54 protein-coding genes, 1 tRNA gene and 2 pseudogenes (2 of these 57 only partly in view) are annotated in these 57,671 nt (G+C 47.0%); 20 read left to right on the top strand and 37 right to left on the bottom strand.

The features are described 5' to 3' along the window. From BLS15_RS13160 to BLS15_RS13150, 3 genes are all read right to left on the bottom strand, one after another. On the bottom strand, positions 1 to 195 hold the 5' portion of the coding sequence (locus BLS15_RS13160) for a dipeptidyl aminopeptidase (protein WP_090511905.1). It extends 117 nt beyond the left edge of the window; 195 of the gene's 312 nt are visible here — the first part of the coding sequence; the start codon lies at positions 193 to 195; the stop codon falls past the left edge of the window. 238 nt (positions 196 to 433) lie between these two features. Continuing rightward, on the bottom strand, positions 434 to 1,216 hold the full coding sequence (locus BLS15_RS13155) for a TrmB family transcriptional regulator (RefSeq protein ID WP_021256232.1): 783 nt from the start codon (positions 1,214 to 1,216) through the stop codon (positions 434 to 436). Between the two features lie 222 nt (positions 1,217 to 1,438). Further along, positions 1,439 to 2,197 (bottom strand): hypothetical protein, encoded by a 759-nt coding sequence (locus BLS15_RS13150; protein ID WP_090511900.1) that lies wholly within the window; start codon positions 2,195 to 2,197, stop codon positions 1,439 to 1,441. A 323-nt stretch (positions 2,198 to 2,520) separates the two neighbouring features. Here BLS15_RS13150 and BLS15_RS13145 point away from each other — a divergent pair, with 323 nt between their 5' ends. The 3 genes from BLS15_RS13145 to tlp all read left to right on the top strand — a co-directional run bounded on the left by BLS15_RS13145 (position 2,521) and on the right by tlp (position 5,944). Beyond that, positions 2,521 to 4,731 carry an ATP-dependent helicase gene (locus BLS15_RS13145; protein ID WP_254777339.1) on the top strand — a complete coding sequence of 737 codons (2,211 nt, stop codon included), beginning with the start codon at positions 2,521 to 2,523 and terminating at the stop codon, positions 4,729 to 4,731. Between the two features lie 140 nt (positions 4,732 to 4,871). Beyond that, a complete protein-coding gene (locus BLS15_RS13140; RefSeq protein ID WP_028533559.1) occupies positions 4,872 to 5,555 on the top strand; it encodes a GTP pyrophosphokinase in 684 nt (227 codons plus the stop codon). 164 nt (positions 5,556 to 5,719) lie between these two features. Further along, positions 5,720 to 5,944 carry a small acid-soluble spore protein Tlp gene (tlp, locus tag BLS15_RS13135; RefSeq protein ID WP_021256236.1) on the top strand — a complete coding sequence of 75 codons (225 nt, stop codon included), beginning with the start codon at positions 5,720 to 5,722 and terminating at the stop codon, positions 5,942 to 5,944. A gap of 90 nt (positions 5,945 to 6,034) precedes the next feature. Here the strand turns inward: tlp and BLS15_RS13130 are convergent, their stop codons facing one another. The 7 genes from BLS15_RS13130 to BLS15_RS13100 form a co-directional block, all read right to left on the bottom strand. Beyond that, positions 6,035 to 6,892 (bottom strand): M15 family metallopeptidase, encoded by an 858-nt coding sequence (locus tag BLS15_RS13130; protein ID WP_028533558.1) that lies wholly within the window; start codon positions 6,890 to 6,892, stop codon positions 6,035 to 6,037. Between the two features lie 356 nt (positions 6,893 to 7,248). After that, positions 7,249 to 8,637, bottom strand: a complete 1,389-nt coding sequence (locus BLS15_RS13125; RefSeq protein WP_090511892.1) for a dicarboxylate/amino acid:cation symporter — start codon at positions 8,635 to 8,637, stop codon at positions 7,249 to 7,251. Between the two features lie 211 nt (positions 8,638 to 8,848). Continuing rightward, entirely contained in the window at positions 8,849 to 9,649 is an 801-nt protein-coding gene (locus tag BLS15_RS13120; protein ID WP_090511887.1) for a DNA alkylation repair protein, read from the bottom strand. 137 nt (positions 9,650 to 9,786) lie between these two features. Beyond that, the gene (locus BLS15_RS13115; RefSeq protein ID WP_028533555.1) at positions 9,787 to 12,129 is read right to left on the bottom strand and encodes a glycoside hydrolase; all 2,343 of its coding nucleotides are present in this window, start codon (positions 12,127 to 12,129) and stop codon (positions 9,787 to 9,789) included. Between the two features lie 264 nt (positions 12,130 to 12,393). Further along, positions 12,394 to 13,692 (bottom strand): ABC transporter substrate-binding protein, encoded by a 1,299-nt coding sequence (locus BLS15_RS13110; RefSeq protein WP_028533554.1) that lies wholly within the window; start codon positions 13,690 to 13,692, stop codon positions 12,394 to 12,396. A gap of 254 nt (positions 13,693 to 13,946) precedes the next feature. Beyond that, positions 13,947 to 14,783, bottom strand: coding sequence for a carbohydrate ABC transporter permease (locus tag BLS15_RS13105; RefSeq protein WP_028533553.1), 837 nt, complete (start codon positions 14,781 to 14,783; stop codon positions 13,947 to 13,949). After that, the gene (locus BLS15_RS13100; RefSeq protein WP_021256243.1) at positions 14,783 to 15,664 is read right to left on the bottom strand and encodes a carbohydrate ABC transporter permease; all 882 of its coding nucleotides are present in this window, start codon (positions 15,662 to 15,664) and stop codon (positions 14,783 to 14,785) included. Before BLS15_RS13100 ends, BLS15_RS13105 begins: the two co-directional genes overlap by 1 nt. 167 nt (positions 15,665 to 15,831) lie before the next feature. Between BLS15_RS13100 and BLS15_RS13095 the strand changes: the two genes are divergently transcribed. Both BLS15_RS13095 and BLS15_RS13090 read left to right on the top strand, forming a co-directional pair. After that, a complete protein-coding gene (locus BLS15_RS13095; protein ID WP_028533552.1) occupies positions 15,832 to 17,691 on the top strand; it encodes a cache domain-containing sensor histidine kinase in 1,860 nt (619 codons plus the stop codon). Between the two features lies 1 nt (position 17,692). Beyond that, positions 17,693 to 19,411 (top strand): response regulator, encoded by a 1,719-nt coding sequence (locus BLS15_RS13090; protein ID WP_231515198.1) that lies wholly within the window; start codon positions 17,693 to 17,695, stop codon positions 19,409 to 19,411. Positions 19,412 to 19,536: 125 nt separating this feature from the next. On the opposite strand, the gene BLS15_RS29825 is transcribed toward BLS15_RS13090, so the two are convergent. The 5 genes from BLS15_RS29825 to BLS15_RS13070 form a co-directional block, all read right to left on the bottom strand. Then, complete coding sequence (locus tag BLS15_RS29825) at positions 19,537 to 19,668, bottom strand: hypothetical protein (protein WP_265332130.1); 132 nt, start codon at positions 19,666 to 19,668, stop codon at positions 19,537 to 19,539. A gap of 185 nt (positions 19,669 to 19,853) precedes the next feature. Beyond that, positions 19,854 to 20,957 carry a GerAB/ArcD/ProY family transporter gene (locus tag BLS15_RS13085; RefSeq protein WP_028533550.1) on the bottom strand — a complete coding sequence of 368 codons (1,104 nt, stop codon included), beginning with the start codon at positions 20,955 to 20,957 and terminating at the stop codon, positions 19,854 to 19,856. 29 nt (positions 20,958 to 20,986) lie between these two features. Then, positions 20,987 to 21,226: a hypothetical protein gene (locus tag BLS15_RS13080; RefSeq protein ID WP_021256247.1), complete on the bottom strand. Its 240-nt coding sequence runs from the start codon at positions 21,224 to 21,226 to the stop codon at positions 20,987 to 20,989. After that, positions 21,226 to 22,416, bottom strand: coding sequence for a Ger(x)C family spore germination protein (locus BLS15_RS13075; RefSeq protein ID WP_028533549.1), 1,191 nt, complete (start codon positions 22,414 to 22,416; stop codon positions 21,226 to 21,228). The genes BLS15_RS13080 and BLS15_RS13075 overlap by 1 nt, the downstream gene beginning before the upstream one ends. Before the next feature lie 94 nt (positions 22,417 to 22,510). Next, positions 22,511 to 24,046 (bottom strand): spore germination protein, encoded by a 1,536-nt coding sequence (locus BLS15_RS13070; RefSeq protein WP_090511882.1) that lies wholly within the window; start codon positions 24,044 to 24,046, stop codon positions 22,511 to 22,513. A gap of 200 nt (positions 24,047 to 24,246) precedes the next feature. On the opposite strand from BLS15_RS13070, the gene BLS15_RS13065 reads away from it, so the two are divergent. The 3 genes from BLS15_RS13065 (at position 24,247) to BLS15_RS13055 (ending at position 26,081) form a co-directional block, all read left to right on the top strand. Continuing rightward, entirely contained in the window at positions 24,247 to 24,711 is a 465-nt protein-coding gene (locus BLS15_RS13065; protein WP_021256250.1) for a MarR family winged helix-turn-helix transcriptional regulator, read from the top strand. Positions 24,712 to 24,838: 127 nt separating this feature from the next. After that, positions 24,839 to 25,237, top strand: a complete 399-nt coding sequence (locus BLS15_RS13060) for a DoxX family protein (RefSeq protein WP_090511878.1) — start codon at positions 24,839 to 24,841, stop codon at positions 25,235 to 25,237. 124 nt (positions 25,238 to 25,361) lie between these two features. Beyond that, the gene (locus BLS15_RS13055) at positions 25,362 to 26,081 is read left to right on the top strand and encodes a pirin family protein (protein WP_090511873.1); all 720 of its coding nucleotides are present in this window, start codon (positions 25,362 to 25,364) and stop codon (positions 26,079 to 26,081) included. A gap of 128 nt (positions 26,082 to 26,209) precedes the next feature. On the opposite strand, the gene BLS15_RS13050 is transcribed toward BLS15_RS13055, so the two are convergent. Then, a complete protein-coding gene (locus BLS15_RS13050) occupies positions 26,210 to 26,881 on the bottom strand; it encodes an N-acetylmuramoyl-L-alanine amidase family protein (protein WP_028533547.1) in 672 nt (223 codons plus the stop codon). A 464-nt stretch (positions 26,882 to 27,345) separates the two neighbouring features. Between BLS15_RS13050 and BLS15_RS13045 the strand changes: the two genes are divergently transcribed. Further along, on the top strand, positions 27,346 to 29,064 hold the full coding sequence (locus BLS15_RS13045; RefSeq protein WP_028533546.1) for a phospho-sugar mutase: 1,719 nt from the start codon (positions 27,346 to 27,348) through the stop codon (positions 29,062 to 29,064). 380 nt (positions 29,065 to 29,444) lie between these two features. Here BLS15_RS13045 and BLS15_RS13040 read toward each other — a convergent pair. Beyond that, positions 29,445 to 29,546: pseudogene (locus BLS15_RS13040) on the bottom strand (sodium/hydrogen exchanger); the annotation flags it as partial. A gap of 198 nt (positions 29,547 to 29,744) precedes the next feature. Between BLS15_RS13040 and BLS15_RS13035 the strand changes: the two are divergent. Then, entirely contained in the window at positions 29,745 to 30,824 is a 1,080-nt protein-coding gene (locus tag BLS15_RS13035) for a M42 family metallopeptidase (protein ID WP_028533545.1), read from the top strand. A gap of 146 nt (positions 30,825 to 30,970) precedes the next feature. Here the strand turns inward: BLS15_RS13035 and BLS15_RS13030 are convergent, their stop codons facing one another. Both BLS15_RS13030 and BLS15_RS13025 read right to left on the bottom strand, forming a co-directional pair. Further along, positions 30,971 to 31,483: a dihydrofolate reductase family protein gene (locus BLS15_RS13030; RefSeq protein WP_028533544.1), complete on the bottom strand. Its 513-nt coding sequence runs from the start codon at positions 31,481 to 31,483 to the stop codon at positions 30,971 to 30,973. Between the two features lie 161 nt (positions 31,484 to 31,644). Further along, positions 31,645 to 32,418, bottom strand: coding sequence for an AAA family ATPase (locus BLS15_RS13025; RefSeq protein WP_028533543.1), 774 nt, complete (start codon positions 32,416 to 32,418; stop codon positions 31,645 to 31,647). Between the two features lie 105 nt (positions 32,419 to 32,523). On the opposite strand from BLS15_RS13025, the gene msrA reads away from it, so the two are divergent. Together msrA and BLS15_RS13015 are read left to right on the top strand one after the other, a co-directional pair. Further along, the gene (gene msrA / locus BLS15_RS13020) at positions 32,524 to 33,111 is read left to right on the top strand and encodes a peptide-methionine (S)-S-oxide reductase MsrA (RefSeq protein ID WP_081819975.1); all 588 of its coding nucleotides are present in this window, start codon (positions 32,524 to 32,526) and stop codon (positions 33,109 to 33,111) included. Positions 33,112 to 33,237: 126 nt separating this feature from the next. Continuing rightward, positions 33,238 to 34,533, top strand: a complete 1,296-nt coding sequence (locus BLS15_RS13015) for an SMI1/KNR4 family protein (protein WP_028533541.1) — start codon at positions 33,238 to 33,240, stop codon at positions 34,531 to 34,533. Positions 34,534 to 34,630: 97 nt separating this feature from the next. Here BLS15_RS13015 and BLS15_RS13010 read toward each other — a convergent pair whose 3' ends face one another. The 3 genes from BLS15_RS13010 to BLS15_RS13000 all read right to left on the bottom strand — a co-directional run bounded on the left by BLS15_RS13010 (position 34,631) and on the right by BLS15_RS13000 (position 37,879). Beyond that, on the bottom strand, positions 34,631 to 35,605 hold the full coding sequence (locus BLS15_RS13010) for a diaminopimelate dehydrogenase (protein ID WP_028533540.1): 975 nt from the start codon (positions 35,603 to 35,605) through the stop codon (positions 34,631 to 34,633). A gap of 133 nt (positions 35,606 to 35,738) precedes the next feature. Further along, entirely contained in the window at positions 35,739 to 37,214 is a 1,476-nt protein-coding gene (locus BLS15_RS13005) for a sensor histidine kinase (RefSeq protein WP_231515197.1), read from the bottom strand. After that, complete coding sequence (locus BLS15_RS13000; RefSeq protein WP_028533538.1) at positions 37,178 to 37,879, bottom strand: response regulator transcription factor; 702 nt, start codon at positions 37,877 to 37,879, stop codon at positions 37,178 to 37,180. The genes BLS15_RS13005 and BLS15_RS13000 overlap by 37 nt, the downstream gene beginning before the upstream one ends. Before the next feature lie 527 nt (positions 37,880 to 38,406). On the opposite strand from BLS15_RS13000, the gene BLS15_RS12995 reads away from it, so the two are divergent. Further along, positions 38,407 to 38,745: a L,D-transpeptidase gene (locus tag BLS15_RS12995; RefSeq protein ID WP_021256264.1), complete on the top strand. Its 339-nt coding sequence runs from the start codon at positions 38,407 to 38,409 to the stop codon at positions 38,743 to 38,745. Positions 38,746 to 38,907: 162 nt separating this feature from the next. On the opposite strand, the gene BLS15_RS12990 is transcribed toward BLS15_RS12995, so the two are convergent. The 6 genes from BLS15_RS12990 to BLS15_RS12965 all read right to left on the bottom strand — a co-directional run bounded on the left by BLS15_RS12990 (position 38,908) and on the right by BLS15_RS12965 (position 45,700). Further along, positions 38,908 to 39,906: an ABC transporter ATP-binding protein gene (locus BLS15_RS12990; protein ID WP_028533537.1), complete on the bottom strand. Its 999-nt coding sequence runs from the start codon at positions 39,904 to 39,906 to the stop codon at positions 38,908 to 38,910. After that, the gene (locus BLS15_RS12985) at positions 39,903 to 40,910 is read right to left on the bottom strand and encodes an ABC transporter ATP-binding protein (protein WP_028533536.1); all 1,008 of its coding nucleotides are present in this window, start codon (positions 40,908 to 40,910) and stop codon (positions 39,903 to 39,905) included. The genes BLS15_RS12990 and BLS15_RS12985 overlap by 4 nt, the downstream gene beginning before the upstream one ends. After that, positions 40,877 to 41,857 carry an ABC transporter permease gene (locus tag BLS15_RS12980; RefSeq protein WP_021256267.1) on the bottom strand — a complete coding sequence of 327 codons (981 nt, stop codon included), beginning with the start codon at positions 41,855 to 41,857 and terminating at the stop codon, positions 40,877 to 40,879. Before BLS15_RS12980 ends, BLS15_RS12985 begins: the two co-directional genes overlap by 34 nt. Further along, positions 41,854 to 42,822: an ABC transporter permease gene (locus BLS15_RS12975; RefSeq protein ID WP_028533535.1), complete on the bottom strand. Its 969-nt coding sequence runs from the start codon at positions 42,820 to 42,822 to the stop codon at positions 41,854 to 41,856. The genes BLS15_RS12980 and BLS15_RS12975 overlap by 4 nt, the downstream gene beginning before the upstream one ends. 116 nt (positions 42,823 to 42,938) lie before the next feature. Next, a complete protein-coding gene (locus BLS15_RS12970) occupies positions 42,939 to 44,642 on the bottom strand; it encodes a peptide-binding protein (protein ID WP_175460771.1) in 1,704 nt (567 codons plus the stop codon). Positions 44,643 to 44,938: 296 nt separating this feature from the next. Then, on the bottom strand, positions 44,939 to 45,700 hold the full coding sequence (locus tag BLS15_RS12965; protein WP_021256270.1) for an N-acetylmuramoyl-L-alanine amidase: 762 nt from the start codon (positions 45,698 to 45,700) through the stop codon (positions 44,939 to 44,941). A gap of 652 nt (positions 45,701 to 46,352) precedes the next feature. Between BLS15_RS12965 and BLS15_RS12960 the strand changes: the two genes are divergently transcribed. Both BLS15_RS12960 and BLS15_RS12955 read left to right on the top strand, forming a co-directional pair. Next, positions 46,353 to 47,006, top strand: a complete 654-nt coding sequence (locus BLS15_RS12960; protein WP_028533534.1) for a hypothetical protein — start codon at positions 46,353 to 46,355, stop codon at positions 47,004 to 47,006. A 109-nt stretch (positions 47,007 to 47,115) separates the two neighbouring features. Next, positions 47,116 to 47,745 carry a hypothetical protein gene (locus BLS15_RS12955; RefSeq protein WP_028533533.1) on the top strand — a complete coding sequence of 210 codons (630 nt, stop codon included), beginning with the start codon at positions 47,116 to 47,118 and terminating at the stop codon, positions 47,743 to 47,745. Positions 47,746 to 47,900: 155 nt separating this feature from the next. On the opposite strand, the gene BLS15_RS12950 is transcribed toward BLS15_RS12955, so the two are convergent. The 3 genes from BLS15_RS12950 to BLS15_RS12940 form a co-directional block, all read right to left on the bottom strand. After that, complete coding sequence (locus BLS15_RS12950) at positions 47,901 to 48,614, bottom strand: NPCBM/NEW2 domain-containing protein (RefSeq protein ID WP_028533532.1); 714 nt, start codon at positions 48,612 to 48,614, stop codon at positions 47,901 to 47,903. A 576-nt stretch (positions 48,615 to 49,190) separates the two neighbouring features. Then, entirely contained in the window at positions 49,191 to 49,484 is a 294-nt protein-coding gene (locus BLS15_RS29460; protein WP_021256274.1) for a hypothetical protein, read from the bottom strand. Further along, on the bottom strand, positions 49,475 to 49,690 hold the full coding sequence (locus BLS15_RS12940; RefSeq protein WP_021256275.1) for a helix-turn-helix transcriptional regulator: 216 nt from the start codon (positions 49,688 to 49,690) through the stop codon (positions 49,475 to 49,477). The genes BLS15_RS29460 and BLS15_RS12940 overlap by 10 nt, the downstream gene beginning before the upstream one ends. A gap of 511 nt (positions 49,691 to 50,201) precedes the next feature. Here BLS15_RS12940 and BLS15_RS12935 point away from each other — a divergent pair. After that, the gene (locus BLS15_RS12935) at positions 50,202 to 51,092 is read left to right on the top strand and encodes a hypothetical protein (protein WP_021256276.1); all 891 of its coding nucleotides are present in this window, start codon (positions 50,202 to 50,204) and stop codon (positions 51,090 to 51,092) included. A 475-nt stretch (positions 51,093 to 51,567) separates the two neighbouring features. On the opposite strand, the gene BLS15_RS28990 is transcribed toward BLS15_RS12935, so the two are convergent. From BLS15_RS28990 to BLS15_RS12915, 4 genes are all read right to left on the bottom strand, one after another. Further along, positions 51,568 to 51,726 (bottom strand): hypothetical protein, encoded by a 159-nt coding sequence (locus BLS15_RS28990; protein WP_155987355.1) that lies wholly within the window; start codon positions 51,724 to 51,726, stop codon positions 51,568 to 51,570. A 168-nt stretch (positions 51,727 to 51,894) separates the two neighbouring features. Next, the gene (locus BLS15_RS12925) at positions 51,895 to 52,182 is read right to left on the bottom strand and encodes a hypothetical protein (RefSeq protein ID WP_254777338.1); all 288 of its coding nucleotides are present in this window, start codon (positions 52,180 to 52,182) and stop codon (positions 51,895 to 51,897) included. 34 nt (positions 52,183 to 52,216) lie between these two features. Further along, entirely contained in the window at positions 52,217 to 52,345 is a 129-nt protein-coding gene (locus BLS15_RS29820; protein WP_268632694.1) for a hypothetical protein, read from the bottom strand. 646 nt (positions 52,346 to 52,991) lie between these two features. Next, positions 52,992 to 53,315 (bottom strand): copper amine oxidase N-terminal domain-containing protein, encoded by a 324-nt coding sequence (locus BLS15_RS12915; protein WP_021256279.1) that lies wholly within the window; start codon positions 53,313 to 53,315, stop codon positions 52,992 to 52,994. Positions 53,316 to 53,497: 182 nt separating this feature from the next. Here BLS15_RS12915 and BLS15_RS12910 point away from each other — a divergent pair. Continuing rightward, a pseudogene (locus tag BLS15_RS12910) lies at positions 53,498 to 53,785 on the top strand (tyrosine-type recombinase/integrase); the annotation flags it as partial. An 81-nt stretch (positions 53,786 to 53,866) separates the two neighbouring features. Here the strand turns inward: BLS15_RS12910 and BLS15_RS12905 are convergent. Then, a tRNA-Thr gene (locus tag BLS15_RS12905) sits at positions 53,867 to 53,941 on the bottom strand. A gap of 162 nt (positions 53,942 to 54,103) precedes the next feature. After that, positions 54,104 to 54,595 (bottom strand): GAF domain-containing protein, encoded by a 492-nt coding sequence (locus tag BLS15_RS12900; protein ID WP_090511858.1) that lies wholly within the window; start codon positions 54,593 to 54,595, stop codon positions 54,104 to 54,106. Between the two features lie 158 nt (positions 54,596 to 54,753). On the opposite strand from BLS15_RS12900, the gene BLS15_RS12895 reads away from it, so the two are divergent. The 3 genes from BLS15_RS12895 to BLS15_RS12885 all read left to right on the top strand — a co-directional run. Further along, complete coding sequence (locus BLS15_RS12895) at positions 54,754 to 55,707, top strand: alpha/beta hydrolase (protein WP_021256283.1); 954 nt, start codon at positions 54,754 to 54,756, stop codon at positions 55,705 to 55,707. A 106-nt stretch (positions 55,708 to 55,813) separates the two neighbouring features. After that, positions 55,814 to 56,824, top strand: a complete 1,011-nt coding sequence (gene namA / locus BLS15_RS12890; protein ID WP_021256284.1) for an NADPH dehydrogenase NamA — start codon at positions 55,814 to 55,816, stop codon at positions 56,822 to 56,824. Positions 56,825 to 57,189: 365 nt separating this feature from the next. Continuing rightward, positions 57,190 to 57,671, top strand: partial view of a carbohydrate-binding family 9-like protein gene (locus tag BLS15_RS12885; RefSeq protein ID WP_021256285.1) — the 5' portion only. The gene runs 544 nt beyond the window's last position; only the first 482 of its 1,026 coding nucleotides appear in the window; it begins with the start codon at positions 57,190 to 57,192; its stop codon lies off the right edge, out of view.

Here is a 57,671-nt window from a genome sequence, read left to right as displayed (position 1 = left end):
TGTACCCGCGCGATCTGGCTCGAAGCGAAGCGCTGCTTCATCCGTACAATGAACTTCATACCCCATCATGCGCAGCATTTCCTGCACATCATCCACAGTTGGCTTCTCTTTATCCGGTGTCATAACTAGGCCGCGAAGCTTCGCGATCTCGTCAGTTCCGTGATGAACAACTTCAAAATGTACAATGCACTCCATACGATGCCCTCCTCTTGCTGTCTCTTAGCGAAGCTGTCCTTCCTCGTATCTTCTCCGAAAGAAGATCGGCACATACTTTACATGCATATGAAGTCTTTCAACATCCATTACATGTATCTATGTCAAACACCGATTTGGCTTGCTGGTATACTAGTCGTTCCGATATGTTTCTATACGTAAAGATACTTTGACCGGTTTCGGGTTTTGGTCATTTTTCACTTATCTGTCACGATTGATGTTAATCAAAATACGATGAGATGACCGCTTGGATCCGCTTGTTAAATGCCTCTGCATCTTCAGCCCCCATCTCGCTTTGCCATTCGTACAATACGAGATCCTGTACGAACTTCCCTAAGACAAGCCGGGTGATCGCTGCATGCTCTGTAAGCAGTGCCTTCGTTGCCACACCTTCCCCCATTGACCCAACCAATGCTTCCTTACGATCAATAATAAATGCAAAAGGACGCGTGTGACGCATGCCATCTGCATCGAACAAGGAAGGCACCCGCATACTTGCATTGTCCTCCGAACCCGCGATGGACCACAGCACCTTCACTCCCCGCGCCTCAGCAAGTGCCAAGTGCTCCCGAATTAAGGTCGCATCCTCTGGCCACACATCTGCGATAATTTCCAGCTTAGCCTCCTGCAGTACGCGTTTCACGGTCTCGATAACCGCCCGCTCACCTTCGATACTGTAGAACGAAGTCTCATCCGCTTCTGTCACGGGCATGTGCTCCCGAATATAGTGAAGCGATGAATCTAATCGAGAGGCTAATATGCGCGTCAATTCCTCCGGCTGCAATGCCGCATAGTGAGAGGGTTCTCCATCCCGATGCAGAATGACTCCATGATCAACGAGCCGCTGTAATGCTGCATATACATTGGAGCGCGACACGCCTAGTTTCTTAGCAACCTCATACCCCGTCATCGCACCTTGTTCGGATAGACTGACAATAATTTTAGCTTCCATCTCGGTAAATCCCAATGAACGTAAATGTGTAATTAGACCTTGACCTTCCATCGTACTCCTCCTGCTCTAGGTGTCTCCTTACTCGTATTGCTCGTACAATGAAAAAGAGGCCGCCGTATTTCCATAGATGGCAGGCCCCTATTGTCATTCCATGCATATAAGCTGACTGATACACATTTCCCCATTCCCAGTTTAGACTTCTTGCAGCTGGGTTGTTGTCAGTCTGTACTGCCTCAACTTACGCGAAGTGAATGGTGCAACGGAACCAGATGCTTATACGAATGGCGTCCCGCACCGTTCACACCATTTGGCTTCCTCGTCTGCCGTGCTGTTGCAGTTCGAACAGCGTCGACCCGCTATTTCTTCTTCTTTCATAATGGTAATTCGGCGACCGCCGACCGTTACGTTCAAGTCATCATGATCTCGATCGGCCGCTCCACCTTGTTTAAGCCGGCCTTGATCGGAAGATGCACTGCTCTGAGAGTCTTCCGCATGCGGCTCCAATACATGATCATCTTCTTCCTCTTCCTCGTACGTATAGTCATGCTCCTTATAATCGGTATGTTCCGGATAGCGCACAGCCTCTTGAGCAGCCGCCGCCTCCTCTTGTTCTTCCCGCTTGGCCTTCAGGAAGGCCATGCCGAGCTCATCAATCTCTTCTTCCTCCATTTGTGGCGGCTCTGGCAGCTTGCGTCCGCATACCGAACAATAATTAGCCGAAAATGGGGCAATTTCGCCGCATTCGCATCGCTTCTGTTTACGCAGCTCGCTTACCTTCCAATCCAGAAGCTTCATTTCTTCTTCAACGAGCAGATTCAGCTTAGCAATTTCCTTCAAACCTTCCTCCGCAAGTGTTAAGTCATTCTTTTTATAGGCATCATATACGAGTTCGCCGATATCATAGACATTCTGCTTCCATTCTTTGCGCTTAGCTACTATTTGGGCTTGAACCCGGTTCATTTCCATCATGTTATGCGCTTTTTCCGATGCTTTGGAAGCACCATCTTTAATTACTTGTATAAAGCGGTTCATCCCAATATCTCCTTTCAACTGCCATTACGGCAGAATTCCTCTGTTAAACTAATAAACGCAGTATTAGCGATGTGAAACCCATCGCCACAACCATGCGCTATTCTCTGCCTTGAACTTGTCATTACACGTCTTCAACAACAACGTATGCATGACTCAGGCAAAACATGTATCCCTGTCCGCTGCCTTGCTAGAACATGTATAATATCATGTAACGCTTATTTCTATCATAAAGGAGATACACCATCATGACCACTCCTTCTTCATCAGAAACGGTCAGGGCCCAGTGGCGTTCTCATCCATTTGGTATAAAGAGGGAACAACCCGTGCCTACAGCGCGATCGGCAGACCCATACACAGCTTCTCGCCATGATCGCGCTCAACCGAGCAATGAAGGCAACGGTGCCCTTCCTGCATCTGCAGACTTCTTCGCTGCGTTAGAGCGACAAGGGATACGTCTGCATGACGCACAGCGGGATGCAGTACGCCATATAGACGGGCCCTTGCTCTGCTTGGCAGGAGCTGGATCTGGCAAGACATCCGTGCTGACCGCACGCGCTGCCTATTTGATGACCGTCGGTGGAGTATCACCTGAGTCGCTATGGCTGGTCACTTTCACCAATAAAGCTGCGCAAGAGATGCGAGTGCGCCTTGCCAAGCTGCCCGGCGTTACACGCGATATGGCTCGCAGGGTTCAGGCACGCACCTTTCATTCTTTCGCTCTCAAGCTGCTGCAGGCTTATGCGCCTCCCTTCCAACTGATGGCAGAGGAACGCAGACGGCATGGCTTGATGAAGCGTATACTACGAGAGCTCGGGCTGCATGATACCCTGCAAGCCGAGACGGCGCTCGCTGCGCTCTCCTCGCTCAAATCACGCCGCCTGATGCCTACTGATTGGAAAACAACAAATGCAAGTGAACTCGATATGCGGCGTGCGCTTATTCGCTTCGAAGAACAGAAAGCGCAGCAAGGGTGCAAAGACTTCGATGACCTGCTGATCGATCTTCTACGGCTGCTGGAGGAAGACGCTAACTTGCTTGAGCGTCTCCGCCACCGTTTCCAATATGTGCTTGTAGATGAATTTCAAGATACGACGCCTGTGCAGTATGAACTACTTCAACGAATTACCGGCGGGCACCAAAACTTAGCCGTATTCGGTGATGATGATCAGACGATATTCACTTTTAATGGAGCAAGCCATCGTTATATCACGGAATTTAAAAATCAATACCCTGCAGCGAAGCAGGTTACGCTCGACTTTAACTTCCGATCTACACCAGCCATTGTTGGCCTAGGCAATGCGGTCATTGCCCATAATGAAGAGCGGCTGCCGAAGCAGATGAGAACTCCAACTGGCGTTCATGTCGTGACAGATAAGGAGCATGCACCAAGTGCGCCGCGCTATCTTCGCCCCCGCGATGCGGAGGAAGAGGCACAGATTATCACCGATCATATTCAAGCAGCTGTTAGTGCCGGTACGCATACGTGGCGAGACTTTGCTATCCTGTACCGAACAGCGAACACCAGCCGCGCACTCATTGAATGCTTGACGATACAGGGCATTCCATTTCGCCAGTTCGGAGCCGAGCCGTTTTTCTATGACCATAACCTTGTTCGCCCGCTTATCGACCATCTTCGGCTGTCGCTTGCCCCGCGTGAGTTCAGCGCACTGGACAGCGCTGTTGCCGCACTATATATCCCGCGGGAGACAGGCATGCAATATCTGATGGGAGCAGAGCGGAGCAAGGCCAAGAAATATCCGCTTATCCATCTGCAGAGCTGGGACAAGCTGCCCTCCTTCCAGCGCGAGGCCGTCAAGCCACGCATTAAGCTTATTAAGAAGCTGGCTGCGATGAAGCCATATATCGCGCTACGAGAGATGCGACGCGAATTCTATGACAAGTTCACGGCTGCATCTTCTGGAGAACGATCAACCGCTCATCAAGAAGGGGCAGCGGATACGCTTGAGGAATTGGAGTCCTCAGCCAAGCGCTTCGATACTGTCGAGGCCTTCCTGAAGCATATTGACGAGTTGAAGGAGAAGTATGTTGCGATGAACCCCGAGTATGGAGCACAGCATCGAACAAACAGCTCTCTGTCTTCTGGACGAGCACCAATGCAGGCAGGGACAAGAGCTCCTTCCGCGATGCAACGTGCAGAGGATGGGGATCTGGAGGATGCCGTCACCTGCATGACCATTCATCGCGCCAAGGGCCTGGAGTTCCCTGAAGTATTCCTAATCGGTGCGGCCGATGGAATTCTCCCTCACCGCACAGCGCTTCGCAAGGGAGCCCCGCCAGACCGCTCGGCGGCACTGCGAACAGGACCACGAGCAGAACAGATGCATGACATCTCCCGTCCTGAGGCGGAGAACGCAAGCACGAATGATACGCTCCTTGAAGAGGAACGCAGGCTTGCTTATGTGGCCGTAACGAGGGCACGCGAGCAGTTGTACATCAGTTCCCCAGCAATCGTGCATGGACAGAAGGCTGAAATAAGCCAACTGCTCCTGGATGCTTGGAACATCGTCATATAGGGTTGCGCCCGAAAGTTGAGTTTTGAAATACACACCCTTTATCCAGTACAATAGGATCAGATGCTATGTTGTTATTTAGGAAAAGAAGAAAAACGACGAATAACCGATTACTATACCGTGCTAAATTGAGGGGATATTTCATGTCCAAAACCGATATGATTATGAAGCAATACGAACAGGTAAAGCAGTTGCCTACCTTGTATCAGCTTGCATTGGAAGAACTGGAGACTAAGATCAAGGTCATTCAAGCGGAATGGAAAATACGCAATGGTTATCCGCCCATCGAACATATTAAGACGCGTCTGAAGGAGCCTAACAGCATTTTCAGCAAGCTGCAGCGCAAGGGCTTCCCATTGACGCTCGATTCCATCGTTGACAAAATATATGACGTAGCAGGCATGCGTATCGTCTGCGCCTTCGTTAAGGATATTTATCTCATACTCGAACATTTAAAGACTCGTGAAGATATTCGTATCGTGGAAATCAAGGATTATATTAAAAATCCGAAGAGCAATGGGTACCAGAGTCTCCATGTCATCGTTCAAGTGCCGCTCGTATTATTCGAGGATACACGCTGGATTTATGTAGAAATTCAGCTTCGTACGCTTGCCATGGACTTCTGGGCAAGTCTGGAGCACATTATTTACTACAAGTTCGAACAGCACGTTCCGGCTCATGTAACAGAAGAGTTAACCGAGGCCGCAAGAGCAGTCGATCAGTTGGATCGGAAGATGCTGGAGCTGCGCAAAGAAATATTATCGTACAATCACGAGGATTGGGCGAACACGATTCAGAAGGGCTTGCCTTGGGAGAATGCTCAATAGTGCTAATGCTCCCCATGGGCAGTGATGATGTTCATCTCTGGGATGAGAAATGGTTGGATAAAACACGCACCATTTGCACATCGTAACGATGACGCCGGAGGACTTGATCTGTCATGTTCACCGGCGTCAACCGATAACTGTCATCACGAAGGAGGACCACGAACATGGCCAAACCCGATGATCGCTCTAACAACGCAGCTCGTCTGCAGAATGCAATTGATAACACATCGAGCAAACTGCATGAAACTGAGCAGTATTTAACTGAGCATGCTGAAGAGATTAGCGCGACAGAGCGTCATAACTTGCAAGCCAAGAATGAGCGCCGCCGCCACAGCATCGAAGGGTTTGCGGCTGAGAAGCGTGACGAGCAATCGAACGCTTCCTCGTAGTGCACCCAATCGTTGACAGATGAATCGAATGAAGAGAGGCTGAGCTTGAAATCCAAGCTCAGCCTCTCGTATTAAGTAATATAATTTGTATTATTGCAGTAACTGTTCTAACGTCAATTTTTCGTCATAAGCTGCCTTCGCTGCTTCCTTGCCAACATAGCGGACATGCCATGGCTCGTACACATAACCGGTAATGCTCTCCCCGTCCTTCGGATAGCGAATCATGAATCCGAATTCGTGAGCGTGTTCAGCCACCCACTTTCCTTCATTCGAATCACCGAATACCTCTTCCAGTACATCGCCTACACTTGGACTCGATAAATCCATCGTGAGGCCCGTCTGATGCTCGCTCGTTCCAGGAACTGCGCTAACGCGGGCCGCATATTCCTTCCCTTGCGTATTCACGTAATGATTGAATAGGGATTCCTGACGCTTGAAGGAACGGTAACCTGATACGGCATGCAGCGTCACGCCCTCTTCCTTCGCCTGCTTGAACATCTCCTCAAGCGCCTCTGCCGCTTCCTTGCGCATATGACGCTTCTCATGTGCCTCTTCGAAGGAGAACTTCACATTCGGCTCCACAAGATCCGGCGGCTCATAACCATCTGGCAAGTAACGCTCCTTATTGACCACAACGAGGATGGACTCCGGATTCGTAACAACCGCCTTATCGCCTTGCTGTTCAATCGTGGAGCTGAGTCCGTATTCCGATTTCAGCTTGGCTGTAACCGATGATGCGTCATCGGTATTGGCGGAGCCATTCTCTCCTTGACCCTCTCCGCTTCCTTCTCCCTGCTTATTATTATCCGGCGCTGGTGTCAATGCCGGGTCAACTTGTTCTTGTCCAGATGTTACTGCTGCCTTGTCCGTGCTTTGGCAGCCGCTGAGCAGAATTGCTGTTCCCAGAGCAAATACAAGACACTTCGCAGTCATACTATGCTGACTCATTGGTATTTCCCCTCTCCCAATCTATCAATTGCAGATTGAGAGTCTATTATATCGCAATAGAATTGGTATTGCGAATAGTACAGATGTGATACAGATGCTCTTTATAAAGTCATCTGCGAGGGTTATAAAGCTTCTCCTTTGGGGTGACATACAGGTATAACTTAGGAATGGAATTACGCAAGCATCTAGTGGCACTCCTATGACAGGCGGCACATCTTCCAATAAGCCAATTAGTGGGATGACTGGCGATGTGAAGGAACGACTACGACCGACCGCAACCCAACCTTCCTAAGGCTCTCATTAAAAAAAAGAGTGCCTTCTAGCTGCAGACTAGAAGGCACTCCTCTTCCTCGATGCTATACGTTTACAGTGTTATGACTGTTCTTCGCTTCTCGTCCAACTTCAATATCATCATCCTCATCACGATTGAAGGCCTCTCGATCGAACTCGCCTTCACTTTTGCCAACCAGCAAGGACGCAACCGTTGTGCCTGTCGCATTAACTGCCGTACGCGCCATATCTACGATTGCATCTACACCAAGAACAAGTGCAAATCCTTCAATCGGCAGGCCTGCCTGAACGAGCACGACAGTCGTCGAGATGGACGCTGGACCCGGAACACCCGCTACGCCAACAGAAGCTAACGTTGCTGCACCAATGATGAGCAAGTAATCGGCAATATTCAAGTCAATACCGTATACGCGGGCAATGAACACAGCAACTATGGCCGGATAGATTCCACCGCACCCGTTCATATTAATCGTGGCGCCAAGCGGAGCCACAAAGCTGGCAATTCGATCAGACACCTTCATTCGCTTCGTAATCACTTCTAGATTCACGGGCAGTGTTGCGTAGCTGCTGCGGGTCGTAAAAGCAACTGCAATGGTCGGATACGCCTTCTTGAAGAAACGAATTGGATTTACACGCGCACCGAAGGTGACAAGCGACCCGAAAGTCACAATCATATGAATCAAGCACGCCACATAGACCGCTATAATAAACCATGCAAGCTCCTTCAAGGTCGATAATCCATACTTGGCGGCCATCGAGGTCATAAGCCCGAACACACCGTATGGAGTAAGCTTAATAACAAGTTTCGTCACACGGAACATAACATGGGAGAAAGATTGAAAGAAGGCGCGAATCGGCTGTACTCGTTCGGGATTGCGCAGCCCCTCTAGTGTAATCGCCACTGCAATGAAGGCAGCAAATATGATAACCGGCACGACCTTACCCTGTGCCATCTCATTGATCGGGTTGGAAGGTACGAGATCAAGCAGCACTTGCTTGAAAGTTGGGATCTCACGTTGTTCGAACCCCTGCGCCGCTTCCGAGCTCTGAGCAATACCAGAACCAGGATCAATAACCAGAGCTGTTCCGAGACCGATAACAGCCGCGATAGCAGTCGTAATCAGGAACAACGCAATGGTCTTCGTTCCAAGCTTCTTCAATACGTTCGGATCCTTCACAGAGGTAATACTCGAAATAATAGCAGCAAATACGAGCGGCATGACAACCATTTTAATTAAGCTGACATAGATAGAGCCTAGAATACTGACATCTGCCGCAGACTTTCCGAATACCGCGCCGAGAGTCAAGCCAAGCGCCATGGCCAGCAGTACGCGAAGGCCGAACCCAACTTTCTTCTTCGCAAGCCACCACAGCAAGATAACGAGCAGCAATGCAGCCCCCCAGCTCGCATAGACATTCCAGTCTTGCAGGGTGATCCAGTTCTGTTCCTTCATCATCATAACCCCTTCATCTATTTATTATAACAATTCCAAGTTGTTTAATTGGTATTATAAAAATAGGGACGGAACTCGTCAATACTTTTTATATGAATGGATGTACTGGATATGAATGTATTTGCTGGATAGATATGAACTAGCTTGCCTCCAATACGGATCTGTACAACTAGACCAAGCTGCTTGCCACACTGCCGCACTTACTGCTGTATTACCTGCTCTCCAATCTCTTCAATGCCTCACGCCGGCTTAGCGGCATCAGCGCATGCAGCTCTACATAATCCCTTACCCATTCTGGATTTGTCTTCGCATACTCACGCAATGCCCAGCCAATGGCCTTCTGCAAGAAAAATTCCTTCGATGCAATATGCGTATGAATCGCAAGATGCAGCAAGTCCGTATTCGTCTGAGCTTTGTATTTCAACTGAAACAGTATCCCTGTGCGGTTCAGCCACATCTGATCCGAATGAATCCAGCGATCAGCATATTCCGCCCAAGCCTCAGGGTATCGCTTCATCACCCCTCCCATTGTGCAGGTTGCCAGTCCATCAACCGTATCCCACCAAGATCGGGTTACAATGAATTGCTCGATTCTATGTATATGTGCTAAATTGAAAAACTTCACTCCACCTTCTAATAGTCCCATTGCAACATAAGCAAATTCCCGCTCCTCCAGATTCCACAAATGCTGAGCTGCATGCAATATCTCTTCTGCAGACTTCGGCTTACCGTACAACTGCGAATGCTCTTTAATCAACATCTTACGTACAGGCTGAGGGACACCAAGAAACGGGAACTGATCGCGCATATAAGCGGACATCGCTGCCGCTCTGTCTGGATTGGCACTTGCGCGCAAGGCTTCAATAAGTGGTTCGATTGGATACACGCTCATGAATATCTCTCCCTTATATCGACGAGTTGCAATCGTTTGAAAGTCGGTAGCTGCCGCCCAAGTCTTATGCCAACCATACTCCCAACGAATTAATAGACCATATAGATATTCTCCCCGCATCCCCCATCAACCTTCCAAACTCACCTGCACCTATAGCACAGGAGCAGTAGCATGAGCATGGCAGTTGGCATACAACTTACGCATGGCAGCAAGCATACTACTCCTGTGCTACGTTTCTTCGTTACTTTGCTAATAGATTATTTCGCCATAAAAACTGAACCTGCCTCGAAGACAACGCGCTGCTTCCCATCGAGAATAAGCGCTGACATTGCCTTCACTGTATCTGTACCATAGGAAATATCCTTATCGGAGAAGTTAACGACGACTTTCAAATCCTCCCCATACTGAGCCGACTGAACAAGGCGATCCGAAGACAGCACCTCAAATGCGGTCATCTCCCTCTGCACAGCCTTCGCATGGAAAGGTGACCATACCCTCAGATATGATGTGATCGAACCTTTATGATTGTCCCATTCTTGCTTATCAAGATGATACAGCGGCGGAACATTGTACAGCAGCTCGTACAGCATGCGTGCTGTCACCTCATCCTTTATTTTGAGGCTTCCCCATTCCCAGTGATGGGTTGTAATGACCGAATCGTTGTATACCAGCTTGAATAAAGGCAGGGAGTACACCGGATCAATATAAATATGCTGGTACAGTTCCTTAATCGGGATCTGCTTCGCATATTTGCCCGGAATACCGCCGTCCGGCGACCAATAGGCTCCTACATAATAGGGGCTGTTCTTATCTTCGCGCATATCCTTATCGATCCACTTGATAACCGGGGTTTCCAAGCCATGCGCGAAAGCAATCACGCTGCTGGCAAAGTCGTTCCCACCCTCGGAGCCAATGACCATATGCTTCTCCTTCGCAATATAATTCATGCGCTCAAGGCGTGCCTTCCGATCTTGCTCCTGCGTCGTGATATGTCCAGGGGTGTAGTCATCATAAATTTCCCCTGTTGCATCACAATCAATGAACCACGTATTATACAGAATGTGATCCTGCAGAATCAGCTCCATGCGCTGCTTCACACTAGGAAGTGATAAGGTCGGATTCAACTTGCGTCCGCGATTCAGGAATCCCCCGATCTTGACCCCCTTCTTATTGGTAATCGTAGCTTCTTCATACAGCGAGGCATCTGGGAAGTACGCTGTATTCCAGTCCTTGTTCTCTTCCTTCTGGATCGAATGATACGAATCATAAGGCCCTATTAAGTATCCAAACTTCGAAGCATTCTCGACGAAAGTTGGATTCATTAATCCATCTGCCCAGTTCGGCAATCCAATCCACGCCTTAGCAATACCGAACTGCCTCATCTCAGAAATGATCGCACTAGACTTATCCTGTCCCCATGCTGAAGGATCGTCCAGCGATTCTCCGAATGCATGTTTCAATAAGCGCTTGTTCAGTTCATACAGCTTCTGTTCACTTAGCTTGCTAACACCAGCAGAGACAAGCTGCTGTGATTCGGCATCCAGCTTCGGAAATTGATCCGCTTGATACAACTGCTCCAGCTTCATCACCTGGTTCAAGGCTCTGACCATGACCCGCTTCTGGTATGCATACACACCATCCTGCCTGCCTTCTGACAGCGCATTTCGCAGCTCTTGACCACCATCCTCCGTAAATTGATCCGCCAGCTTCGCAATCCATGACCATATCGGTTCATTAAGCTTCTTCTTCATGACAGGCCAATGGATATTCGTCTCATCCAGCGCTTGGCTGTTCCACATATACATATGCGGAGCGCCATATAGCTTCTCAATGTCCGGATTGTCCTTCGCCTTCTCCGCAAGTGTCTTGAAGTCATGCTGCTCCTTCACATATTCCCGGTACAGTTTCGCAACAGCTACCGGATCATTGTCCGTTACATATAAGCGGAATCCATATTCTTTGTTTGGATTAATCGATGGGAACTCATGCGTAAACGCCATCTCAATACTCGGTTCTGTATGGAACGAGACTTCATTGTTAAAGGGATTCTCGACCACATAGAGCAGGCCGAACTTGCTCTTATTGAGCGCCATGAAATTCATCGAGAAGGACTCGCCCCATGTCATCGTCTCTTCGTGAAGGAACTTCTTCCAATTCGGATCTTGGGCAGGGATTCGCTTGCCTTCCCATAGCGGCAGCATGTAGCTGTCTGCTTGTACCGTCGGCCATGCGAATTGCTCCGCTCCGATCGATTGAATGCGAATGTCCAGATACCCCTCCTTCTTCTGTAGAATTACCTTGACCTTATCATCTGGATACGTCCATTCTGTACGGTCAATCATCTGCTTCATATCACGTACATTCCGTGGCTTGATCGGGACAGAAGCGTGTTCCTTAACGCCGCCATGCTCGATCACGATATCAAATGTTGCCGGGTCAACCTGGTACGTGAATTTACGATAAGCAGCCTGTATGGCTTGAACAGGGTTGGATACCGCTACTGCACTATCTTCCACCTTGGCTACCTCTTGTTGACTGCAGCCTGTGAACATGCTTACAGCCATAGCTGCTGCAATCGTTGTTAGTAATCCTCTTCTCATCTGTGTGCATGCCTCCTTCATTACCGCTACTCCCCCATACCATCAATAGAACACAGAAGTATTCCCTCGGGCACGAAGGTAGCGAATTGAATGCATGCCACATCATATCGTCCCTCTGTTACACCAGTGTGACAAACCTCGAAATGCAAGTATTGTGAGATCACCTGCCCCAAATTGACTGCCTTTTAAGTCAAACCTGTGATGAAAACGCTAACCTGTGGCAACAACAAAGCGGCCTCTAGATAGAGGCCGCCGCATTTATTGTTACTTTTTCAGATTATCCCAAGCCTTCTGGAAGTCAGCGAACATTTTGTCCTTATCCGACTTGCCGGCAATATAGGCTTGAATTGCATTGCCGAATTCCTGTGTTGCGCCGTCCGGATACTTGAACCAGTTCCAGCTCAGCACTTTGTTGTCCTGGCTGTACTTCACCACTTCTGCGGCAATGTCGCCAAGGTCATCCGCTGTCGCCTGAATCGTCGACATCGCAGGAATGAACTTGAACTGCTTCGCAATGTATTCCTTGCCGATATCAGAAGATACCATCCAGTTCAAGAATGTCTTCGCCTCTTCTTTCACCTTCGAGTTCTTGTTCACTACCCAGTTGTTCGGTACACCGACGAGGAGCTTATCGTTCTTCGCTGCATCATCATCGATTGGCATTGGGAGTACACCCAAGTTCAATTTTGGATCAATGCTGTCGATTTGAACTTGTGTCCAGTTGCCTTGCTGCATCATCGCCGTCTCACCCTTAGCAAACAGCGTTACTTGTGTATTGTAGTCCGTAGTGAGCGGATTTTTATTTCCGTATTTCACCGTCAGATCGAGCAGCTTCACCCATTTCTCGAATTCCGGGTTGCCTTGGAACTTCGCACTGCCATCACTAAGCGCCTTAATAAATGCATTTGGGTCTGCTTGTTGTGCAAACGGCACGTTCAAGTTGTGAATACCGAGAATCCACCATTCCTGATAACCATTCGAGAAAGGTGTAATGCCCGCTGCCTGAAGCTTCTTCGCTGCGTCTTCAAGCTGAGTCAGCGTCTTCGGCATCTCTGCAATGCCTGCCTTCTGGAATAGATCCTTATTGTAGATGAAGCCGTATCCCTCTAAGTTCATCGGCATGCCGTACAGCTTGCCGTCCTTCGTCATAGGCTCCTTAGCAAGAGGAATGACATCCTTCACCCATGGCTCTGCAGACAAGTCTTCCAGATGATCTGCCCACGTAATCATCTCTTGATAGCCGCCATTGTTGAATATATCAGGAGCATCGTTGCTTGCGAACTTCGCCTTCAATGCTGCGCCGTAATCCGCACCGCCGCCCACTGTCTGAATATCGAGTTTAATATTCGGATGAGTCTTCTCGAACTCGCCCTTTAGGCGGTTGAGTGCCTCAGCAATTTCGACTTTGAACTGAAATATTTTAACTGTCTTTACTTCTTGATTGCCTTTTCCTTGATCGCCGCCAGAGCTCGTTGTTCCTCCATCGCCCTTCGATCCGCAGCCCGCCAGCATGACGGATACCGCCAACATCATTAACAAAGACCATTTCGCAACTCGCTTCATTGCAAGACCTCCCTTTGTCTGCTTCCCTTTTCATTCATTCGGTTGCTATACCAATCTCCTCACTGTACCATTTCCACATGTTCCACAACTCATCCGTCGGAACCATCAACAATCCCAGCAGCATAAGTGGCTAAGGTGAACTGCCAGTGGCTCTTATCGCTTGCTGCATCTTGATTATAGCTCTTGTTTTGCAAACGGTTACAGAGAGAGAATTGACCGATCAGGTGGAATTCATTGATCGATTCGTGTACTAATTACCCTTTGACCGATCCGGCAGTAATCCCTTCGATAATATACTTCTGCATCGCCAAGAAGAAGATTACGATCGGCGTTATACCAAGCACGAGCGCCGGCAGTGCGAGATCCCACTGCTTCGTGAACTGTCCGAAGAATGCATATGTTGCGAGCGGAATCGTCCGCAGGCTGGCACTCTGCAGCATAAGTGAAGGCAGCAAGTAGTCATTCCAGATCCATAAGCTGTTCAGAATCGCAACCGTAACGAACATCGGCTTCAACAGCGGAAATACAACCTTCCAGAATACGCCATAGGGAGAACAACCATCCACCACAGCAGCTTCTTCAATTTCAAGCGGAACGGATTTGATGAAGCCGTGGAACAGGAATACCGACAGCGGCGCGCCAAATCCAAGATAACATACAACCAGCCCTAGCATACTATCGGTCAGCTTCAACGTTCCCGTTACCTTCACGAGGGGAATCATGATCGATTGAAACGGGATGACCATCGCCGCGACGAACAGCATGAATAACGTTCGGTTGAAGCGCGTATTATGGCGTACCATCCGATATGCCGCCATAGCGCTCGTTAAGCCTACAAGCAGAACGCTTACTACCGTAATAAGCAATGAATTGGTGAATGCTTGCGGGAATTTCGTCATTTCCCATGCCTTCTGATAGTTCGCCCATTCGAACGATGCCGGCCAGCTTGCCGCGTTGGACAGCAGATCTCCGAAGGACTTCACCGAGTTCACGAGCAAGAAGTAGAACGGGACAAGGAAGACAAGTCCCACAATAACCATCAGGACTTCTAAAATAAAGGCTCGCATATTGTATGATTTAATGGCTTCCATTACATATCAACCTCCTTGCTCTTCGTGATGCGCACTTGGATGAGCGTAATGGCAGAGACAATCAAGAAGAATACGAGCGCCTTCGCTGTGCCGAGGCCGTACCGATTGTTCTGGAATGCTTCTAAGTAAATGTTAAGCGCAACCGATTCTGTTGATTTGAACGGGCCGCCCTTCGTCAGGGACAAGTTCAGATCGAACATCTTGAACGACCAAGAGATCGCCAAGAACAAGCATACCGTTACAGCCGGCATAATCAGCGGGATGATAATGTTGCGCAGCACCTGTCCCCGGGTTGCCCCGTCAATTTCTGCGGCTTCCAGCACGTCTTTGGGCACATTCATCATTGCTGCAATATAGATAACCATCAAGTAACCGGCAGTCTGCCAGACAAATACGATAATGATTCCCCAGAAGGCCGTTGTCTCGTCACCGAGCCATGGCAGGTTGAAAAATTCAATCCCCGTCATCTCTCCTACCGCTGCAAATCCCTTAATGAAAATGAACTGCCAGATGAAGCCAAGCAGCAGCCCCCCGATGACATTCGGCATAAAAAATACCGTCCGCAGCACGTTGCGCAGCTTCAGTTGTCGGGTCAAAATATAAGCCAGCGCGAAGCCGAATAAGTTCGTTAGTATAATGCCGACGACCGTAAAGCGTGTCGTAAACCAGAAGGCTGGGAAGAAATCCGAGTCCTTCGCAAATATTTGAATGAAATTATCGAGCCCTACCCACTTCACAGTACCCGCGACTCCATTCCAATCGGTGAAGGAATAGTACATGCCGAGCACAAAAGGAATTGCGACGATAAGGGTAAAAAAGAATGCCGCAGGTCCGATGAAAAAGACTTGCTGCAGGGCTTGAGATGATCGTTTACGCGACATCCGACTCTCTCCTTTTCAACAGAAATAATAGAGGTTATTCGTTCTTGTTGCTTTCAGTATGCACGCGAATGTAAACGGTTACCACAGATGGTCTTGAACGAAAAGGTGGAATATATTGACCCCCTCCCAATGTAAGCGTTACACTGTGAATCTGAGGGGGCGAATGTATGCGGTGGAACAGTATCCGTACCAAACTTATTTTATTTATGCTCATTGCCACTATCGTCCCGACTGTAGCGACGATGATCATTTCATACAGCTATACGACGGATTCACTAGAGAAGCGCGCCATTGAGCAAAGCCATCAGCTAATGTTCCAAGGGAAGACGAACTTAGCGAATTTCGTGGACAATTTGAACCGTGCCTCCTTAACGATCTATACCGACTATGAATTTTATCGCCAGCTGGACAGAGGCTATGACGATTACACGTTCGATTCCTATACCTATGTCACGCTGCAAAATATGGCATCGTCTATGAACGGAATATGGCAGGTGTACTTCTATCGCACCGAAACGAAGCGCGCCTCGCTGGTCATTCAGAGCGTGCCTCGGCGCATCTACGATGCGAAGCTCTATGAGGATACAGCCCGCTATGCGAAGAACGGCATTCAGATGCAGCCTACACATTTAAGCCATACGTACGGGTTCTCCTCGTCACCGTTCTACTTCCCGAGTGTACAGGTATTCACCTTGCACCGGCCGATTTACCGCATCCCGGCCAACGATCGCATTGGGATGCTGTCAGTCGATGTGAAGCTTGAATCACTCGCTCAAATTATGGATCAGCTGTACACGCAGGAGCAGGAAAGCATCTATCTGCTAGATGATTCCGGACACGTCTTCTACGCAGATGACCGACAAATCATTGGACAGCAGCTCGAAGCAAGCTGGTACAACCGCGAACAAATCAACAAGAAAGAAAGTGGCCACTACGAGCAGAATGGAGCCATTTTCATTCATGAGCGCGTTGCGACGCCGCTGGCGAATTGGACGCTCGTGAAGAAGATACCGAAATCGTACTTGCTGCAGGAGGCGAATCAGGCCGCAGTCATTAACATGATGCTCATCGCCCTGTCGCTGATTGTCATCATTATTGCTACGATCGTCGTATCGTTCCGCATTACAAAGCCGATACGTCAGCTCGTCCGCTACATCAACCAAGTGCAAACGGGGAACTTGCGCGTAAATATCCAACCTGTCAGCAACGATGAGATCGGCGTCGTCCTGAAGCGATTCCGCAATATGATGGATATGATCAACAACCTTATTTTGCGGGAATATCAGCTTGAGCTTGCGAACAAATCAAACCAGCTCAAAGCGCTGCAGGCCCAAATTAACCCGCATTTCATGAACAATGCGCTGCAATCGATTGGAACACTGGCGCTGCAGCATAATGCGCCGCATATTTATAAGCTTGTCACCGCGCTGGGTAAGATGATGCGCTACAGCATGTATACGGACAAGAGCACAGCAACCGTGCAAGAAGAGCTCGAACATGTGAAGGCCTATTTGCAGCTGCAATTACAGCGATTCGAAGACACTTTCCAAGCCGTATTCGATATTGACGAGCGAACGCTGGACACTCAAGTGCCGAAGATGACGCTGCAGCCTCTCGTCGAGAACTATTTCAAGCACGGAATAGACCGTTCCGTACCGAGTGGGCAGCTTGCCATTCGCACCAGATATATTGAGCGAACAGAACAAGCACAAGGCATAGTTGTCCCCTGTCTGCAGCTAATCGTTGAAGATAACGGTCGAGGCATGACCTTGATGCGTAGAATCGAACTGAACGAGAGGCTGAAGGAGGTACATCCAGAGCTGCTGGGCACACGAACAAGCCATACCTTGTCACGGGACGAATTCGTCTCGGATTCCTCCTCTGGCTCGCCGTCCAGCATTGGACTGGTCAATGTGCTCGCCCGGCTGCAGCTGTTCACCGACGGCAAATCTACGATGAGAGTCGAGGAGCAGGATCCACAAGGCACTCGTATTGTGATAGAGCTGGAATTGGAGCGTGATAACTAACATGATGAAGGCATTAATCGTAGACGATGAGAAGCACGTACGGGATGCAATCCGATTGCTTGTAGAATGGGATACACACGGAATTGATACGATTATGGAGGCTGCGGACGGCGAGCAGGCTGTCGAACTGATTCAACAGCACAAGCCTCAGCTGGTCATGACCGACATGATGATGCCGACCATGAGCGGAACAGCGCTTATGGAGTGGATGAGCCGCCATGCTCCTTCAAGCAAGATCATTGCCATCAGCGGGCATGATGATTTCTCACTCGTTCGCCATGCTATGCAGCATGGTGGCATGGATTATATATTGAAACCAATCGACCCCGATGCAGTTAATAACGCCATCGGCAAGGCGGTCGCCGCGTGGAAGCAAGAGGAGGACGTTCGCCAATCAAGCCAGCAGCAGCGCATGCAAGCCAACGAATTCAAGCCAATGCTGGCTGAGAAGCTGTGGTCTGGTTTATTGGACGATCCTTGTGTCTATGAAGGAAATGTGCGCAGATTGCAGCGCGAGTTCTATCTCCCCGAAGCCATCACGTGCGCTCGGCTTGCTGTAGCTCGAATTCACGCAGGGCACGTCAATTGGCGCGGGAAATTCGGCGAGAATAGACATCTGCTATTCTACTCGCTTGTCAATATTGCCGATGAACTGCTGAACGGCAAGACCTACGCATCGGATGGGCAGCGTAATCACGTATCGACTTGCGGCACCGCTTTCCGCTATGGCGCCCCGGAAGGCGAGCTTATTATCCTCATGTGGGATTCTCCCATGCGGCTGGAGGCTGTGCTGGATCAACTGAATGCCGGGCTGGAACAGACCTTCAAGCACCGACTGCACTTCGGTGTATCGAGTTCATTCTCCCTACCCGCAGGAATCTCCGCCGGATATGCCGAAGCCAAACATGCGTTAATGCACCGCAATTTGCTCAAGCACAGAACGCATATCCATAAGTCTAAGGTTACAACGGAATCATTAGCGGATGAGACCGCGCGAATCGCTTCTCCCCCTCAGCATACGGGAGTCTCCAAGCAGATCCGACTTGCCTCCTTCGAGGAGGAATGGAGACTTGCTCTGTTAAGCGGGCATAAAGAACAGCTCCGTCAGGCCGTGCACGCCTTCATCGAAGCACAGAAGCAGCTGTCGCAGCTAACCCCGGATATGCTTATTGGGTGGATGAAGGAGTGGGAAGCCTTTCGTGTTCGGATGGAGCAAGCTGCCGCTCCAGATGCCGCTTCAGTTGAGGAAATGCACGCTGGTATACCAGATCAGATGTCTATTCACTTCCATTGTCCCGAATGTATGGATGATTTCTCATGGAGCGACTGGGAGCAGGCCTGGCTGTCTTCCCTTACTCAGCTGTCCGGCCTGCTGGTGCAGCAAAAGAAGGAAGAACAGCACATCATTTATGATATCGCCAAGTACGTGGAGCAGCACTATCATGAGGAGGTATCGCTGCAGGATATCGCGCAGCGCTTCTATGTAAGCCGCGAATACATCTCTCGCAAATTCAAGCAGCAGCTCGGCATTAACCTGTCTGACTATATAACGAATATTCGCATGGACAAAGCACTCCGGCTGCTGCTCAACCCCCACCTGCGCATCGCTCAGGTGGCCGAGATGGTTGGGTATCAGGATGAGAAATATTTCAGTAAAGTATTCAAGAAGACACAAGGCATGTCACCAAACACATATCGCAAGCAGCAAATGAATCCGTAACCGTACTATATTGCAGAACAGGGGCGTCCCATGAATAGAAGCGAAAGCTACCCTCATAGAACGCCCCATCTTTTATTATAAAAACAAAGCTATTCTCTAGGGGCATAGCTATGCTATGCATCTAATCAGCGGAAAGGGCCGCCCAGCAAAGTAAGGGTAACGACCGCGTTAGCTCCCTCCAGTGTACCTATCCACAAATACTTCCGACTATCGGAGAATTTGCGCTTATGACGAGACTTGGTAGTAAGAATGATCATGCACACTCCTTATAGGTGTCAGGTACCGCCCGAAAGCGGTTACTTTGCGAAATCACCGTCATTCCACCCTCTGGCACTATCATCGTCAATCAAGACTGCTGCGATGCAGCGCCGAAATTTCAACATAGCAGTGGTACGATCCACCTGAAAGAGTAGCATTCGCTTATTAGATAGAAATTACGGCATTAATCTCGTGTTTCCTTATGTAAGATCCGCCTCTTCTTCCACCACGCAATGATAAGCAGAAGCAGTGGATACACGAGCAGCACAGTTGCAGAAAAAAGAGGCTCCGTTGTCATAAATAAATCCACCATATCCTGCAAATTATCGGAAATCCAGAAACTCATCGCGATGATGAGAACGCCAATCGGAAAAATGATTGGCCGATAATCCTTGAGCTTCAACCACTGCGCGGTTCCAAGCACAAGCACGTAATACCAGGCGGCAATTTGTACGAAGCCCCCCATTACCCATAGAACGACTACCACCGCCTCCACATGTTCAAAGAAACCTGCAAGGCTGATGTAGCGAGACGCCACAAATACAGGGAACGTGAACATGGATGTCAGCGGACCAAATAAAAACAAGCAAACGAAATTCGTGAGCACCATGGTAAGCAGCGTAAGGATTAGCGGTGATAAGCTCCATTTTAGTCGGCTGCGGTTGCCGATTGCATAAGGAAGGAAAAATCCGATCAACAAAAATTCCAAAAACCAAGTTGCGGGTGTAATCGAACCCTTCAATACCGGCCTCCATCCATTGTTCAAAATCGGGAACACCTCTGTTGCACTCAGCTCAGGAAGGAGAAACAAAGGGATGCAGACCAATAAAATCATAAACAAAGGAGCGATGAGCAAGGCAAACTTGCCAATGACTTCAATCCCTCCACGGATAGCTACTGCACTTACGAATATAAGAGCTGTATTGATGACTGTCTCAGGCGTACGAATAAGGAGGGAACCGACGATAAACTCTCCATATTCCCTTACAATGAGCCCTGCTCCATGCAGTAGGAAAAATAGGAGCACTCCGTTCGCCATCATCCCGGCCCAGCGTCCAATGAGTGCGGGTGCATACTCGACCATCGTCATCTCGGGATAGTACCGATTTAGGCGCATGGCAATATATAGTGTGATAAATCCCGCTACCGAGCCAATAATCGATGTCATCCATGCATCTCGGCCCGCGATTTGGGAAGCTACCGTTGGAATCACGAGCACGGCTGTAGCGCACACCATCAAATAGGTCAGCATGCACAGCTGCGGCCAAGTTATTCGCCCTCGTTCCATACCCTTGCCAACTCCCTCTTTTTATTGGATTATGATGGTTGCTTCAACCACAACAACAGCGGCTTATATACGAAATCAATCCATTGTCGGGGCGACGTCCACGGCGGGAACTGGCTTACAGAAACAACAACGACCCAGGCGAGCCCCCACAACACAAAAAACACACGTTTTTCTCTGTCATTCTGCTTGGAAAAAGTACCGATCTTCCATTCCCAGATCAGATTGACAATCAACAGCAGGCTCATTCCCGCTAGAAAATAGTTCCCCATTAATGCACACCCGCCTTCTGCTCAATGGTGCTTGTGATGCTGCCTGGCCTCTCAATCAGGGCATGTACATCAATTTCGGTTTTCATGTTGGCATAAATGCGATCCCAATTTGGCCCGATCTGCTCTTTCCACTGTGAAGGATACTTTCGATGCACACGTGCTGCGAAATCGAACACATCGGCGGTCAGCTTCTGCTGTGAAGTCTTAATAGATTGCTTAATCAGCTGCTCAATGTTCGCTTCTATCCGGGTTTCCGCTTGACGCGCTTGATCAGAATCAGACACGTCCAGCCTCGTGCTATTTTGCGTCATATCCATGAAGGCAACCAGCTTCATATGCATTGTCAGCTGCTTTCCATCCCAATACGGATCGAACGTCAACGTATTGCGGCGAACTCGAAGCGACAAACAGTCCTTTCCATCCCCTTCCTTGCACAAAGAGACCGTTAAACGCTTCTTCTCCCCACGCAGCCACATCACACCAACCACATCTTTACCGCCTATTTCGCCAACATAATGATCCTTTTTGAAGACTGACAGCTTATCTATCGAAGGGACACGGACACCAAGTTCGCTCGTCTTCCATTCCACATACGGTGCAAACCCCATCGATGAATCTCCAGCCATCATCTTCATATAATCAAGCAGCGTAACATCCCATATTGAACGCGACTTGCCAAGATCCTTAAACATCTCTGCAACGTTTTGATGGAGCTGAGGCATCGACTTGAGAAAATCACTTGCTTCCCCATCTGTAATAAATATAAGCGCATGTTCACGCGGATTCTGATATCGCAGGAAGAAGTCGAAATGCTTCAGCAGCCCCTCTTGTGCCAGCTTTTTGCTAATTACGTACACTTCCGTTTGTCCCCAAAATATATATCTCGGCATCTTATTTTGCAGCTCAAATACGGCCTCGCCAAGTGTTTTCCCATTTGCCGAGAATACTGTCGTTGAGCCTCCTCCCCCCTCCTTGCCCCCGCTGGACGTAGCCGAAGCTCCTCCTTCCTTAGGGACATATACCTGCAATGTCGTCTTTATCCCCCCATCCCCGTCCTGATCCAATCCGGCAGCAAGAATAATGGAGAGCTGCTCAATTTCAGTCCGATCCCAGCAGCTTGCAAGCAGGGGTACCAGCAGACAGAGAAGAATTATGCTTGCTAAATATCGAATCACCCGAGTCAAATGCATACTCACCTCTATCCTCCATGAGAATAATCAACCCTAAAGGCTTTCTTGACATGACAGCATCCCGTTTCTTATTCTCTGCCTATCAAGCTGCCTTCTAGGTTCCCCCTCTGCCTCTGCTACCCCCGACTTCCATTCGCGCAGATACATCGCGCTCCATTTGGGTATTCTCCGTCCATACGGGAACACGAAGAAAAATATCTTTGAGCTCTTCTTTGCGCATTGGCGCAATTCCTGACATATAAGGGATACCGAACGATCTCAATGTAAACAGATGTGTCATCAGCAATATGACCCCCATCATTAATCCCAGCATGCCTAGCATGCCCGAGAGGATCATCATAGGAAAGCGCAGCAGCCGCACGGCGATTCCCAAGTTGTAATGCGGCACTAAAAATGAGGATACCCCTGTAATCGCGACAACCATAACCATTGGAGCAGAGACGAGCCCTGCAGTTATTGCGGCTTGACCAATAACGAGAGCACCGACGATGCTGATTGCAGAACCAACCTGCTGTGGCAGCCGCGCGCCCGCTTCACGAAGCGCCTCGAACATAATCTCCATCAAGAACGCCTCTACAAGCGCTGGAAATGGGACTTGGCTGCGGGCTTTAGCCATCGTTAATATGAGAGCAGTTGGAATCATCTCCTGATGGTAGGTGATAATGGCTACATAAAGAGAGGGACCAATTAATGAAATCACGAGGCAAATGTAGCGCAGCCAGCGGATGATGGTGCCGAAGTGGTGGCGCTCATAGTAATCCTCAGGAGATTGCAAGAACGATGCCCACAGTCCTGGCGCAATGAGGGCAACTGGCGACCCATCAACCAATATGACGATACGTCCCTCAAGTAAATGGGAGGAAGCTACATCTGGACGCTCTGTAGTAAGTAACTGGGGAAATGGAGATGCCGGCATATCCTCCAAGCATTCTTCCACATAACCGCTGTCCAGCACACTTTGCAAGGACATGCCTTCCAGACGCTTCCGCACTTCTTCCAGCAATCGGGGGTCCACAATGCCTTCTATATAGACGTACCGGATTTCTGTGAGAGTCAATTCACCACGCTTTAACGACACCATCTTCAACCGTGGTGTTCGAACACGACGACGAAGCAATGCTGCGTTTGTCTGCAGCGTTTCTACGAATCCATCCCTTGGGCCGCGTACCACCGATTCCGCAGACGGCTCTGATACGCCCCGCTGATCGAACTTTATCGCATCAATCGTAAATCCAGCAGATGAACGGTGAGGTATAAGCAAGGTCAAGCCTGCTAATACTGCTTCCATTGCCGCCTCCATTGAATGAGTCGGCGTCACCTTCACAGCCGTAACCGTTCGCAGAATATCCTCTGCCAGTACATTAGCGGAGTCTGGCTTGTCCGGATAACGCTGCTTTAGCGGTTCAATAATATGCTCATCCAGCATCGCCGTATCCGTCAGCCCATCCAGATAACATAAGGTAGCCTTCTTGCCTCCCTGCAACTCGAAGGTGTAAAAAATCATGTCTTCACACTGCCGAAAGCAATCCTTCAAGAAGACAACATTGTTCTCTCCATAGGAGGACCATTCTACATTTTGCGGCATACCTGCTTGTGCAGTTCCGTTATGCTGCTCTTCTGTTGTAGGCATATAACCCCTCCTCCTTCGAAGTTCCCTACACTGAATACTGACTCTGTACCGAGTCTCCGTCTTCTCCCAATATAGGATTACATGTTCAACTGAAAATTATGAGTTGACAAAGAGTTTTGGGCATGATATATTTATCTCGAATTGGAGATATTAATTTTCAAGATATCAAAACTCCTTACCATAAAGGTGGTGAATGACAGATGACCAGACCTCGTACGGATGCATTCGATCCCGAGATTCAACAATCATTGAAGCTGTTCGTTGTCCTATCCCGCGCATCTAGGGCACTAATGGATTACGCCCAGCAGGATATGAAGCATTATGAGCTCAATCCGTCCGAATTTGCGGTCATGGAATTGCTCTATCATAAGGGTTCTACCCCTATCCAGCAGATTGGCGGCAAGATTTTGCTGGCAAGCGGCACAATGACCTATGTGATCGACAAGCTCGTGAAGAAGGGACTGCTGCAGCGAAGACCTTGCGAGAAAGATCGTCGCGTCATATACGCTGAACTGACACCTGAAGGAGAAGCCGTCATTGGCGACATATTCCCAAGGCACGCAGAGGCTCTTCACGAAGCCGTGAATGGAATGTCTTCGGAGGACAAGGAGCAACTCATTAGCTTATTGAAAAAATTGGGGCAGAGCGTCCCTTCACCGAAATAGCCCTTTTCATCAGAGAAGGGTTTCATTTTGAACTAATATCTCGAATTCGAGATTCTCAGTCAAGTACTTTAACAAATAAACAGGTAAGAAGAACGTTCTTACCTTACATTATTAGGAGGAATATTATATGTTGGCAGATTACGGTTTATTGATTATTCGTCTCGTTATTGGATTGACGATGATGGGACACGGAGCACAGAAGCTGTTCGGATGGTTTGGCGGTTACGGAATTAAAGGTACAGGCGGCTGGTTCGAGTCTATCGGAATGCGTCCTGGCCCACTCATGGCGCTGATGGCTGGGTTGACTGAGCTTGCCGGTGGCTTACTGTTCGGGCTCGGCTTCCTCACATGGCTTGGCGCAGCATTTATTGTCGGTACAATGCTTGTTGCGATTGTGAAGGTCCATGGGGCGAACGGCTACTGGGTAACGTCGAACGGGATTGAATACAACGTGATGCTGATTGCAGCTGCCATCGGTGTTGCACTGATTGGCGCAGGCTCCTTGTCTCTGGACGCATTGCTGTAACTTTTCAGCATTATCCAATTATTAATCGTTCACTAACGCAATTAATCAAAGACTCTGTTCATCAAGGCATACAACTGCCGAACCTAATCGTACAGAATATGAACCATAGTGGGAGGACTCTACAATGAACACGACAATGAAACGTTCCATCCAACGGGCTGGAGACCGCTATCATAACAACCATGGTTGGTTGAAGACATACTTCAGCTTCTCCTTCGCTGATTACTATGATCCAGAAAATATGCACTTCAGCGAACTGCGTGTACTAAATGATGACCATATTGCGCCGGGTACTGGTTTCGGTCTACATCCCCATAAAAACATGGAAATCGTAACCGTCGTCTTGAAAGGTGCACTGGAGCATAAGGACAGCACAGGCAACCGCGAAATTATCGTGCCTGGTCAAATTCAACGCATGAGCGCCGGAACAGGGATCTACCATGGTGAAGCGAATGCGTCCAGCTCTGAGCCGCTTGAATTGCTGCAATTATGGTTTATGCCGGAACGACTCGGGATCGACCCATCCTATGAGACGCATACTTACGGCTTGGAATCTATCCAGAACCGCCTGCTTCCGGTCGTATCCAATCACGCAGAAGAGCTTGGAACTGCCCATATTCATCAAGATATGACGATGTATTTGGGCCAATTCCCAGAGGGAGAAGAAGCGACTATCGAACTACGACCGAACCGCTCCCTGTATGTATTCGTGATGGAAGGCGAAGTTGGCTTCGAGGACGGTGAAGTACTACATCGTCGAGATGCAGCTCGTATCAAGAATGCCGATACGATGAAGTTCCACTTCAGACCAGGCACTCATGTGATGGTCATCGATTTGCCTTAATCATTTTTCTCTATTTTGCCCCCTTCCCAATTCATATATAATAAAAGAACAAGGGATGCACTGAAGTGCACCCCTTGTTCTTTTTATATCTACATTTCAATTTGTACCCTGCTCTCTTACATTCCGTATTAACGCAGCACATCTATGATTCCATCAACAATTGTCTTAGCCGCTTGTTCTTGAAAAGCCTGCGACTTCATTCGCTTCTCATCATCATGATTGGAGATGTATCCAAGCTCAAGTAGGATCGACGGTCTTGAATTATCCCGCAGCACCATGTAATCTCCTACATGAACGCCGCGATCTCGCATATTGAAGCTCTGCTTCAGATGCTCATGCATCGTGTTGGCAAGCTGCCAATTGTTATCATCGTAATAGTAGGTCGTCATTCCTTCTGCTTCTCCCGTATCGAAAGCATCATAATGAACGCTCACATAGAGATCTGCTGACTTCTCTTCAGCGACGTCAATTCGCTGCTGCAAAGATACCGTCTCGTCCTGCTCTCTTGTGACCACGACCTGTGCGCCTGTCCGTCGCTGAAGTTCGCGCTTAATCGCCTGAACGGTCTGCAGCGTCACATTCTTCTCCAGTGTGCCCTGCTGGCCAACCGAACCTGAATCCTGTCCCCCATGGCCGGGGTCAAGGACGATCGTCTTCCCTACTAGTTGCTGTCCTCCGCCCTCAGGTGAGTGCAGTAGGACATGTTCCTCCTGTGAACCATGTACATCCTGCATATAAACATAAGTCGAGAGCCCCAAGAATAGGAGCGCCGATAAACATACCATAGTCAATCTTTTCATTCGTAGACTACCTCTTCCCTTCTCTATCAATCTCGTTGATGAAACTAGTTTACTAGCCTCATATCAAGATGAGATAAAGATCGGGTAAAGAAAAAAGCCACTTTCTTGGAGAAAGTGGCTACAGCAGCGCTTTCATTGTTATTGCTGCCTCTTATACTAGTAAAATTGACACAACAATTACCAAGAACGAACTGCATTGAATCTGGTCACAGAAGCGCCTCCTGCAGTCTGTTCACAGATAACGGGATATTCATCTTCGATACACGCTTTCCGACCTCAGACGAGCTGCTTCAAGCATCATTTTGGTTTGTAAATCATATATTTGTTTCATTGTTCAACAGACTCTACATGATTAGGAATAAAAAGGAATCTATGATTTTTACACATGCATGAACCTTCATTATCCAGTACAATAGGGAAAGTAACCGTCAGGTAAATGATTCTTTTGAAGGAGGATTTCACGAATGGACACTGCACTGCATGCACAACAAGCCTACGATGCGTGGCTGAACGATGCACACATTGATGAGGCGACGAAGGCAGAATTGCAGCAGATTGCTGACAACGAACGAGAAATTACAGACCGTTTCTATAAAGACTTGGAATTTGGTACAGGTGGCTTGCGCGGCGTTATTGGCGCGGGCAGCAACCGCATGAATGTATATACAGTAGGCAAAGCCACTCAAGGTCTTGCCCAATACTTGAAGTCAGAAGAAGCCGCTCCTTCCGTCGCGATTGCTTACGACTCTCGCCACTTCTCTCCAGAGTTCGCGCTTGAAGCAGCCTTGGTTCTAGCAGGCAATGGGGTAAAGGCATACGTATTCGAAAGTCTACGCCCTACTCCTGAGCTGTCTTTCTCTGTGCGGAACCTGAAGGCAAGCGCAGGCATCGTGGTAACGGCAAGCCACAACCCGCCAGAGTACAACGGGTACAAAGTATACGGCAACGATGGTGGACAAATTACACCACATACAGCATCGCGGGTCATTGCTGAAATTCGCGGCATCGAATCATTCGCGAGCATTCAGAAGCTAACCCGTGAGGAAGCAGAAGCACAAGGACTCCTCGTGTGGCTTGGACAGGAAATGGATGAAGCATACATAAATGCCGTTGCTTCCGTCAGCCAAAATGAAGATATCATTCGCGCATCCAACGATTCATTCCGTGTACTCTTCACACCGCTTCATGGTACAGGCAACAAGCCTGTACGTGCTGTATTGGATCGCATCGGCTTCCAGCAGGTTCGCGTCGTAGCGGAACAAGAGCTTCCAGACGGCAGCTTCCCTACCGTGAAGTCACCGAATCCAGAAGAGCGTGAGGCATTCAGCATTGCCATTGAGCAGGCTAAATCTTGGGATGCGGACATCATCATGGGTACAGACCCGGATGCAGACCGCATGGGTGCTGTTGTGAAGAATGCGGACGGTGAATATGTCGTACTGACCGGCAATCAGTCCGGAGCGATCATGGTACATTATTTGCTGGACGCGATGAAGACCAAGGGGACATTGCCAGCGAATGGAGCTGTGATCAAAACAATCGTAACGAGTGAGCTCGGTTCAGCAATCGCTCAATCCTTCGGCATGACGGTATTCAACACGCTCACTGGCTTCAAATATATCGGCGAGAAGATGACAGAATTCGATCGCACAGGTGAGCATACCTTCATCTTCGGCTACGAAGAAAGCTATGGCTATTTGGCAGGCAACTATGCACGCGATAAGGACGCTGTTATCGCAGCTATGCTCATCAGTGAAGCTGGAGCTTATTACAAAGCACAAGGCAAGACATTGTACGAAGTGCTGCAAGATTTGTATGCGCAGCACGGTCATTATCTCGAAGGCCTGCAAACACGTACGTTGAAAGGTGTGGAAGGCGTAGCGATCATCCAAGGTATTATGAATAATTGGCGTGAAGATGCTCCTTCTACAGCAGGCGGTGTGGCCATCACCTTGACTGAAGACTTCGCACAAGGCCTATATGATCTGCCGAAGGAAAATGTACTGAAGTTCCACCTCGAAGATGGCAGCTGGTTCTGCCTCCGTCCATCCGGAACCGAACCGAAGATTAAGATGTACTTCGCCGTGAAGGGCTCGACTGGCGAAGATGCTGCAGCACGCTTGCAGCGCGTATCGGAAGACGTAATGTCACGTATTGATGCATTTATTCAAGCGCAATCCTAATATCCATTATTGTGTTATCAAATAGATGTAATTTGCGCCGCCGTCTCGGCTTTCTCTGCGGGATGGCGTTATCATGACGCAGCATCGAACAAAAAAACAGCAGCTCCGGAGCATCAGATGCTCTGGAGCTGCTGTTTTTCTTTATCCGTATGCGTTTCCGATTAAATATTCTTGCAGTGTATTCTAATATACTAATCCGTTGCGCTGCTTCGCCTTGGCGTCCCTTTATTCTTTTCCGTTACGTAACCCCGATTTGGTATGCCTTTATACGTTTCCATTGCACACTCTGACACGATACACCATTATGCTTCCCTTATACGGTAAGCTCAATTTACCTCTTCAGCTCTTCCACGTACTCAACCGAGCCTGTAACAATCAGCGACGACCGGAATAATCGTCAGCCTGAATCGGTGCAGAGCAATTGGCGTCAGGAAGGCAACAATCAGTACGATAACCAGTGATGTTAACGAATGATGATCCAATTCAATTCCTCCTTATCTCTAGCTTCATGCGCTTACTTAGTGTGGCATCATGAAACAGTGTTGAAAATGTTCATCTCTTTCTTTCCATTTCATACCTCAGCAGCAAGACATGTTCCTCGTGATACACGCTTGCATCCTGCATCAAATCGGTTCATACTAAAATGATGAACAGGCTTTAGTGATGAAAGGAGCAATCCCATGCAACAGGAAACGTTAGAATTATTCCGCACGCTGACGGAATTCCCTTCCGCTCCCGGCTTCGAACGGGAACTGCGTGCCTTGGTAAAAACTGAATTATCCAAATATACAGATGAATTCGTGCATGATGCACTCGGCAGTGTCTTCGGCGTTATGCGCGGCGACGAGCAAGGCCCTCGCGTTATGGTAGCCGGCCATCTCGATGAAGTTGGCTTCATGATCACGCAAATTACACCAAACGGGATGTTGAAGTTCCAACCGCTTGGCGGCTGGTGGGGACAAGTTGTACTCGCCCAGCAGGTTGAAGTTATTACGCCAAACGGCCCACTTCCAGGTGTTGTAGGCTCCATTCCGAAGCATCTGCTTGACGAAGCTACAGCGAACAAGCCTGTAGACGTGAAGCATATGTACATCGACATCGGTGCAGACAGCCGTGAAGAGGCTGAACAGGCGGGCGTTCGCCCTGGACAACAAATCGTTCCGGTCTGCAAATTCACTCCATTGCTTAATCCGAAGAAAATTATGGCTAAAGCATGGGACAATCGTTATGGTGTTGGACTTGCCATTGAATTGATGAAGGAACTTCATCGTGAGCAATTCAAGCTTCCAAATACATTATTCTGCGGTGCAACTGTTCAAGAAGAGGTTGGTCTTCGCGGAGCCCGTACATCTGCCAACTTGATTCAGCCCGATATCTTCTATGCACTGGATTGCAGCGCAGCGAATGATATGACGGGTGACGTGAATTCCTTCGGCCATCTCGGCAAAGGTGCATTGCTTCGCATCCTCGATCCTACGATGATTACACATCGCGGTCTCGTGGAGTTCATCCAAGATATTGCGGATACATTTCGCATTCCGTATCAATACTTTGTATCTCCAGGCGGGACAGATGCTGGCCAAGTGCATTTGAGCAACAAGGGTGTTCCTTCGACGGTCATCGGCGTATGCGGCCGCTACATCCATACACCTGCTTCGATCGTTCATACAGACGATATCGACGCAGCCAAAGAACTGCTTGTTCAACTGGTGAAGCATACTGACCGTACAACGTACAACACGATTGTAGAACGTTCGTAACGTTATTTCTTAAACCAAAATCGGCAATATGTAAACGAGATTGTACTTAGATGGATTCAACAAGAGCGCAGAACACTGTTCGTATGAACAGCGTCTGCGCTCTTGTTGTAAGGCTGAATCCCAAGAAATGAAAGATTCATTCCCTGTTATGAACGGGAATAATGCAGCTCTACGAGCCCCGAAGAATAGCTGTGCGTGCCAAGCAGATGATAGGTACGCATCGTATGATGCTGTGGAAATAAAGGGATGCCCCCTCCAAGCAGTATAGGATGGATGAAGAGGCGAAGTTCGTCTACCCATCTTTCCTCCAGCATTCTGCCGATGATCTGCGCACCGCCTACAATCCATACTTGACGCTCCTTATCTCCGAGCTTCGCTGACAAAGAAGCCGTATCGGGAACATATGTCACGTAATCATCGCGACCTTGGCGGCTTGTCGTTAGCACATAGGTCTCCTTGCCTTCATAAGGATAGGCGCCGAAAGTCAACACTTGATCATAGGTGTGTCTGCCCATAATAAGCGTATCGATCGAACGGTAGAAATCCTCGTAACCGTAGTCTTGATCGGTGAACAGCCAATCAACATCACCATTGTCACGTGCCACATAGCCGTCCAGACTTATCGCAATATAGACATGATAACGCGAACTGTGCGCCATTCTTGCATCTCCTTTTCCATACCTATAGCAGGCTTCACTATACATAGCATACGGCAATGGACATTTACTCATTCACGGCTTCAGGAATCGGTTCTTATCCACTCACTTCCCTATATCCCCCCGATGATCCCACACACGACACATGGATGCCTCTCTACAAATCAATCCTCATCCGCTTCGAACAGCGTTCGAATCATAGCCCCCCGATCATTCATGAAGCTCTTCGTAATGATATAATGATCTGTCTCTTCCAGCTCCACCAGATGAACCCCATCTTCATTGAGCTGCCAGATCTCCGCATTCGGATAGGACATCAAGATCGGAGAATGAGTTGCGATAATGAACTGCGACTGCTTGTTCACAAGCTCGTGCATCCGTGCAAGGAGCGTCATCTGGCGGAGCGGCGACAGAGCCGCTTCAGGCTCGTCCATCATATACATTCCGCGCCCGCCGAAGCGGTGCAGGAACGTATTCAGAAATGACTCCCCGTGCGACTGCTCATGGAGTGATTTCCCCCCGAACGATTCCTTAATTTTCGGGCCTGGAGATGCGATTGCATCCAGTTCTTCAATATTTGTCGCCACATTATAATAACTCTCCGCACGCAAGAAGAAACCGTCCCTCGGGCGCTGAACCCCCCGAGACAGCCTCAGATAGCGATATAGTTCAGAGTGTGTTGCAGATGTCGAAAATGAAAAATTCATTGAGCCGCCTTCTGGATTGAAGCCCCAAGCAACAGCAAGCCCCTCCAGCAAGGTAGACTTCCCTGTACCGTTCTCCCCGACAATAAAGGTAACAGGTTTGCGAAATGCAAGCTGGTCGAGAGAACGGATCGCGGTAAGATCAAAGGGATACTGATGGAAGGAAGGTACTTGTTCACGCAATAACGTTATTTGCCGCAAATAGAGTGGCGAAGATTCAAATAGGGAATTCATAGGCTCATTCCTCCTTGGCAGGTGAATCGTCTCGCGGTACACTGTTAGACAAGGCTGCGAGAAGTACAACCACATTATCTATGATTAGGAACAGGGAGGGCAACTATGATGACAACGTCTGCCGATCAATCCACATCCAGCACGTCTGAAGTGCAGAACAATAGAACCGCTACCGCAACATTCGCGGGGGGATGCTTCTGGTGTATGGTGAAGCCATTTGACCAATGGGATGGCGTCTATCGCGTCGTATCTGGCTATACGGGTGGGCATACCCCGAATCCTACATACGAGCAAGTAAAAAAGCAGACGACCGGTCATCTGGAGGCCGTACAAATTACATACAATCCAGACATCATCTCGTATAGCACGATGCTTGAACTGTTCTGGGCGCAAATCGATCCAACCGATGACGGCGGCCAATTCCAAGATCGCGGTGAATCGTATACGGCGGCTATCTTTGTGCACAATGAGGAACAGCGCCAACTAGCTGAGGCATCCAAGCTGGCACTTGCTGAGAGTGAACGCTTCGACAAGCCTATCGTGACGCCAATACGCGATGCTGCCCCCTTCTATCCTGCGGAAGACTATCATCAAGACTACTATCGCAAGGAACCGGAACATTATAAGGAGGATCGCTCCAAGTCAGGGCGCGATGAATTTATCGCTCAGCATTGGAGAACGACAGATATGTAATGTCATGCAGTGGAATCATCCTTCTTATTTTCAATATGATCTGAAACGGAGGGACAGACGATCGAAACGGAACAATTCGTACACGCCTTTACCGAGTGGATACCACATCAAGCCATAGCCACGGGAGTGCAAGCTGATGACTTCAAGCATATTGAAGCACTCACAGGATGCATGCTGCCCGATAATTTCAAGCAATTATATGTCATGCATAATGGAGAACTACCTGGCGAGCATCTATTGATACTAGGGTTCTACTGGTTGAGTCTGCAAAATATTGAATATGAAATCCGCCTTCAACTAGAGATTGCCTCCAACTATGAGTTCGACACGATCTCGTACCAGAAGGACTATATCCAGGAAGTCACTTGGAACCCCGGCTGGATCCCGTTTGCTGCCGATGGTTCAGGCAATTTTATCGCGCTTGATCTTGCACCTGGCCCAAAAGGCACGAAAGGGCAGATCATTAGCTGCGGCCGCGATGAACAAGAAATGGTCGTCATAGCCGATTCACTGGAATCCTTTTATTCCTTTATCCTTGATCAGTTTCAGGCAGGACGCTGCGTATACGATCAGGAGAATCAGTACGTTCTATGGAAAACAGGCCATTTATTCGATGAATTGAAGGAGCTTCTACTTCCCACCGACGGTGCGGATGAAGCAGAATTCACTAACTGGTGGAGTCGCTTGGATGAACGATGGAAACAGGAGCTCATACGTGTCCTTGGCAAAGAACCAAGCTCCTTCACACCAATCGAGGCTGTACGTTTCTTTTTTGTATGCGACGAGGAAATTACTGACCTGTCTCCCCTCTCTACATTCAAGAACGTCAGAGAATTGTGCCTGCTTCGCCAATCGATCCAAGACATCAGTCCCATTTTGACTCTGGTCGATTTGAAAAAGCTCAGTCTGGCGCAAATGCCTACAATTACGGATATCTCGCCGCTGGCAGCACTTCCCGCATTACAGGAGCTCAGCCTGTATAAAGCTGGCGTAACGGATATTCAATCCCTTCCGCAATTCCCGGCTCTTAAGAAGGTAGGGCTGGAAGGCTTGCAGCTGGATTCGCTGGAACCACTCTCCCAGTGCAAAAAATTGCAGGAATTGTCCCTCTCCGATATCCCTGAATCTGCGTATAAAGTGCTCTCTCGCCTCAAAAATATGAAGCAGTTGGAGATAGAGGGAACGGTCAGAAACATTGATTTCTTAGCAAATATGAAGAAGCTCGTGTCGTTGAAATTAGAAAAGGCGGAAGATGGCCGCTATGATATATTGACAACACTGCCGAAATTGAAACATCTCATCTGCAGCTATGAGGTATTTCAAGCTACGCATTCGCGATTTGAGCAGAAAATTCAATACACATTAATGGGCAACACGACTGAGGCTGAAATGGAGACATACCAAGATTACGTCTTGAATTAAGCAGAACGAACGGATTGCATAGTTATGACAGCATACAAAAAACAGCAGCCCGCACATTGAATGCCGAGGCTGCTGTTCGTATATAGACTCCTGTATATTACAGCAATTCCTTGCGGAGCTGCTCCGGAGACTTCGGAGACAACAGGCCATATGGAATATCGAATACTGTGCGCGCACCGGACTCGCCGCGTTGTGCCAGACGATATACAGCACGAGCATAAGCAACGAGAACGCTCGCTGTGAACTCAGGGTTGCTGCCCAAGTTCAGACCGAACTCCATAATTTGCGATGTGCCTTCACCAGTCACGCCGCTGCGGAATACAAGACCGCCGTGAGGCATTGCAGAGTGATTCGTCTTCAGCTCTTCTTCGCTGATGAAGTTCACGATTGTGTCGTAGTCTGCGAAGTAGTTCGGCATGGACTTGATTTCTTGCTCGATGCGAGCCTTGTCTGCCCCTTCTTCTACTACAACGAAGCATTCACGCAAATGCTTCTCGCGAGTGGACAATTCAGGGTTCTCCCCTTGACGTACCTTCGCAACAGCTTCCTCGGAAGGAATTGTGTATTGTACACCGTTCTTAACGCCCTCTACACGGCGAATTGCATCGGAGTGACCTTGGCTCACGCCACGTCCCCAGAATGTGTATTCATTGCCCTCTGGAAGAACAGATTCGAACAACAAGCGGTTCAAGGAGAACAAGCCTGGATCCCAACCTGTCGAGATAACTGCAACATGTCCGTTTCCTTGAGCAGCTTCATCGACAGATGCGAAATATTCAGGTATACGCGCATGTGTATCAAAGCTATCCACCGTGTTGAACATACGTGCAAGCTCAGGACCTTGCTCTGGAAGATCCGTTGCAGAGCCTCCGCACAAAATCATTACATCTACTTTATCTTTGTAAGATTCCGCATCATTGAGTGAAAAGACAGGAACCTCTGCTTGTATGGATTCTGGGCTGCGACGTGTGAAAATGCCAACGAGCTCCATATCTGAATTTTGGCGGATCGATTTCTCTACGCCCTTGCCTAAGTTACCGTAACCTACAATACCTATACGAATAGATGACATGAGGTTGCTCCTCTCTATTTCTAAAATCATGGACTAGTATAATATATAAAGTAGATTTGCACAAAATGACATAGATTATTCGCTATACTTGTTGCATTCTGTTGCTACTGCTCTTCAGCTGTCAACTCTTTTGCTATCTACGTAATGGGAAACTGAGTGTGATACGTGCCCCTCCTTCAGGCGTATTCGCTGCTTGAATGCCTCCCCCATGCTTACGCATAATGAGCTTCGCCATATACAACCCAAGTCCGGCATGCCCTTGATATTGCGAACGTGATGCGTCGCCTTGAACGAACTTATCAAATACGGAATCCAGCATATGTGCTGGGAATCCAGTTCCCGTATCTGTAATCGACATCTCCAGCTCATGCGCTTTCCATTCCGCCTTCCACGTAATTGTGCCGCCCGAAGGTGTGAAGCGTAAGCTATTAGCGAGCAGATTGTCCATAAGCTGTCTCAGACGATCCCCATCGAGAAGCAGCGCTCCCTCTGCTTGTTGATCTGCAGGTGGGATGCAATGGAATTCAATCTGCTGTTCCGCGCACAACTGCTGCATATCCTGTGCGATCTCTTCCATAAATCGATTCATCTCTACTGGCTTTCGGTTCAAACGGAACTGCGGTGACTCCATTTCCGACACCTGATTCATTTCCTGCACGAGCCGAATGGCCCGCTTTGTATTCTTATCAATCGTCGTCAAATATCGCTGCAGACGATCCGGACGATTCATTCCACCATCCAGCAAACCCTCTACATGACCTTGCACGATTGCGAGCGGGGTACGCAGATCATGTGCGAGCGCAGCTACCATCTCGCGCCGCCGCTGCTCCATCTTCCACTCGCGTTGCAGAGACAAATATAGCTCCCGCCTCATCTCGTCGAATGCCTTCATGAGTTGAGCTATTTCTGAAGTACCCTCATAGGAGAAGCTAAAATCCAGATCCCGCTGCTGAACCCGTCTCGTGCCCTCTATTAATTCCTCGATGGGGCGGCTCAGCTTGCGGCCGAACCTTCGACCGAACAGCCATGCAAATAGAATGACAAATAGAAAAGGTGAAAATAAGACCGCGATGACTAACAGTCCGAAGTAAGGGCCTAGCTTCGATCGCACAGTAACGCCAACAGAAAGTGTGTAGTTGATGACTACAGCTCCCTGCAGTTCGCCTGACTGATTGACGATAGGCAATACGTTGCGAGCACGCCCCATTCCCGTCATCCCGCTTGCATTGAGTAGGGAAATCAGTTCGCGCCCACCACGTATGTTCGGATCAGGCAGCGATCCATATCTATATTGACCTGTTCGATCAACAACTGCGTAACGTATCCCCTTCTCATCTACTAATCGTTCGATGAGCGATTGATTTTCCTTATCCAGCAAGCGTTCCCCTTCTGATTCTACTAACTTGCGTATGGGCGGAATCTGCTTCTCATAGTAATTGGCAGGTCTGAGCACGCCGTCGTCATACGATTGCATCCATATGAAGGCTCCCCATACAACAATTGTCAGTGCCAGACTCGTACCGATTACCCATACAAAGTATGTAATAAACTGACGTTTAAAGGAGTGCATGCTCATTCCTGCACCTTCCATTTGTAGCCGATGCCCCATACGGTTTCAATCCAGCGCGATGGCGTGTGAACTGCTGCCATCTTCGCCCGAATATTCTTCACATGCTCCGTAACTGTCGTATCATCTCCAAGGGCGTCCATACCCCATACCTGTTCGTAAATATGCTCGCGTGCAAACACCTGTCCCGGATGGAGAGCAAGCAGTTCTACGATCGCGAACTCCCGGCTTGTTAACGGCAATCGCTTGCCTTCATAACGAAGCTCCATCCCCTTCACATCCACTGTAAATGCTCCAAATATGAGTACTTGCTCATGATTATCCTGCTGCCGCACATAGCGTCGTTCTCTTCGAAGATGCGCTTCAATGCGCGCCTTCAGCTCACGCATGCTAAATGGCTTGCTAATATAATCATCGCCCCCTGCCGCTAGACCGTATATACGATCTGCTTCACTCACCCTCGCACTGACAAATAGAATCGGGCAAGCAACCGCTTCTCGAACCTGCTTACACCATTCCACTCCATCCGTGCCAGGCATCATAACGTCGAGTACAATTAGGTCGGGCGACTGTTCCGTAATAAGCCGCTGCGCCTGATCCGCATTGTGTGCCGTGCGTACCGAATACCCGTCATCCTCCAATGAATCACGTACGAACACCGTCATTTCTTCCTCATCATCGACCAGCAATATGTTAGCCCGTTCCATGCTTTTGTTCCCCTTTGGTGGCAAAATTCCAATCCTGTATGATTTCCTTTTCTTCGACTATGTAAATGAGTGACGATTGCTACATTGCCTTATCACCGCTTTCTATCTCAATTTCCTTCAGTAACTATGATCTCTATTAAATATGAACCCTATAGATTAGGATCTCTATTGATTGTGATCTCTATTGATAATGAACATTGTTAAATATGATTGATATGAAATACGATCCGCATTAATAGTTGCTCTGTTAAACACCGTTGCCCCCGCTTAGTTGCACTTCTACGTCATGATTTTCTTATAGCAGTCATCATATCTAGTCTAATGCAACTCTCTCACACAGGGCAAATAAGCCAGAATCGTTCAATAATGCAATGGATTCAATAGAGCAATGAGTTCGATAGAATAAGACGACATGAATCAGAATAAGCGTACCGTGAACCGCCGACAGGCACTTCCACTGCACGCTTATTCATTCGATGAACCCCCATTCCTGCTATCGCATATGCTGATCAAGAGGAGTTGGGCGTATGCCACAATATCGAATAATTGTCGATCTGTCTGATCGCAGGTTATACCTACTGGACGGAGATGTCGTTGTAAGGGAATATCCTGTGGGCGTCGGCAAGATGTTAACCCAAACCCCTACAGGGGAATATACGATCATTAACAAAGAGCCGAACCCGGGAGGCCCATTTGGCGTCTTCTGGATGGGCTTGTCGAAGCCCCATTACGGCATTCACGGAACGAATGATCCTTCCTCCATTGGGCACTACGTATCTCACGGCTGTATCCGCATGTACAATGAGGATGTTCTCCAATTGGCAGCTCTTGTCCCCATCCATACAAGAGTGACCATACGTCCATAACATTGACAGGATTAAATCGGGCATCGAAAAAAGAATAAAGCCTCTTTCCTGCTGCAGAGAAGCGTGTTCTCATATCGCAGCAAGAAAGAAGCATTATAAAAGTCCCCCACAATGCCGTAATGACACCCGGTACACTGGGCTGGCCTTAATGGGTATATTCTATTATGCCAAGATTGATGCTGGAGCTGCCTCCAATGGGAAGTGGCAAGCCACTTGCCGGTCTGCGCCAACCGTCTCCAGCTCCGGCGCTACGAGCCGGCACTTCTCTTGAGCGAATGCACATCGTGGATGGAACCGGCACCCGGAAGGCGGATTCGCCGGAGATGGCACATCTCCCTGCAGGACAATTCGCTCCTTCTTATAGTGCGGATTCGGTCTAGGAATCGCTGACAACAGTGCCGCGGTATACGGATGCTTAGGATTCGCAAACAAATCTTCTGTGCGAGCCACTTCGACTAACTTGCCAAGGTACATGACCCCGATTCGATCGGAAATATGGCGTACTACATTCAGACCGTGCGCGATAAAGAGGAAGGTCAGTCCCAGTTCCTTCTGCAGCTTCATGAGCAGGTTCAGCACCTGGGATTGAACGGACACATCCAGCGCCGATACGGCTTCATCTGCTACGATAAAGCTCGGATTAAGCGCAATCGACCGAGCTATGCCTATCCGTTGGCGCTGACCACCTGAGAATTCATGCGGATAACGGTTGCGTCGGACTGGATCCAATCCGACCAGTTCCATCAGCTCCACTACACGCTTATCGATTTCACTGGAAGATGCCTTATGGTGCACACGAAGCGGCTCTCCAATAATATCTCGAATGTGTATACGGGGATTCAAGGAACCGAACGGATCTTGGAATATAATCTGCATATCCTGCCGCATCAACCGCAGCTGCTTCGTATTCATCCCTTGTATCTGCTTCCCGTCAAAGAATACAGCACCGCTTGTTGGCTTCTGTAATTGAAGAATAGCTCTACCTAGTGTTGATTTGCCGCAGCCCGATTCACCGACGAGGCCGAACGTTTCCCCTCTAGTAATACTGAAGGTAACATCGTCTACAGCCTTAACATGACCAACCACCCGGTTGAAGAGTCCCGTCTTGATTGGGAAATACTTCTTCAGGTTGCGAACTTCAATCAATGATTGATCCATCATGCGCGCTTCACCTCGGATTGTCCGTCATTATCGCTGTCGTACAGCCAACATGCCACCTGGTGATTACTCCGGATTTCCCCTAGCGTAGGCTCGTGATGCCCACATTTCTCCTCCACCTTCGCACAGCGTGGATTGAAGCGGCAGCCCGAAGGCAGGTTGTTGATACTCGGGATTGTTCCCGGAATCGTGTATAACTCCTCGCCTCTTGCTCCTTCCAAACCCGGAATCGAATTCAAGAGACCTACTGTATATGGATGGGAAGGATGATCAAATATTTCTTCAACGCTGCCTTCCTCCACAATCTTACCGGCATACATAACCGCAATGCGATCAGCCATTTCCGCAGCCACGCCCATATCATGGGTAATCAGCACAATCGCCATGCCAAGTTCTTGCTGAAGACGCTGCAGCAGATCAAGAATTTGCGCCTGAACGGTAACATCCAGCGCAGTGGTCGGCTCATCCGCAATAAGCAGCTCTGGCTTGCACACGAGTGCCATCGCGATAACAACCCGCTGCCGCATACCTCCGGACATCTCGTGCGGGTATTGCTTCGCTCGCATTTCCGGATCCGGAATCCCGACCATGCGCAGCATGTCAATCGCCCGAGCCCAACATTCCTTCTTGCTTAGCTTCTGGTGAAGCTGCAAACTTTCTGCAATTTGATCGCCAATCGTAAATACCGGGTTAAGCGCCGACATCGGATCTTGGAAGATCATCGAAATCTTTTCCCCACGAACGTTGATCATTTCCTTTTGCGATTTGGTTGACAGATCCTCGCCATTAAAACGAATGCTGCCTTCGAAAATAGTTCCTCCTGCATAGTCGATCAATCGCATAATCGAAAGAGAGGCGACACTCTTACCACTGCCGGATTCACCTACAATACAGAGTGTTTTACCCTTCTCCACGCTAAGAGATATCCGATCTGTTGCCTTCGCAATGCCCTGCTCCGTCACAAAGCCTGTGGTCAGATTTTGGACTTCAAGAAGTTTTCCCGCCATTGCTGCACCCTCCTACGTGGAATTTTCTCTTTCTTGCGTGGGTCAAATGCATCACGGATTCCGTCACCAATAAAATTGACCGCCAGTACGACAATAAAAATACATGCTCCTGGATAAAGCGCTTGCGTCGGATCGACAAGCATGAATTGCTGTGCGTTGCTAAGCATCAATCCCCAGCTCGTATCAGGAAGCTGTACCCCTAAACCGAGATAAGATAATCCTGACTCAGCAAGGATTCCCCCGCCTACCATTAAGGTAGCGTTTACGATAATAGGAGCCGTGGCATTGCGAAGCAAATGCCTGCCGATAATCCCCCAACTGGACACACCGATCGCCCTTGCCGCTTCCACATACTGCATCTCCCGCAGTTGCAGGAATGTTCCTCTTACAAGTCTTGCTGAGCCCATCCAGCTTGTAAAGCTCAGAATCAATATCATATAGCTGAACTTCGCGCCGAAGATGGCGAGTACCAAGATGTTCAGGAACAAGGTTGGAGTAGAGTTCATAACGTCAACAAATCTCATGAAAATCGTATCGATCCAGCCGCCGAAATATCCGGAAATCGAGCCGATGATCGTGCCGATGACAACCGAGATAAAGGCAACAGAAAAGCCGACTGATAACGACACTTGACTGCTATAGATAAGACGTGACAAGATGTCCCTTCCCAATTCATCCGTTCCAAGTGGATGACCAGGAGTGCCCGATGGCAAACTTGACTTCAACATATCGATCGCTGCTGGGTCATACGGGGCAATATATTTGGCAAATACAGCAATGGCGACAAAGAACAATAGGACGATGGCTCCAACCACTGCAAATGGATTGCTCAAAAATTTCTTCCATGCCATTAAGGTCATACTTGTCGGCTTCTCCGACTTATGAGGGCCTGTCCCACGGGTCTTATCCGGTTCGAGCTGAGCATCCTGCAAACTCGCTGTACTCATGCCGACATGCCCCCTTTGCCCAATTGAACACGCGGATCAACAATGGCATACAGAATGTCCGCTATCAAGTTGCCAATAACGACGATAACCGCTGTAATAAGAGTAATCGCCATGAGAACGGAATACTCGCGTGACACTGCCATATCGACGAACAGCCGCCCCATTCCCGGCCAGTTAAACACACTCTCCGTAATGGCTGCTCCCGCAATGAGAATTGGCAGATCCAAGCCAAGAATTGTGATGATCGGGATAAGTGCATTCCTCAGAGCATGACGGGCAATGACTCTTCTCTCTTTCATTCCCTTCGCTCTCGCTGTTCGAATGTAGTCCTGTCCTAGCACCTCAAGCATACTGGATCGGGAATATTTCACATAAGAAGCCAAGAAACCTAATGTAAGAACCGTTACAGGCAGAATCAGATGCATGAATAAATCCTGAATATCTCCCTCTTTCCCCATCGAATACATGTCGGATAAGGGAAGCCAGTCCAATTTAATAGAAAAATAACTCTGCAAAAGAATACCGAACCAGAAATGCGGCATTGCAAACCCAACATACGAAATAAATGAAGCTGTCTGATCGGATAACCCATACTCCTTCGTACTATTGTATATCCCCCAGGGGATCGCAATGATTAAGGAGAGCAGCCATGCAACGCTCATCAGAACAACCGTATTCTTCACCGTCGGCCAGAGTATATCACCTACTGGGAGATTATTCTTGAAGGTTTTCCCCAAATCACCCTTCAACAGGTCTCCCACCCAGCGAATATATTGGATATGAATCGGCTTGTCCAAGCCGAGATTTTTCGCTTGTATTTTACCCGCTTCCTGAGACAGTCCCGGCGACAGAAAGATTTGCGTCGGACCTCCTGGTGCTGCATGAATGAGTCCAAAGGTAACGATGGAGATCAAAAACAGCACTAAGAGTGACTGTAGTACACGGCGGATCAGATACTCCGTCATAGGAAATCCTCCTAAATCGTATCGTGTGAATTCATGTATTAGCACATCCATATAAAAGAGGAAGGGGCAAGCAACCCCCTCCCCTCATCATGCATATTCAACCTGTGCTTGGTATTTTATTCTACCCACCAGTTGATCATGCGGAACATGTATCCATATGCGAGTCCTGGTTCAGGTCTGTCTTCTTCCGCATATTTCACACGAGGGTTCAAGCCCTGTGGTGTACCATATTGATACATGAATACATAAGGAAGATCCGTTGTGATTTCTTTACCGATCTCTGCGTACACTTTCTTACGCTCGTTTTGATCAGCGACAGAGTAACCTTTTACCCACAATTGATCGAGTTTTTCGTTTTTATACCAACCCGAATTTTGGTTCGGCGGGAAGAACTTTGAGGAGAGAATGCTTTCTGCGTTCGGATCTGGATCATTTAATGACCATGCCGCCAAGATAGCTTGGAATTTACCCGGTACAATGTTCTGCTCTTGCCAAGCAGCGAAGTCAACGCCTCTCGGCTTCACTTCAATGCCGATATCTTTCAAGTTCTGTTGGATAACAGCAGCAACCTGTTCGCGGCGGCTATTACCTGTATTGTATTGAAGTTCGAAGGAGAACTTCACGCCGTTCTTCTCTAAAATGCCACCTTCAGTGCTAGCCTTCCATCCATCTTCAGCCAGCAGCTTCTTCGCCAATTCCACATCATAGTTATAAACTACTGCAGTTTCGGCTGGATCTGCCCATGAACCTGGCAGGAATGGCGAGTTCATCAACTTACCTGTTCCCTTAAGGATATTGTCGACCATGCCTTGGCGGTTAAGCGCGTGAGCGATCGCTTGTCTTGTCTTCTGTCCAGCAAAGAAGCTTTCTTTATTATCGAAGTTCATTTTGTTAAAGTTGAAGCCCATGTATTCGTAGAGTGGTCCTGGTGCCAAGATGACGTTGAGGTTGTCGCGAGCTTGAACAGCTGCTAGTTGGGTGACTGGAATCGCTGATACAGAGTCGACATCTCCCTTGATGAGAGCTTGCACTTCTGTATTTTGATCTGCGTAGATTTTGTAGATGACTTTCTGGATGTGAGGTTTTTTCGCTCCCCAGTAGTTCGGGTCTGCGTCGAAGCTTAAGTATTGTTTTTGCTTCCATTCAGTCCATTTCCAAGGGCCGTTCGTTACAGTCTGCTCTGGTTTGGAACCGTATGGATGCTTCTTCAATTCTGTAATCGGAACATCCTTCAAGATGTGATATGGCACTGGTTTAAGTCTAAGAGAGTAGAGGAATGGGGCAAATACTTGCTTTAACTTGATCTGAACAGTGTGTCCATCGATCTTCGTTACCGATTCAACATGTTCGAATTGGCTAATACCTGGGGAACCTACTTCTGGGTTGCGTACCGTATTAATGGTAAAGATCAAATCATCCGCTGTTACTGGTTGGCCGTCGCTCCATTTGGCTTCTGGCTTCAATTTGACCGTGTAGGTCTTCAAGTCTTCACTGATTTGAGGAGGCTCAGCCGCGAGAGACCAAGGCTCTACGACTACGTTCGCTTGACGGTCAAGATCGTACAGGCTGGAGAAGATCAAGATTTCAGCATCCCCGGATGAAGTATCACTTACGTACAATGGGTTCACCGAAACGATATCCGAGAAGGTACCTAACGTGATTGTACCTCCATCTTTCGGGGTCTGAGCCGTATTCTCCTTCGCTGGCTCTTCCGTTTTCGCTGGTTCGGTATTTTTGGGCTCATCCTTAGGCGGATTCGTCGTTGTGCTTGAACCACCGCACGCTGATAACAGCGATCCCATTAGTACCAAGAGCAGCATAAATGACATCCATTTCTTTTTTGCCACATAATTCCCCTCTCTCATTTTCGATTTTTTTGTGAAGGATATATTTTCCTAAACATTGTATCATTTGAATCAGCCTACAGGTAGTAAAATGATGGAAAATATTTATAATTCGCAATTATATTTTTCATTTTTCTGATAACTTTTTTTAAGAGACTATATAGAAAGAAAAAAGGGGCGACATCCGCCCCTTTACCACTTTACTCCAATAAATTAACCTATGGTACACGAGATACGAACGCAAATCTTCTACGCTCCCATTCCTTCTTATCCTAGCGCTGGATGCTGACAATTCTCTCTGTTCCATTCCATGTGACGCTGGCCCCTATGGATTCGGCAATTGCTCGAACAGGTACATAGGCACTGCCATTCAGAATGATGCTATTTGGCTGAGAGATATTATTGAGATACGCGACCTTCTTCGTATTGTCCCATCCAACAGAAAGACCCAATGCTGAACCCATATCACGAATCGGACCGTATACGACATTTTCCTTCATTATTCCCTGCGCTGCTTCTTGTCCATTGACTAGAATGCGGATTCCATTCTGAAGTTGCTGTACTTGCCCCTTAATTAAAATAATGAACTGGCTCCAGTACGGGAGAATTTGCGAAGGGCACTGCTTGCCTGACCATTTCTGATGCGGCACAACTTGATCGATCGTTAGTTTATAGCGCAAAATCAGTGTTGCCACGAGCCACGCTGCGTTATTCCAAGCCACATCTTGATTCATGCCCGTATACATGCATACCTCAATAGCAATGCTTGTCGTATTGCCAGGCCCATTGCCATCGCCCGCGTGCCATCCCTGCTCATTATCACGCAGATGCTGATAGATATCTTTGTCATCCACCGTATAGTGCCATGATGCTTGTCTCCCGCCGCTTCCATCTAACAAGTAGCGCGCGTGCGATTCCGCTGTTCCGCTTGTATTGTCCGTGTTGTGGATCGTAATCCACTGTGGTGTCATAGGCTTGCTCGGCTTGTTTGGACTGCCATCTGGAATCAGACGTTGTTGAATGACGATCTTCATGATTCATCATCTCGCTTCTGCATAATGTGTTGCTCCCAGAAGACTTGCCCTGCATGCTGCGAGAGCTGATCTATCACCAAAAAGCGTTCAAAGGAGTTGAACGCCGCTTGGATCATTGCCGCATATGGATTGTATATAGGAGAATCACCCTAAGTTAGAAGTGCCGTCGCAAATCTTCTATAGTAAAACATACGTACTTTCATAGAAGCTTGACTCTGGCAATTGTCCGGCTGATATAGCTTGTTTTCTCTTGTTATGTATTAGGCTAGTTGTTCACGACATTACTATTTCGGTTCACAAATTATAATCAATATAAAATTTTCTGCTGATTCATTCATACATGCGGTTTGTAGCTTGTCCAAGACACATTACAATAAACAGCTTTGAAGTTCTTCTGCTGCTAACGCCGACAAGGCCATTTGTACTAAGGTACACTGCTCACCTATCATCACTCCTTCATAGTAATGTCGAATCAATAGAAAATAGGTTAGAAATTGAATGTATATTCCCAGTTTATAGTGAAATAAACATTAAATAAGTTCGCCCCAGAAATGGAAGATGGTACAATTGACTCATAGAATCGAATAAGTCTAGCGACTTGCTTCGGCGCTACTCTCCCTTTTCAAGGGAATAACGAAAGGAAGATGCACGCTTGAAGAAATTAGCTGTCATTTTACTAATCGCCTCCAGCTTCATGATGCTCACTGCTTGCAGTGGAAAAGACGCAAGTGCTCCGAAAGAATCGGTTGCTGAGCAGCAGAAACTAAAAGAAGAGAATGAAAAATTAAAAGCAGAAGCCGACAAATTAAAAAAAGAAAAGTCCGATAAAGAAGCCGCAGAAAAAAAAGCTGCTGAGGAAGCAGCTCAAGCCGCAGAAACGGAACAATCTGAGGCCAATACAACTTGGAACGTAACCGATGTAGATGCGGAGACAAATGGCAATATAGAGTTTGCAGCGGACTTGCTGCTGACTGGCAAGAAGCTTCCAGCATCCGGGAAAGCTGTACCCGCTAAGGTACATAAGACTCCGTGGGATTATTATGGGAAATTGGTAAAATTCACTGGTGTAGTGAGCTTAGTCACCGATTATCCACCTAGCGACGAAGTTCCTCTTCGTTCGGAGATTATTATTGTCACCGAAGATGAAGTCATTGTTGACTTTTTGAGTCTTGTTCCAAGCGGAGATATCGAAGTTGGCGACGAGGTTACGATTTCTGGGCTAGTAACGGGACGGATGGAAGTTGATAACAAGGTTGGCGGGACGTTCACCCATCTCATAGTAGTCACCAATGAAGTTCCAAATTAATTATAGATCATGATATCGATTTATGCGCCCGTAGCTGTCCTACGGGTTTTTTCCTGTAATCGAAGTCAATCATCTCACAAAGGAAGTTACATGATAGGAGAAAACAGAAATGGATGATAAGTGGATCCTTGAGCAATCGGAGTCTACAGCCAATGGAAGATTCCTTTCTTCCAGCATTGTAGTTATCTCTATACTTGCAACCTGCTGTGCAATCGCCATATCTATCTACGCATGGGTACAGAGCAATAAAGTCAACGAAGCCACAGAGAAGCTGCAGCAATCCTTCTCTAAATTGCAAGCGGACTATGAGGAACTTAAAAGAGACAACAGCAAACAGGGATTTACGATCAATCAACTGCAGAACAATCTCTTGTATGCAAATATTCAACATGACATGGAGGAAAACGTCGTATCCGATCATTTGATATTGGATAAAATCTACTTCGACGATATCGTCTATCGCAAAGGAACGAGCGGCACGACCATAGACGTTCGCACTCAGCCCGAATTTAACACTAAATATGCGGGGTCTGGGAAGTTCACTCTATCTGATAAAGAATTGAACAATGTTGTAACCACGTTCATGCAAGCAGCGCGAGATCAATATGAGTGGTGTCTGGAAATGTACAGCATGGATGCCGTTGCACCAGATTGGAATGAGCTTACGCATACCATTACGATCCACAACTATGATCTTGGAACCTATCATAATGGTGTGTTTACGCCTGTTAAGAAATAGTATCTTTGAGCTTAGGTAAAACACCGCTAGCTTCTGCAATCCGCTGAACTGAGAAATCAGGTCATTCAAAAAAGAGAGAGTCAACGAGAAATGCTATTCGATGACCCTCTCTTTTATTAATTCTGTTAAGATTGATAAAGTATCATTTATGCATGTTACTGAAACAATTTAGGTTCTGCGAGTGCTGCCCACGTAGACTCAAATACATTTCCTGGTTCGGCCACAATTTGAAGCTTAAGTACCCCGCTAACATCAATATTTACAGGTTTAGGGTTATCTCCGCCTGTTACATTTTCAATTGAAGCCAATTCAGTTCCATCGCCAATAAAGCGATAGGTAACCACTCTATTAGAATTTTTCGTTGCATCATCTACACCAATAAAAGTTGATAGCTTTTTATATTTTCCATTTAAGTTATAGTCAATAGAGGTACTTTGGGTGTTCATAAAGCTAAGATTAAAAACAATCCCTTTTTGAAACTTATTTCCTGCAATTTCAATCTTATTGCTGTAGGGGTTTTGATTAAAACTAACGCTTGAACCATTTGGGCCATCAGTTCTTGCATAATTTACATCGGATAAATATTTGAACTCTCCCTCTTTCTTGCCAAACCAAGCTGTTTTACTTTTCCCATCATACGTAAAATCTTTCCCAGAAGCGTTAGCTATGAATTTCACCGGTGCATATAGTTGCCCTTTATAGACAATCGCATTATCTGTGCTAGCTTTCTGAACACCATCAAACATATACTTGATGTTTTCAAACGAAACTTCAATTTTTGCCGTGCTGGCAGCAAATGCCGCTGTACCAGATAGCAGACCTCCGATTACTACTCCCATTAGTAGTCCTTTTAGTTTCTCTTTCATCATTCAGTTCTCCCCTGTTCATGTTTTAGCATAAATTACCTCAACTTTGTTTCGACATATACCACTATATTCCTCCATATTCATCTAAAATACCTATCTACTATAACAAATAGAGTATTACTACATGAACAAATAACTGAATATGGAAAAGGCGTATTGCCACTAATGCGACAAATACACCACTTGTTTAACAGAAATCTTTTATTCAGCATGTGAAGTTCCTATAAAAAGCGTGATCTCCGATTTCTCAGAAACCGCGCCGTTATCGACATTACATGGTGCTGGAGAAGGGAAATGAACCCCCAACCCACGCATTACGAATGCGTTTCCCGATAATCCTTGATGATCTCCGATGGTCTTCTTTGCCTGTAGTAAGCTGATTTCTTAAAAATATGATCTTCTATGGTTCTGGTTGGGTTTCTATATCGGTAGATTGATTGGTAGATGATTGGGTAGATGAAAAAAGGGAGATCCAGAATACTCTGTAAAATGAAAAATGTGCAAAGTCCACTAAAACCAATAAATTAATACGGGCTAACCCAAAGAAAGACCTCAATTAAGAGGTCGATTGCGGTTCATTTAATAATTTTTCTTGTTCTTGTTAATATATAGAAAGGCACTCCCAAAAACGCTCAACGAAAGTGTGAAATATAATAATATATCAGGGAGATATTTCGTTGAAACAAATTCAAGCAAGTGAAGCACAATTAATAAAATGATTCCTAAATATAAAATATTAAATAGCCTATTATTTGTTTTATATATAATTTCCTTGCCTCTTTCATCCTTTGCCTCATCACTTGATTGAAACTTCAATTTATACATCTGACTAAGAATTATCAAAATAAAAAATAGAATCTTTATCAATAACATTCCCACACCTCCTCCTTATAATCAAAAACATCGGTTAATGGCTTCTCAAAGGCATTTGCGATTTTAAATGCAAGAATAAGGGATGGGTTGTATTTGTTTTTTTCAAGAGTCGCAATGGTTTGACGGCTAACGCCAATCCTCTGTGCAAGTTGTTCTTGTGTCCATCCCTTTTCTGCTCGGTAGACTACTAACTTGTTTTGTAACAATAACACCACCTCTTAAAAGAATTGTAATTTATTTCTTACAAATTGTAAAGTATTTCTTACATAGCGATATCTATTCTAAAGCAACTAATAAATCATTACGCTAACGGGGAACTATAGCTCAATCACTAATAACAACTAATACTTTTTACAAACTCATAATGTAATTGTAAATGAAAAAATGGATAGAGATTCAGATATATCTGAAAGCTCTATCCATTCTTAACTAATAAATATCAAACATTATATCTAATCACTTATAATTATTGACCATATTGGACTTCTTGGACTTCTTGGACTTCTTGGACTTCTTGGACTTCTACTATCTTTTGATAAGACATAATCCCTGTCTTCTTTATTGTGGTTTTGCTGTTGCATAAAACAAAAGCCTCGGAAGTAATCCGAGGTTTTCTTATATCTAATGCCTAATCATTATTTTGACAGTAATTTCATAGTTGTGAATTCCTAATAATGGTACACTATCCCCAGACAATCATTAATGGGAGGGGATTTCTTGACTACTAGTAAATCCAAGAAACCAGTATATAAACGTTGGTGGTTTATTTTATTGGTTGTACTTATTATTGTACCTGCAGCAATAGGAGCCGCTTTAGACGACGGTAAGAAAAATGTCGCGTCAGTGTCAACTGTATCCACTAATACATCAAACTCTGTAGATGAAGGCGACAAAAAAGATATGACTAAAGATATTAATGTAGAATTGAGTGTCAAAGAGAATGTAGCTGCTGGAAAAGTATCATTAACCGGAACCACCAATCTACCAGATGGGACAGGTCTTATGATCACAGTATCCAATGAAAATGGATTTCGGGCTCAATCATCTGCCGTTGTCATTAGCAATGAATTTATGACGGAAGAGTTCTCCTACAACGGACAAGCATTGGAATCTGGTGCATACAATGTAGATGTTACAATGCCTATTGCTTCTGTTCAACCTGACGCTGTAAAAAAAATCATCGGAGAGAACTCTGAAAATTTAAAAGGTGATTTAGTAAAAGAAGGCGACTTGGGGAAAACCGTTAATTACTCCAAATCAATTATAGTTGAAGAGGCTTCAAAAGTTGATCACAGTGCAATGATCAAAGAGTACAAAAATAAAATCATTGGATCGTATAAAACAATTAAGGATACATATGGGAGCCATTCAAAATCGTTAGATGCAGTTGAGTGGGCTAAATTTGCTCGTGAGTTTAAAGAGAATGTAAGCAATTTAAGAAATGAGATAGAAGAATCTAAACTCAATCAAAGTGATAAGATCGTATTGAGCCCTGCATGTGCTGACTTAGAAATGTTACTTACTGCATATGCCGCTTCATTACAGGGGCGTGACGATGATACAGAAATTAAAAGGTTAAAGACACAAATTGAAGAAGCAATAAAATAACATTATGAAGCCTCGGACTAATCCGGGGCTTTTCTTTTTCAACTATACACAGGCTTCTTACACCGTGTACACATATATACCCCGTCTATCCAACGGCCACGCATTGCGGCCATACAGTTACAAAGGTATAGCGACTTCCCTTGCTTTATAGGAACCGGTTTACTCTGTAACTCCTATCTCCAGTTCTTCATGCTGTCCTCCCCTTTACAGATCGCCAGGATAAGATACGTTCGATTCTAATCGGCCTCCACGCCTTAGCCTTCATGCAGGTTGCATGCAGCACTCCATCACTATATGGCGCTGTGTAATTTCACCATGCTTATCCTCATAAATGATCTCGATTTCACGACCAATGTAATGTTCCAGATGCATGCTCCTCATCTACACAAGAACATTTGTCCCTACTGTATAAGATCATTTGTTCGGTTTCAAGTTATTAAAAAACAGTCGCTGAACCACTAGCGACTGTAGTTACCTATGCTTCTCGTTCTAATTCATCAAGAGGAATAAACCATGCCTTTTTACCATAATTACGTGCCCACAACACTTGCTGGGTCTTAGGGTGTTTCCTCCATGCCCGGAAAATTCCGTAGCACTGTAATCTTTCATTCCATACTTTTTTACTATTATCCATTTAAAATCAGCTCCCAAAGTGTTTATTTCTTGTCGGGAGTGATCCTGTGTGCTACAATGTATGTACGGTTATTTTTATCATTACACTGTAGTGGTTCTCGCACAAATAGAAACCACTAATTAATTGTGGGCTCCCGACAAGATGGGGAGCATTTTTTTTCGTCCATTTTTAACCCACCCTAACCTTCATGTCATTTTCGACTTTAATTGCAGCATCCCAACTTCTCAATTCTTTGAACACTTCCACTTTCACTTGACCAACTGAAATCACCCAAAGAGCCTTGCCGTTAATAAGTTCCTCAACCATGTCATACTTGTCGGTATAAAGTTTAATACCACCTTCAACATCGAACAAAAGCAACTGATTTTCATTGCCTAGCATTATTGTATTTTCGTTGTATCTCATCCCATTGACTAGCTTAGTTATTGAATCATTGTGTAAACCAGATTTCTTCAAATAGTTTATAACCATCAAAACCAAGACATCGAATTCAGAATATAATCGGCGTGTAGCTCTTCCTTTGGAAGGTGAAGAATCCAGTTCTTCCCCATGAATCAAGTGTCGCGTAGGGAATGCCGATCAATTCTGAAACAAATGGTGAAGAATATCCCCAATTCATCGCAAATTCCCTCCTTGAATATATCAATAAATGAACATTACATAATCTACCCAATTAGATTATAGAACAAATTTTTGTTTTAAGTCAACCTATATATTGATATTTATATCGACTTTAGATATGTAAAGATCTATATCTTGTATGTAGGTCGATTTTCAAAATATCAATTTTGTCTTGAACTGTACCTTGAAAAGAACAAAAGTAACCTGCCACTATGACAGGTTACTCTAATCCTCCTCGTTCCAAAATTAATTCCATTATTCAGAAACATCCTGGAATGTTAAACCAGGGAAAACGGTATAATTCTTTAATTGGGTATCACTGATTATGTTTGCTTAATCTATTAGGTATCCCTTGCTCATATACGGAGCTACATCAAAGTCCCATTCAGCCACAAATGGTGTGGATAAGTTCATGTAATGAACTACTTTTACACGTACTTTGTATTGGTCTCCGTCGCTCCTACCTTCTCCTTTTCTTTTAGCATCTACAATTTTTTTAGCATCTACTATTTTCAGTTCTAAAATGGAAGGATATACTCCTCCTCCTGGTAGTTCGATTGATCCGTTATCCAAGTAACTGGAGGCTATTGTTTTTTTCCAAGCTTCTTCATCCCTCGAATCATATGAAACGAAATACTTATTAATTAAAGATACGATGTCTGCCCATTGTCCCCAGACAGATTTAATTTTTCATTCCATAGATCAGGAGTAGAAACCGAAGTTCCGTTTTTCTGATTAATAATTACAGTTTGTTTTTTAGAATCCCAAGTCACACCAGCACCTAATGCCTTAGAAATCGTACTAATAGGAACCATGACTCTTCCATCAACATTGCGAGGCGAAACGTCAGTAGGTACTGTTTGACCGTTTACAACAATTGAAATTTTCCCACTAGCAAATGCTCCACCAATTAACAAAGAGGTAAGAGCAAAAACAAGTGATACAAAAATGACCAGCTTTTTCTTCATTGTAAACCTCCTAAAATATACTATTGGACGAAATTCCCAGAATGATGAAATCACACTTATTGATAAATTACATCTTTATCGATCATCGTTTTCAGGGCGTAAACGTCCTCTAATTTAACGTCTATGATTTTGACGACACGAATAGCGACAGTAGCGAACGAGATATCTCTCTGTTCCCTAACACAGTGACATTGTTGGAGAAGCATTTTGAGAAAAAAAATGAACATCCTGATTTCCCTAGGATACGATTTCATGATCTTCGGCATACTCACGCCACACTGCTATTGAAAGCAGGTATACACCCTAAGATCGTTCAAGAACGTCTTGGCCATTCGTCTATCAACGTAACACTTGATACCTACTCACATGTGTTGCCAAACATGCAGGAGGCAGTTCAACGCAATATTGGCGATTCGATTACAGGAACGAAAATAGATACTGAAAATCCACTTTATCTGGATAAAGGTTAGAAGAATGTTAGAAGTCAGCCCTAGAAAAGGGGAAAGCGCGATCTCCGATTGCTCGGAAACCGCGCCGTTATCGACATTACATGGTGCTGGAGAAGGGAATTGAACCCCCGACCCACGCATTACGAATGCGTTGCTCTACCCCTGAGCTACACCAGCAAATTTTGTTGACACCAAATATTATAGAGAAGTCAAATTATTGTTTCAACACTAAAATAAATTTACCTATATTTACTATATAGTGCTGCAGAGGTATTCTAGAACGATGTTCCTTCCCTTCATGCAGCACCATCTTCTATTTTCCGCATCAAATCGAAACGTCTACAATTGGCTCTCAGCTAAAAGCGCACTGACCAGCTTCTCCAACGCTTCTTGATCCTGTTCATTGAAGCGATCTGTAATCGGGCTATCGATATCCAGTACCCCGATAAGCTTGCCTTCCTTTATCAGTGGGACAACAATTTCGGAGCGCGATGCCGCATCACAGGCAATATGTCCGGGAAATGCGTGAACATCCGGCACAATTACTGTACGCTGTTCCTTCGCCGCCGTTCCGCACACGCCGCGGCCAAGCGGAATTCTTACACATGCAGGCAGTCCTTGGAACGGCCCGAGCACAAGTTCCCCTTTCTCCTCATCCATCAAGTAAAATCCAGCCCAGTTAATATCCTTAAGCCCATGCCACAATAGCGCAGCTGCATTAGACATATTCGCAATGAAATTCGGCTCACCTTCGATTAATGCGGCCAGCTGTCCATTGATAATCAGATAATCCTTGGCTCTATCGCCAGTATATAGTGTCGGTGTGAACATCTGTACCGCCTCCCTCAGTCTATTTGTAATGTATCATACCATAGTGGAATGAATTCCGTGTATGATGCAGTTAGAAAATAACGTAGCTTTCGATTCAAAGCTCTCGATATAATGTAAGAAAAGGGTAACGGAACAAATGCCGATGAGGAGGCAATCTGATGAGAACGAACACCTTTCAATTTATAGATGAAGAACAAGTACGGATTCATGTCTACCACTGGATGCCCGAGGACACAGTTGAGGTTCGAGGCGTGGTACAAATCGCTCATGGGATGACCGAAACAGCGATTCGCTATGAGCGCTTTGCCGAAGAGCTTACGGCTGCCGGTTATATCGTATATGCCAATGATCATCGCGGTCATGGCCTTACAGCAGCAACAGAGCAAGACTTGGGCTATGTTGGCGAGGACGGATTCACGTGGATGGTGCGCAATATGGCGCAGCTCACCAAGATGATTCGAGAGCAGAATGGCGATATTCCTCTGTTTCTGTTCGCTCATAGCATGGGCTCTTTCCTCGCTCAGCAATATATAACAGAACATGCGAGCCTGATAGACGGCGTCATCCTATGCGGAAGCAATGGCCCTCGCGGTCCTGAGCTGCTAGCAGGTGTCGGCGTTACGAAGTTGATCGCCTCGGTGAAGGGATCTCGCCATCGCAGTACCTTCATCGATAAGATGGCGTTCGGCAGCTTCAATCGCAAATTCAAGCCAGCGCGCACACAGGTAGACTGGTTAAGCCGCGATCTGGAGGAAGTCGATAAGTATGTTGCAGATCCTTACTGTGGATTTCTAAGCACGGTCGGATTCTATCGCGACTTCTTCAAGCTGCTGCGCAATATCCATCGTCCCGAGGTCATGAACCGCATTCCGAAGCAGCTGCCTATGCTGCTTATTGCAGGAGATGAAGATCCGGTAGGCAACTACGGCAAGGGTGTCCGCAAGCTGGCGGATCTATATGGACAACTTGGTCTGGAACAAGTCGAATGCAAGCTCTATGCGGGTGCGCGCCATGAGCTGCTCAATGAAACGAACCGCGACGAGATCACCGCGGATTGCCTGACATGGCTAACGAAGCAAATAAAGCAAGCCTCTAAGCTTGTCAATAAATAAAGGTTCAACAGTCCGTCATTTGTGCCTGCTGTCTGGACGGGCGTATAATAGTCATGAGTGAATGATCAATGATCTAGTTCCAATGGAGATGGAGGGATACTTACACATGTCTCGCTTGTTTGAACCGATAACGATCGGAGGAGTTACAATCCCGAACCGGATTGCTATGTCTCCGATGTGCATGTATGCATGTGATGATGAAGATGGCAAAGTAACGGAATGGCACTTGGTCCATTATGCCTCTCGTGCAGTTGGGCAAGTCGGGCTTATTATCGTGGAAGCGACTGCCGTCACACCAGAAGGTCGTATCAGTGCTCGTGATTTAGGAATTTGGAGCGACGATCAGATTGCGGGTCTGCGCAAGCTTACTGATCTGGTGCATTCCCATGGCAGCAAGATCGCAATCCAGCTTGCCCATGCAGGCCGCAAGGCTACCGTTCCAGGCGCAATTGCTCCATCGGCAATTGCATTTAGTGAGGATTACGCAGTGCCTGAAGAAATGTCGCAGGAGCAGATTCGCCGGACGGTGAAGGCATTCGCAGAAGCCGCTCGTAGAGCGAAGGAAGCAGGCTTCGATATCGTAGAAATCCATGGTGCTCATGGCTACCTGATCAATGAATTCCTCTCCCCGCTTACGAACCAGCGCATGGACATGTATGGTGGAAGCACAGAAGGAAGATACCGCTTCTTAAGCGATGTAATCGATGCAGTGCGCCTCAATTGGGAAGGCCCCGTGTTCGTGCGTATTTCGGCCAATGAGTATGCAGATGGAGGCAACTCTCTGGAAGCTTATATCGACTATGCACGCCGCATGAAGGATCAAGGCGTCAGCCTCGTTGACTGCAGTTCCGGCGCGGTAGTACCGCATCCAATCGATGTATTCCCCGGCTACCAAGTGCCTTATGCGCATGCCATTCGTCAGTCGGCTGGCATAGCTACGGGAGCAGTCGGCCTTATTACCGAGCCAGCTCTAGCAGAAGAGATCGTCCGTAATGACCGTGCGGATCTCGTCCTTCTCGGACGTGAACTGCTGCGTGACCCATACTGGCCGTTGCGGGCTGCACGAGCACTTCGTGCTGAACTGCCTAAGCCGAAGTCTTACGAACGCGCTTGGTAAACCGCAAGATAACATAGATAGTGCCCCGATATAGAAGAGGTGGCATTTTCTAACTCAGCCTGCTGCCTTCTTCATGAAGCAAGCATAAGCAATCGTTGTTACTATGGATAGAAAATATACTCAGTTACGAAGAGGGCATTCTTCATGGATGCTCTCTTTATTTATCTTCAGATACAACAGCGAAACCGACATGTTCGACATTTTGTGATACCGATAACTTTTTTTCGCCGAAAATCGCGTTTCCCTATTGAATATCCGATTATATCCATCTAGTATAAGGATAAGTTTTATCTTCATTGCCATATTTGCGTATTTGTGTGTTCTCCAACACCTACCACATGCATTCATCTAGAGGAGGATGGAAGATGGATAGAAGCGGCGTTCCTGAACCGAATATCGTATTCGAGCCAAAGCATTACATTTGCCACCGCACAGCAGAACCGTTACAGCTTGATGGACGATTGGATAAGCCTTTTTGGGCGAATGCCCCGTGGACAGACGACTTTGTTGATATTGAGGGAGATTTGAAGCCACGGCCGTTCAAGCGCACACGGGTCAAAATGCTTTGGGATGACGAGTATTTATACTTCGGTGCCGAAATGGAAGAAGATCAGATATGGGCGACATTGACGGAGCGAGATTCCGTCATTTTCTACGATAATGATTTCGAGATTTTCATTGATCCCGACGGCGACACGCATAACTACTATGAGTTCGAAATGAACGCCTTCAACACGATATGGGACTTGCTGCTGCCGAAGCCTTACCGTGATGGCGGTCCACCTATTAATTCCTGGGATATTCGCGGTATTCGAACTGCTGTACATATTGATGGCGAAGTGAATAA

The sequence above is a fragment of the Paenibacillus sp. cl6col genome (assembly GCF_900102125.1).
In the GTDB taxonomy this organism is placed as follows: domain Bacteria; phylum Bacillota; class Bacilli; order Paenibacillales; family Paenibacillaceae; genus Paenibacillus_B; species Paenibacillus_B suaedae.
This window is presented reverse-complemented; position numbering and strand designations above follow the sequence as displayed.

Bases quoted from the DNA above. Each gene is read 5' to 3' on its own strand.
- BLS15_RS13155 (WP_021256232.1), bottom strand. From the start codon at position 1,216: ATGGAAGGTCAAGGTCTAATTACACATTTACGTTCATTGGGATTTACC.
- BLS15_RS13150 (WP_090511900.1), bottom strand. From the start codon at position 2,197: ATGAACCGCTTTATACAAGTAATTAAAGATGGTGCTTCCAAAGCATCG.
- BLS15_RS13140 (WP_028533559.1), top strand. From the start codon at position 4,872: ATGTCCAAAACCGATATGATTATGAAGCAATACGAACAGGTAAAGCAG.
- tlp (WP_021256236.1), top strand. From the start codon at position 5,720: ATGGCCAAACCCGATGATCGCTCTAACAACGCAGCTCGTCTGCAGAAT.
- BLS15_RS13130 (WP_028533558.1), bottom strand. From the start codon at position 6,892: ATGAGTCAGCATAGTATGACTGCGAAGTGTCTTGTATTTGCTCTGGGA.
- BLS15_RS13125 (WP_090511892.1), bottom strand. From the start codon at position 8,637: ATGAAGGAACAGAACTGGATCACCCTGCAAGACTGGAATGTCTATGCG.
- BLS15_RS13120 (WP_090511887.1), bottom strand. From the start codon at position 9,649: ATGCGGGGAGAATATCTATATGGTCTATTAATTCGTTGGGAGTATGGT.
- BLS15_RS13115 (WP_028533555.1), bottom strand. From the start codon at position 12,129: ATGAGAAGAGGATTACTAACAACGATTGCAGCAGCTATGGCTGTAAGC.
- BLS15_RS13110 (WP_028533554.1), bottom strand. From the start codon at position 13,692: ATGAAGCGAGTTGCGAAATGGTCTTTGTTAATGATGTTGGCGGTATCC.
- BLS15_RS13105 (WP_028533553.1), bottom strand. From the start codon at position 14,783: ATGGAAGCCATTAAATCATACAATATGCGAGCCTTTATTTTAGAAGTC.
- BLS15_RS13100 (WP_021256243.1), bottom strand. From the start codon at position 15,664: ATGTCGCGTAAACGATCATCTCAAGCCCTGCAGCAAGTCTTTTTCATC.
- BLS15_RS13095 (WP_028533552.1), top strand. From the start codon at position 15,832: ATGCGGTGGAACAGTATCCGTACCAAACTTATTTTATTTATGCTCATT.
- BLS15_RS13090 (WP_231515198.1), top strand. From the start codon at position 17,693: ATGATGAAGGCATTAATCGTAGACGATGAGAAGCACGTACGGGATGCA.
- BLS15_RS29825 (WP_265332130.1), bottom strand. From the start codon at position 19,668: ATGATCATTCTTACTACCAAGTCTCGTCATAAGCGCAAATTCTCCGAT.
- BLS15_RS13085 (WP_028533550.1), bottom strand. From the start codon at position 20,957: ATGGAACGAGGGCGAATAACTTGGCCGCAGCTGTGCATGCTGACCTAT.
- BLS15_RS13080 (WP_021256247.1), bottom strand. From the start codon at position 21,226: ATGGGGAACTATTTTCTAGCGGGAATGAGCCTGCTGTTGATTGTCAAT.
- BLS15_RS13075 (WP_028533549.1), bottom strand. From the start codon at position 22,416: ATGCATTTGACTCGGGTGATTCGATATTTAGCAAGCATAATTCTTCTC.
- BLS15_RS13070 (WP_090511882.1), bottom strand. From the start codon at position 24,046: ATGCCTACAACAGAAGAGCAGCATAACGGAACTGCACAAGCAGGTATG.
- BLS15_RS13065 (WP_021256250.1), top strand. From the start codon at position 24,247: ATGACCAGACCTCGTACGGATGCATTCGATCCCGAGATTCAACAATCA.
- BLS15_RS13060 (WP_090511878.1), top strand. From the start codon at position 24,839: ATGTTGGCAGATTACGGTTTATTGATTATTCGTCTCGTTATTGGATTG.
- BLS15_RS13055 (WP_090511873.1), top strand. From the start codon at position 25,362: ATGAACACGACAATGAAACGTTCCATCCAACGGGCTGGAGACCGCTAT.
- BLS15_RS13050 (WP_028533547.1), bottom strand. From the start codon at position 26,881: ATGAAAAGATTGACTATGGTATGTTTATCGGCGCTCCTATTCTTGGGG.
- BLS15_RS13045 (WP_028533546.1), top strand. From the start codon at position 27,346: ATGGACACTGCACTGCATGCACAACAAGCCTACGATGCGTGGCTGAAC.
- BLS15_RS13035 (WP_028533545.1), top strand. From the start codon at position 29,745: ATGCAACAGGAAACGTTAGAATTATTCCGCACGCTGACGGAATTCCCT.
- BLS15_RS13030 (WP_028533544.1), bottom strand. From the start codon at position 31,483: ATGGCGCACAGTTCGCGTTATCATGTCTATATTGCGATAAGTCTGGAC.
- BLS15_RS13025 (WP_028533543.1), bottom strand. From the start codon at position 32,418: ATGAATTCCCTATTTGAATCTTCGCCACTCTATTTGCGGCAAATAACG.
- msrA (WP_081819975.1), top strand. From the start codon at position 32,524: ATGATGACAACGTCTGCCGATCAATCCACATCCAGCACGTCTGAAGTG.
- BLS15_RS13010 (WP_028533540.1), bottom strand. From the start codon at position 35,605: ATGTCATCTATTCGTATAGGTATTGTAGGTTACGGTAACTTAGGCAAG.
- BLS15_RS13005 (WP_231515197.1), bottom strand. From the start codon at position 37,214: ATGGGGCATCGGCTACAAATGGAAGGTGCAGGAATGAGCATGCACTCC.
- BLS15_RS13000 (WP_028533538.1), bottom strand. From the start codon at position 37,879: ATGGAACGGGCTAACATATTGCTGGTCGATGATGAGGAAGAAATGACG.
- BLS15_RS12995 (WP_021256264.1), top strand. From the start codon at position 38,407: ATGCCACAATATCGAATAATTGTCGATCTGTCTGATCGCAGGTTATAC.
- BLS15_RS12990 (WP_028533537.1), bottom strand. From the start codon at position 39,906: ATGATGGATCAATCATTGATTGAAGTTCGCAACCTGAAGAAGTATTTC.
- BLS15_RS12985 (WP_028533536.1), bottom strand. From the start codon at position 40,910: ATGGCGGGAAAACTTCTTGAAGTCCAAAATCTGACCACAGGCTTTGTG.
- BLS15_RS12980 (WP_021256267.1), bottom strand. From the start codon at position 41,857: ATGAGTACAGCGAGTTTGCAGGATGCTCAGCTCGAACCGGATAAGACC.
- BLS15_RS12975 (WP_028533535.1), bottom strand. From the start codon at position 42,822: ATGACGGAGTATCTGATCCGCCGTGTACTACAGTCACTCTTAGTGCTG.
- BLS15_RS12970 (WP_175460771.1), bottom strand. From the start codon at position 44,642: ATGCTGCTCTTGGTACTAATGGGATCGCTGTTATCAGCGTGCGGTGGT.
- BLS15_RS12965 (WP_021256270.1), bottom strand. From the start codon at position 45,700: ATGAAGATCGTCATTCAACAACGTCTGATTCCAGATGGCAGTCCAAAC.
- BLS15_RS12955 (WP_028533533.1), top strand. From the start codon at position 47,116: ATGGATGATAAGTGGATCCTTGAGCAATCGGAGTCTACAGCCAATGGA.
- BLS15_RS12950 (WP_028533532.1), bottom strand. From the start codon at position 48,614: ATGATGAAAGAGAAACTAAAAGGACTACTAATGGGAGTAGTAATCGGA.
- BLS15_RS29460 (WP_021256274.1), bottom strand. From the start codon at position 49,484: ATGTTATTGATAAAGATTCTATTTTTTATTTTGATAATTCTTAGTCAG.
- BLS15_RS28990 (WP_155987355.1), bottom strand. From the start codon at position 51,726: ATGGATAATAGTAAAAAAGTATGGAATGAAAGATTACAGTGCTACGGA.
- BLS15_RS29820 (WP_268632694.1), bottom strand. From the start codon at position 52,345: ATGAATTGGGGATATTCTTCACCATTTGTTTCAGAATTGATCGGCATT.
- BLS15_RS12915 (WP_021256279.1), bottom strand. From the start codon at position 53,315: ATGAAGAAAAAGCTGGTCATTTTTGTATCACTTGTTTTTGCTCTTACC.
- BLS15_RS12900 (WP_090511858.1), bottom strand. From the start codon at position 54,595: ATGTTCACACCGACACTATATACTGGCGATAGAGCCAAGGATTATCTG.
- BLS15_RS12895 (WP_021256283.1), top strand. From the start codon at position 54,754: ATGAGAACGAACACCTTTCAATTTATAGATGAAGAACAAGTACGGATT.
- namA (WP_021256284.1), top strand. From the start codon at position 55,814: ATGTCTCGCTTGTTTGAACCGATAACGATCGGAGGAGTTACAATCCCG.